Source organism: Methyloversatilis thermotolerans (assembly GCF_000372885.1).
GTDB lineage: Bacteria > Pseudomonadota > Gammaproteobacteria > Burkholderiales > Rhodocyclaceae > Methyloversatilis > Methyloversatilis thermotolerans.
In genome coordinates this window covers 1-56,880 of record NZ_KB889967.1, presented here as the reverse complement: position 1 = coordinate 56,880, position 56,880 = coordinate 1, and the positions used below count along the sequence as shown (strand labels likewise).

At 64.5% G+C, this 56,880-nt stretch carries 53 protein-coding genes and 3 tRNA genes (1 of these 56 only partly in view); 20 read left to right on the top strand and 36 right to left on the bottom strand.

Annotated elements, in window-relative coordinates:
* A protein-coding gene (locus A3Q7_RS0100285) for a SulP family inorganic anion transporter (RefSeq protein WP_018409837.1) crosses the window boundary here: on the top strand, positions 1-218 show its 3' portion. 1,582 nt of this gene lie to the left of the window's left edge; the window shows 218 of its 1,800 coding nt (coding positions 1,583-1,800); its start codon lies off the left edge, out of view; it ends in the stop codon at positions 216-218.
* On the opposite strand, the gene A3Q7_RS0100280 is transcribed toward A3Q7_RS0100285, so the two are convergent.
* Positions 178-1,254 carry an ankyrin repeat domain-containing protein gene (locus A3Q7_RS0100280; RefSeq protein WP_018409836.1) on the bottom strand — a complete coding sequence of 359 codons (1,077 nt, stop codon included), beginning with the start codon at positions 1,252-1,254 and terminating at the stop codon, positions 178-180. The two genes, A3Q7_RS0100285 and A3Q7_RS0100280, sit on opposite strands and share 41 nt — an antisense overlap.
* Positions 1,255-1,349: 95 nt before the next feature.
* Between A3Q7_RS0100280 and A3Q7_RS0100275 the strand changes: the two genes are divergently transcribed.
* The gene (locus A3Q7_RS0100275; RefSeq protein ID WP_026224312.1) at positions 1,350-1,883 is read left to right on the top strand and encodes an energy transducer TonB; all 534 of its coding nucleotides are present in this window, start codon (positions 1,350-1,352) and stop codon (positions 1,881-1,883) included.
* 160 nt (positions 1,884-2,043) lie between these two features.
* Here A3Q7_RS0100275 and A3Q7_RS0100270 read toward each other — a convergent pair whose 3' ends face one another.
* The 10 genes from A3Q7_RS0100270 to glnA all read right to left on the bottom strand — a co-directional run bounded on the left by A3Q7_RS0100270 (position 2,044) and on the right by glnA (position 10,605).
* The gene (locus A3Q7_RS0100270; RefSeq protein WP_198289145.1) at positions 2,044-2,211 is read right to left on the bottom strand and encodes a DNA gyrase inhibitor YacG; all 168 of its coding nucleotides are present in this window, start codon (positions 2,209-2,211) and stop codon (positions 2,044-2,046) included.
* A 32-nt stretch (positions 2,212-2,243) separates the two neighbouring features.
* Positions 2,244-2,999 (bottom strand): cell division protein ZapD, encoded by a 756-nt coding sequence (gene zapD, locus A3Q7_RS0100265; protein ID WP_018409833.1) that lies wholly within the window; start codon positions 2,997-2,999, stop codon positions 2,244-2,246.
* Positions 3,000-3,069: 70 nt separating this feature from the next.
* Entirely contained in the window at positions 3,070-3,702 is a 633-nt protein-coding gene (coaE, locus tag A3Q7_RS20710) for a dephospho-CoA kinase (protein WP_051079098.1), read from the bottom strand.
* Positions 3,693-4,376 (bottom strand): SPOR domain-containing protein, encoded by a 684-nt coding sequence (locus A3Q7_RS20705; protein WP_018409831.1) that lies wholly within the window; start codon positions 4,374-4,376, stop codon positions 3,693-3,695. Before A3Q7_RS20705 ends, coaE begins: the two co-directional genes overlap by 10 nt.
* Before the next feature lie 34 nt (positions 4,377-4,410).
* The gene (locus A3Q7_RS0100250) at positions 4,411-5,136 is read right to left on the bottom strand and encodes a type III pantothenate kinase (RefSeq protein ID WP_018409830.1); all 726 of its coding nucleotides are present in this window, start codon (positions 5,134-5,136) and stop codon (positions 4,411-4,413) included.
* Complete coding sequence (locus A3Q7_RS0100245; RefSeq protein ID WP_018409829.1) at positions 5,133-5,930, bottom strand: biotin--[acetyl-CoA-carboxylase] ligase; 798 nt, start codon at positions 5,928-5,930, stop codon at positions 5,133-5,135. Before A3Q7_RS0100245 ends, A3Q7_RS0100250 begins: the two co-directional genes overlap by 4 nt.
* Before the next feature lie 28 nt (positions 5,931-5,958).
* Positions 5,959-7,374: a nitrogen regulation protein NR(I) gene (gene ntrC, locus A3Q7_RS0100240; protein ID WP_018409828.1), complete on the bottom strand. Its 1,416-nt coding sequence runs from the start codon at positions 7,372-7,374 to the stop codon at positions 5,959-5,961.
* Positions 7,371-8,474 (bottom strand): nitrogen regulation protein NR(II), encoded by a 1,104-nt coding sequence (glnL, locus tag A3Q7_RS0100235; protein ID WP_018409827.1) that lies wholly within the window; start codon positions 8,472-8,474, stop codon positions 7,371-7,373. Before glnL ends, ntrC begins: the two co-directional genes overlap by 4 nt.
* Positions 8,475-8,526: 52 nt before the next feature.
* The gene (locus tag A3Q7_RS0100230) at positions 8,527-9,015 is read right to left on the bottom strand and encodes a DUF4124 domain-containing protein (RefSeq protein WP_026224311.1); all 489 of its coding nucleotides are present in this window, start codon (positions 9,013-9,015) and stop codon (positions 8,527-8,529) included.
* 177 nt (positions 9,016-9,192) lie between these two features.
* A complete protein-coding gene (gene glnA / locus A3Q7_RS0100225; protein ID WP_018409825.1) occupies positions 9,193-10,605 on the bottom strand; it encodes a type I glutamate--ammonia ligase in 1,413 nt (470 codons plus the stop codon).
* A 429-nt stretch (positions 10,606-11,034) separates the two neighbouring features.
* Here glnA and A3Q7_RS0100220 point away from each other — a divergent pair, with 429 nt between their 5' ends.
* From A3Q7_RS0100220 to A3Q7_RS0100195, 6 genes are all read left to right on the top strand, one after another.
* On the top strand, positions 11,035-11,484 hold the full coding sequence (locus tag A3Q7_RS0100220; protein ID WP_018409824.1) for a rhodanese-like domain-containing protein: 450 nt from the start codon (positions 11,035-11,037) through the stop codon (positions 11,482-11,484).
* Between the two features lie 21 nt (positions 11,485-11,505).
* A complete protein-coding gene (nadA, locus tag A3Q7_RS0100215) occupies positions 11,506-12,612 on the top strand; it encodes a quinolinate synthase NadA (protein ID WP_018409823.1) in 1,107 nt (368 codons plus the stop codon).
* A 34-nt stretch (positions 12,613-12,646) separates the two neighbouring features.
* Positions 12,647-13,402: an endonuclease/exonuclease/phosphatase family protein gene (locus A3Q7_RS0100210; RefSeq protein ID WP_018409822.1), complete on the top strand. Its 756-nt coding sequence runs from the start codon at positions 12,647-12,649 to the stop codon at positions 13,400-13,402.
* On the top strand, positions 13,399-14,574 hold the full coding sequence (gene clsB, locus A3Q7_RS0100205; RefSeq protein WP_018409821.1) for a cardiolipin synthase ClsB: 1,176 nt from the start codon (positions 13,399-13,401) through the stop codon (positions 14,572-14,574). The genes A3Q7_RS0100210 and clsB overlap by 4 nt, the downstream gene beginning before the upstream one ends.
* 251 nt (positions 14,575-14,825) lie before the next feature.
* Positions 14,826-16,334, top strand: a complete 1,509-nt coding sequence (locus A3Q7_RS0100200) for a CoA-acylating methylmalonate-semialdehyde dehydrogenase (RefSeq protein WP_026224310.1) — start codon at positions 14,826-14,828, stop codon at positions 16,332-16,334.
* 47 nt (positions 16,335-16,381) lie between these two features.
* A complete protein-coding gene (locus tag A3Q7_RS0100195; protein WP_018409819.1) occupies positions 16,382-16,942 on the top strand; it encodes a histidine phosphatase family protein in 561 nt (186 codons plus the stop codon).
* 165 nt (positions 16,943-17,107) lie between these two features.
* Here the strand turns inward: A3Q7_RS0100195 and A3Q7_RS0100190 are convergent, their stop codons facing one another.
* The 3 genes from A3Q7_RS0100190 to A3Q7_RS0100180 form a co-directional block, all read right to left on the bottom strand.
* Positions 17,108-18,004 (bottom strand): DMT family transporter, encoded by an 897-nt coding sequence (locus A3Q7_RS0100190; RefSeq protein WP_018409818.1) that lies wholly within the window; start codon positions 18,002-18,004, stop codon positions 17,108-17,110.
* Positions 18,005-18,075: 71 nt separating this feature from the next.
* Positions 18,076-18,453, bottom strand: coding sequence for a YybH family protein (locus A3Q7_RS0100185; RefSeq protein WP_018409817.1), 378 nt, complete (start codon positions 18,451-18,453; stop codon positions 18,076-18,078).
* Between the two features lie 93 nt (positions 18,454-18,546).
* Positions 18,547-19,050 (bottom strand): MarR family winged helix-turn-helix transcriptional regulator, encoded by a 504-nt coding sequence (locus tag A3Q7_RS0100180; protein WP_018409816.1) that lies wholly within the window; start codon positions 19,048-19,050, stop codon positions 18,547-18,549.
* 166 nt (positions 19,051-19,216) lie between these two features.
* Here A3Q7_RS0100180 and A3Q7_RS0100175 point away from each other — a divergent pair, with 166 nt between their 5' ends.
* The 6 genes from A3Q7_RS0100175 to A3Q7_RS20365 all read left to right on the top strand — a co-directional run bounded on the left by A3Q7_RS0100175 (position 19,217) and on the right by A3Q7_RS20365 (position 24,513).
* Entirely contained in the window at positions 19,217-21,352 is a 2,136-nt protein-coding gene (locus A3Q7_RS0100175; RefSeq protein ID WP_018409815.1) for a TonB-dependent siderophore receptor, read from the top strand.
* A gap of 3 nt (positions 21,353-21,355) precedes the next feature.
* Entirely contained in the window at positions 21,356-22,477 is a 1,122-nt protein-coding gene (locus A3Q7_RS0100170; RefSeq protein WP_018409814.1) for a PepSY-associated TM helix domain-containing protein, read from the top strand.
* Entirely contained in the window at positions 22,470-23,213 is a 744-nt protein-coding gene (locus tag A3Q7_RS19060; RefSeq protein ID WP_198289144.1) for a hypothetical protein, read from the top strand. Before A3Q7_RS0100170 ends, A3Q7_RS19060 begins: the two co-directional genes overlap by 8 nt.
* Positions 23,210-23,557 carry a hypothetical protein gene (locus A3Q7_RS0100160; protein ID WP_026224309.1) on the top strand — a complete coding sequence of 116 codons (348 nt, stop codon included), beginning with the start codon at positions 23,210-23,212 and terminating at the stop codon, positions 23,555-23,557. The genes A3Q7_RS19060 and A3Q7_RS0100160 overlap by 4 nt, the downstream gene beginning before the upstream one ends.
* Before the next feature lie 122 nt (positions 23,558-23,679).
* Positions 23,680-24,276 (top strand): DUF4126 domain-containing protein, encoded by a 597-nt coding sequence (locus tag A3Q7_RS0100155; RefSeq protein ID WP_018409811.1) that lies wholly within the window; start codon positions 23,680-23,682, stop codon positions 24,274-24,276.
* Positions 24,277-24,342: 66 nt separating this feature from the next.
* On the top strand, positions 24,343-24,513 hold the full coding sequence (locus tag A3Q7_RS20365; RefSeq protein WP_018409810.1) for a DUF3149 domain-containing protein: 171 nt from the start codon (positions 24,343-24,345) through the stop codon (positions 24,511-24,513).
* Between the two features lie 6 nt (positions 24,514-24,519).
* Here A3Q7_RS20365 and A3Q7_RS0100145 read toward each other — a convergent pair whose 3' ends face one another.
* The 4 genes from A3Q7_RS0100145 to A3Q7_RS0100130 all read right to left on the bottom strand — a co-directional run bounded on the left by A3Q7_RS0100145 (position 24,520) and on the right by A3Q7_RS0100130 (position 29,935).
* Positions 24,520-25,242, bottom strand: coding sequence for a zf-TFIIB domain-containing protein (locus A3Q7_RS0100145; RefSeq protein WP_040570654.1), 723 nt, complete (start codon positions 25,240-25,242; stop codon positions 24,520-24,522).
* Positions 25,243-25,303: 61 nt separating this feature from the next.
* A complete protein-coding gene (locus tag A3Q7_RS0100140) occupies positions 25,304-27,238 on the bottom strand; it encodes a peptidase U32 family protein (RefSeq protein WP_018409808.1) in 1,935 nt (644 codons plus the stop codon).
* Positions 27,239-27,292: 54 nt separating this feature from the next.
* Positions 27,293-28,834 (bottom strand): sensor domain-containing diguanylate cyclase, encoded by a 1,542-nt coding sequence (locus A3Q7_RS0100135; protein WP_157278038.1) that lies wholly within the window; start codon positions 28,832-28,834, stop codon positions 27,293-27,295.
* A gap of 153 nt (positions 28,835-28,987) precedes the next feature.
* Positions 28,988-29,935, bottom strand: a complete 948-nt coding sequence (locus A3Q7_RS0100130; protein WP_018409806.1) for a PEP-CTERM domain protein — start codon at positions 29,933-29,935, stop codon at positions 28,988-28,990.
* A 220-nt stretch (positions 29,936-30,155) separates the two neighbouring features.
* Here A3Q7_RS0100130 and A3Q7_RS0100120 point away from each other — a divergent pair, with 220 nt between their 5' ends.
* The gene (locus tag A3Q7_RS0100120; RefSeq protein WP_232417743.1) at positions 30,156-31,328 is read left to right on the top strand and encodes a GGDEF domain-containing protein; all 1,173 of its coding nucleotides are present in this window, start codon (positions 30,156-30,158) and stop codon (positions 31,326-31,328) included.
* Here A3Q7_RS0100120 and ettA read toward each other — a convergent pair.
* Positions 31,318-32,982: an energy-dependent translational throttle protein EttA gene (gene ettA, locus A3Q7_RS0100115; RefSeq protein ID WP_026224308.1), complete on the bottom strand. Its 1,665-nt coding sequence runs from the start codon at positions 32,980-32,982 to the stop codon at positions 31,318-31,320. The two genes, A3Q7_RS0100120 and ettA, sit on opposite strands and share 11 nt — an antisense overlap.
* A 235-nt stretch (positions 32,983-33,217) precedes the next feature.
* On the opposite strand from ettA, the gene A3Q7_RS0100110 reads away from it, so the two are divergent.
* Genes A3Q7_RS0100110 through A3Q7_RS0100100 form a run of 3 tightly spaced genes read left to right on the top strand, consistent with a single transcriptional unit; the run spans position 33,218 to position 36,988 of the window.
* The gene (locus tag A3Q7_RS0100110) at positions 33,218-35,092 is read left to right on the top strand and encodes a CHASE domain-containing protein (RefSeq protein ID WP_018409802.1); all 1,875 of its coding nucleotides are present in this window, start codon (positions 33,218-33,220) and stop codon (positions 35,090-35,092) included.
* Between the two features lie 15 nt (positions 35,093-35,107).
* The gene (locus A3Q7_RS20865) at positions 35,108-35,263 is read left to right on the top strand and encodes a LiaI-LiaF-like domain-containing protein (RefSeq protein ID WP_018409801.1); all 156 of its coding nucleotides are present in this window, start codon (positions 35,108-35,110) and stop codon (positions 35,261-35,263) included.
* 39 nt (positions 35,264-35,302) lie between these two features.
* Complete coding sequence (locus tag A3Q7_RS0100100; RefSeq protein ID WP_018409800.1) at positions 35,303-36,988, top strand: methyl-accepting chemotaxis protein; 1,686 nt, start codon at positions 35,303-35,305, stop codon at positions 36,986-36,988.
* A 30-nt stretch (positions 36,989-37,018) separates the two neighbouring features.
* Here A3Q7_RS0100100 and A3Q7_RS0100095 read toward each other — a convergent pair whose 3' ends face one another.
* The 10 genes from A3Q7_RS0100095 to gltX form a co-directional block, all read right to left on the bottom strand.
* Positions 37,019-38,452 (bottom strand): mannose-1-phosphate guanylyltransferase/mannose-6-phosphate isomerase, encoded by a 1,434-nt coding sequence (locus A3Q7_RS0100095; RefSeq protein WP_018409799.1) that lies wholly within the window; start codon positions 38,450-38,452, stop codon positions 37,019-37,021.
* A 121-nt stretch (positions 38,453-38,573) separates the two neighbouring features.
* Positions 38,574-39,878 (bottom strand): ATP-binding protein, encoded by a 1,305-nt coding sequence (locus A3Q7_RS0100090; RefSeq protein ID WP_232417741.1) that lies wholly within the window; start codon positions 39,876-39,878, stop codon positions 38,574-38,576.
* A 61-nt stretch (positions 39,879-39,939) separates the two neighbouring features.
* Complete coding sequence (locus tag A3Q7_RS0100085) at positions 39,940-40,557, bottom strand: hypothetical protein (protein WP_018409797.1); 618 nt, start codon at positions 40,555-40,557, stop codon at positions 39,940-39,942.
* Positions 40,554-40,922, bottom strand: coding sequence for a response regulator (locus A3Q7_RS0100080; protein ID WP_018409796.1), 369 nt, complete (start codon positions 40,920-40,922; stop codon positions 40,554-40,556). The genes A3Q7_RS0100085 and A3Q7_RS0100080 overlap by 4 nt, the downstream gene beginning before the upstream one ends.
* 3 nt (positions 40,923-40,925) lie before the next feature.
* Complete coding sequence (locus A3Q7_RS0100075) at positions 40,926-42,257, bottom strand: HD domain-containing phosphohydrolase (RefSeq protein ID WP_018409795.1); 1,332 nt, start codon at positions 42,255-42,257, stop codon at positions 40,926-40,928.
* A 116-nt stretch (positions 42,258-42,373) separates the two neighbouring features.
* Positions 42,374-43,216 carry an HDOD domain-containing protein gene (locus A3Q7_RS0100070; RefSeq protein ID WP_018409794.1) on the bottom strand — a complete coding sequence of 281 codons (843 nt, stop codon included), beginning with the start codon at positions 43,214-43,216 and terminating at the stop codon, positions 42,374-42,376.
* Positions 43,200-43,373, bottom strand: coding sequence for a hypothetical protein (locus tag A3Q7_RS20700; protein WP_157278036.1), 174 nt, complete (start codon positions 43,371-43,373; stop codon positions 43,200-43,202). Before A3Q7_RS20700 ends, A3Q7_RS0100070 begins: the two co-directional genes overlap by 17 nt.
* Positions 43,363-44,475, bottom strand: coding sequence for a response regulator (locus A3Q7_RS0100060; RefSeq protein ID WP_018409792.1), 1,113 nt, complete (start codon positions 44,473-44,475; stop codon positions 43,363-43,365). The genes A3Q7_RS20700 and A3Q7_RS0100060 overlap by 11 nt, the downstream gene beginning before the upstream one ends.
* A 379-nt stretch (positions 44,476-44,854) precedes the next feature.
* Positions 44,855-45,889, bottom strand: a complete 1,035-nt coding sequence (locus A3Q7_RS0100055) for a toll/interleukin-1 receptor domain-containing protein (protein ID WP_018409791.1) — start codon at positions 45,887-45,889, stop codon at positions 44,855-44,857.
* A 135-nt stretch (positions 45,890-46,024) separates the two neighbouring features.
* A complete protein-coding gene (gene gltX, locus A3Q7_RS0100050; protein WP_018409790.1) occupies positions 46,025-47,422 on the bottom strand; it encodes a glutamate--tRNA ligase in 1,398 nt (465 codons plus the stop codon).
* 104 nt (positions 47,423-47,526) lie between these two features.
* On the opposite strand from gltX, the gene A3Q7_RS0100045 reads away from it, so the two are divergent.
* Positions 47,527-47,601, top strand: a tRNA-Val gene (locus A3Q7_RS0100045).
* 185 nt (positions 47,602-47,786) lie between these two features.
* Positions 47,787-48,431 carry a TetR family transcriptional regulator gene (locus A3Q7_RS0100040; RefSeq protein ID WP_026224303.1) on the top strand — a complete coding sequence of 215 codons (645 nt, stop codon included), beginning with the start codon at positions 47,787-47,789 and terminating at the stop codon, positions 48,429-48,431.
* Between the two features lie 70 nt (positions 48,432-48,501).
* Here the strand turns inward: A3Q7_RS0100040 and A3Q7_RS0100035 are convergent, their stop codons facing one another.
* The 7 genes from A3Q7_RS0100035 to tig form a co-directional block, all read right to left on the bottom strand.
* Positions 48,502-50,406, bottom strand: coding sequence for a SurA N-terminal domain-containing protein (locus tag A3Q7_RS0100035; RefSeq protein ID WP_018409788.1), 1,905 nt, complete (start codon positions 50,404-50,406; stop codon positions 48,502-48,504).
* 77 nt (positions 50,407-50,483) lie between these two features.
* A tRNA-Asp gene (locus tag A3Q7_RS0100030) sits at positions 50,484-50,560 on the bottom strand.
* Between the two features lie 24 nt (positions 50,561-50,584).
* Positions 50,585-50,660: transfer RNA gene (locus A3Q7_RS0100025), tRNA-Val, on the bottom strand.
* A 68-nt stretch (positions 50,661-50,728) separates the two neighbouring features.
* Positions 50,729-53,137: an endopeptidase La gene (gene lon, locus A3Q7_RS0100020; RefSeq protein ID WP_026224302.1), complete on the bottom strand. Its 2,409-nt coding sequence runs from the start codon at positions 53,135-53,137 to the stop codon at positions 50,729-50,731.
* 105 nt (positions 53,138-53,242) lie between these two features.
* A complete protein-coding gene (gene clpX, locus A3Q7_RS0100015) occupies positions 53,243-54,508 on the bottom strand; it encodes an ATP-dependent Clp protease ATP-binding subunit ClpX (RefSeq protein ID WP_018409786.1) in 1,266 nt (421 codons plus the stop codon).
* Positions 54,509-54,562: 54 nt separating this feature from the next.
* On the bottom strand, positions 54,563-55,180 hold the full coding sequence (gene clpP / locus A3Q7_RS0100010; RefSeq protein WP_018409785.1) for an ATP-dependent Clp endopeptidase proteolytic subunit ClpP: 618 nt from the start codon (positions 55,178-55,180) through the stop codon (positions 54,563-54,565).
* Between the two features lie 79 nt (positions 55,181-55,259).
* Positions 55,260-56,561 carry a trigger factor gene (gene tig / locus A3Q7_RS0100005; protein ID WP_018409784.1) on the bottom strand — a complete coding sequence of 434 codons (1,302 nt, stop codon included), beginning with the start codon at positions 56,559-56,561 and terminating at the stop codon, positions 55,260-55,262.
* Between the last annotated feature and the right edge of the window lie 319 nt (positions 56,562-56,880).

Below are 56,880 nucleotides of genomic sequence, written 5' to 3'. Positions count from 1 at the left end.
TGAACGACATCGACGCCAGTGCGCTGGAAATGCTGGAGCACCTGGCGCACCGTCTGGCGCACATGGGGGTGCTGCTGCATCTGTCCGAAGTGAAGGGCCCGGTGATGGACAGACTCGAACGCTCGGCGCTGCTGAAACATCTGGGAGGACAGGTCTTCCTGTCCCACCATGCCGCGGTCAGGGCGCTGACTGCCGCAGACGGTCCACCGCCTCCCTGAAACGGCGGCGCAGTTCCTCCGTCGGCTGGCCTCGCTCCTGCGCCTCCTGCAGGGCGCGCAGGATGTCGGCTGCGCCGGCATCGGCAGCCAGCGTCTGGGTGGCCGGCGTGGCGCCGGCGCCGACCAGTTCGGCGCGTTCCGCGCCCTGCTTGCCGCGACGGGCGGAAATGACCAGGGCCGAAGGTGCCGCGCGCACGGTCTGTTGTGCCGAACTGCGGCGGTGCCTGTCCACGGCCGCCATGAACTGGCGCCTCAGCGCATCGGTCGGTCGGCCCTCGGCTTCCGCCTGCCTGAGCTTGCGCAGCAGTTCTCCGACTTCCGGCGGCGCCGGCACCGACACCGGGGGCGGTGGCGGCGGAGCGGCAACGGGTGCCGCACTGACCGCCTCCGCGACATTCTCCGGCGGTGCGACCAGCGTCGCGATCTTCAGGCGGTTGTAGCGCAGCGCCCAGGCCAGCGCGTTCTCTCCACGATCGGAAACGGCGATGGTACTGGCGCCGGCGGCGACCAGGCTGCGGGCGATCGATTCATGGCCCTCGCGCACCGCCATCATGAGTGGCGTGGCCAGATTGGGCGCACGCGCGTCCAGCTTCGCACCGCGCGCGATCAGCAGGTCGACGATATCGCGCTGACCGGCAAATGCCGCGTAATGCAGAGCCCCCCAGGTCTTGTCCGGCGGGTCGATCGATGCACCGCGCTCGATCAGCCATTCGACCGCCTTGCGTTTGCCGCGCCACGCCGCGAGGGCGATCGCCTGCTCGCCGATACGGCTCACGTAATCGAGGTTGGCGCCGCGCTCGACGAACAGCTCCATGAGTGGAATGTTGCCGTCCCAGGCACCGATCATCAGTCCGGTGCCGACCACGTCGGCTTCGAAGTCGGGGGGCAGTCCCTCGTCGAGCCAGCGGGCTGCGGCGCGGATGTCGCCCATTTCCATCGCACGTCCGAAACGTGACGGGTCGGGCAGTTCGGCCCGGGCCGAACTGAAGAAGAAAGCGGCGCTGATGGCGATCAGCGCACGTGACGCAGCGTTCAAGTCATGGTTCCTCGTGATCCATGCACCGCGTTTCGCACCCGGGAGGTGCGCTGCGGCACAATGCGCACCGGAGTGTACCGATCCGCACCGTCCGTTTGTCCCGACTGAAACTTCATTTCGCACTTGCCATTTCGCTGCTGCTGCACCTTGCCGTGCTGCTGTGGCCAGCGCCGCAGACCGATGCGCCGCCGCCCGCCGCAGCGCTGCTGCAGGCTCGCCTGCGGCCGGCGCCTGCGGCCGACCGCCCCGCGGAACCGGCGCCGACCGAGCCGGTGCTGAAGGACACGCGCAGCGAAAACACCAACGAGGCGCCCGCTGCGCGTCAACCCGCGCCACCGGAAAAGCGGCCCTCGCGCCGGGCACAGGAGCACGCTCAGGAGCGCGCCCAGCGCATACTCAACCGCCACGTGTTCTATCCGCAGGAGGCGATAGACCGCGGACTGGAAGGCGAAGTGCGCCTGCGGCTCACGCTTGCAGCGGACGGGCGGGTGCTCGATGCCGGCATCCTCGCGAGCAGTGGACATGCCCTGCTCGACCAGGCGGCGCTGCAGGCCGCGCGACACATCGGCCGCATCGACGCGGGCGGCGCTCGCGAACTGATGCTGCCGGTGCTGTTCCGCCTCGAATAGGCGCCGGACAGGCCGGCGGACCGCGACGCGGCCGCGGGGAAGGTCGGCGGACCGCGACGCGGCCGCGAGGAGGGTCGGCGGACCGGGACGCGGCCGCGAGGAAGGCCGGCGGACCGCGACGCGGCCGCGAGGAAGGCCGGCGGACCGCGACGCGGCCGCCTCAGGCGTCCGGCGCGTCGTCCGGCGCTTCCTGACCTTCGTCCGGCACGCGGTATTCCTCGTTCGCCCACGCACCGAGGTCGATCTGCTTGCAACGTTCGCTGCAGAACGGTCGCCAGGGATTGGCGGGCGAGAACAGAGCCGGCGCGCCACAGCGCGGACAGGACACGGTACGACCCGCGGACGGTGCTGCCGGCCTGTTCACAGATTGCAGAAGGTCAGTTCGAAAGCGACGTCGGATTCGGCGACGCGCGGGCGGGCGTGGCCGCCCGGGGCGATGAAGCGGATGTTCAGTGCGTACTTGTTGGCACTGATTTCCGGCGTGAACGGCTCGTTCACCGGCACCCGCAGGCGCAGCATCTGCGCCGACTTGCCCCCCATCATCATCTGGAAGGCACCGTTGCCGGCGATCTGGCGCTCGGGCCGTCCGCTGGCGCGCAGCAGGCGCAGCACGATGGTCAGTCCGTCGCGGATGGGCAGCATCGGTGTGAGCCAGCCGGCCAGATCGCTCTGGCGTGATGCGGCATCGCGATGGCGCCAGTAGTGGTAGGACGGCAGATCGAATTCGCACAGGCCGCCGGGGATGGCGGCACGGCTCTTGATGCTCATGAGCCACTCGTTCTCGCGCAGGTACTGGCCGATCTTGCCGGCCATCGCCAGCAGCGCCGCACTTGCCTGCTCGATCTCGTAGAGCGCGCCGGACAGCGCCTCTTCGGAAATGTCAGGGTTGTTGCGGAAGGACATGAGCGTCTGCCGTTGCCGCTCGAGTTCCTGCACAAGATCAACCTTGAGATCGGCGCGCGAAGCGACTTCAAGTATCTCGAACAGGCTCACCAGCGCAACATGATGTTCGTGCGGACCTTCGGCGCGCATGAAATATTGCGTACGCTCGAACAGATCCTCAAGGCGCAACAGTGTGCGGATGCGCTCGTTCAGAGGATATTCGTACGTGATCACAGGGGCTTGTCCGGCGCAAATTCAAGCAAATTCTCATGATTCTGACGGAAAACCCGCGCAGTCACAATGTTCAACCGGGCTTTTCTGAGCCGGCAAGCGCCATGTAGCGGGTGTGCAACCGGGAAACAGCCGCTGCAAGCGCCGTCTCGTCTCCGTCGTTGTCGATCACGTCGTGCGCCACCGCCCGCCTCGCTTCGCGCGTCGCCTGGGCGGCAATGATGCGGTCGACCTGTTCCCCGCTCAGTCCGCTGCGTGCAATGACGCGCCGACGCTGCAGCTCGACCGGACAGTCGACCAGCAGCACGCGGTCGCAGCGCGACGCCCAGTCGCCCGCTTCGACCAGCAGCGGCACCGCCAGCACGACATAAGGCGCCCCCGCCGCAAACGCCGCATCGATCTGCCTGCGCGCAGTCTCGCGAATCAAGGGGTGCAGCAGGTCCTCGAGTTGCCGCCGCAGCGATGCATCGGCAAACACCCGCTCGCGCATGCGTACCCGATCAAGCGCGCCCTCAGTGGTGGCGATGTCTTCGCCGAAGGCTGCGCGCAACACGGGCATGGCCGCGCCGCCGGAACCGGTCAGTCGGTGCGCGATGGCGTCGGTATCGACCAGTGCCGCGCCATGAGCGCCGAACAGCGCGGCCACCGTGGACTTGCCGCTGCCTATGCCGCCGGTGAGGCCGACCACGAAATGCCTCACTGACACGCCGCCTGCTCGCCGGCCGCCAGCAGTTCCGCTGCACCCTCGAGCACGCTGGTCAACGCCTGTTCGCTGCCGCGCAGCTCGACACGCCAGCGTTGCCCGCGCCCCTCGCGCTCGGCGATGCGCGCGCTGCGCACCCCCTGGGTGTTCAGCCTGTCGAGCAGTTCGCGCGCACCGGCCTCGGTACGGAACAGACCAAGGGATATCGCGAACTTCTGGCCATCCTGATCGGGCATGAGTGCCATTTCGTTCACCCCGAGTGCGCGCAGTTCCGCCTGTTTGCGATCGGCCAGCGCCCGTGTCGCCAGATCCGGAATGTGCACCCACCAGGACGAGGTCGCGCCCTGTTCGGATTCCGTCAGTTCGAGCGCAGTCCCGCTGTCGCGCACGCGCACGGCGAGCTGATCCACCTGTTCGCGGCTCAGGCCCAGCAGGGCACGACAACTGCGCGTGCCGACCGGCGGTTCGGCCAGGGTGGCGTCTGCCGGCGGTGCCTCGGTCGCGCTGACCACCGGCTGCGCATCCGCTTCGACCGGCAGCACGCGAATGCGCTCGGCGTCGAGCTGGCGCGCCAGCCGGTCGGCCTCGCCGCGCGGAACCGCCGGCGACACCAGTCCGGCCGTCCATGGCAGCAGCACGAGATTGATCAGCAGGAACAGCAGGCAGGCAAGACGCATGACGATCGTATCGCGGTGGAAGCGGAGAATCCGGTCATTTCAGCACATCGCCCGCCATGCGGGCGAGTCCGTGCAGCACGAGGTGATCGATGCGCGCCGGCGGATCGGCGAACTGCGGCCACAGTGCCTCGCTGCCGCCTCCGGACAGCACGATGCGCGCATCGCCCATGCGTTGCCGGACCCGTTCTATCAGCGCCACCTGGGCGCCGACGCAGCCATTGAATATCGCATCGTCGGTGTTACGGGGCCACTGCGTCGCCTGACCGCGCGCAAGCGGAAGATCCGCGGTACGGCGCGCCAGCGACTCCATCATCAGATCCACACCGGGCAGGATGTAGCCGCCGAGGAAGCGGTCCCCGGCATCCAGCGCGTCCACGGTGGTCGCGGTACCTGCGCATACGACGACCAGCGCGCCGTCGAGCAGCGTGCGCGCACCGATGAGCGCCGCCCAGCGGTCGGCACCCAGCCGCACAGGATCGTGGTACAGGTTGTCGATGCCGCATGCGTTTGCCGCGGCGCGGATACGGTGGCTCCGGCATCCGGCCGGCAAGGCCGCGCGCAGCACCCGATCGGCCGCTTCGCCAGCGACGCAACAGTAGACGCAGTGCTGCGCCCGCTGCCAGGCAGCGGACAGCGTCGTCCGGTCGGCAAGCGCGGTATCGACGCCTTCCACGTCGGCCGCCAGTCGACCGTCGGCATCGCGCCACCCCCACTTGATGCGGCTGTTGCCGACATCGATCAACAGCACGCGCACGCTCATGCCGGATTCGCCGCACGCAGGGTGACGTCGCCGCTGAGCACGCGGCTGACCACGCCATCGCGTTCCAGCCTGAGCGCCCCATCGACATCCACGCCGACGCAACGACCTTCACTTGTCGTCTGTTCGCCCAGGACAAGCACCTGCCGGCCGGCATGCAGATTGAAACCTTCCCAGCGGGTGGCAAAGCCGGCGAAGCCGCTGTCGGCAAAGCGCGGCAGGGCCTCGATCAGCGCGGCAATCAGATCGCCTGCGGTGGCCAGCCAGTCGTCCTCGGCGGGAGGACCGGCGAACAGCGCGACTGGCGGATGTGCATAGTCGCCGGGCGGCGGCGGCGCCAGATTGAGGCCGACGCCAATCACCACGTCGACATGGGTGCTTGCCGGCAACAGTTCGATCAGTACCCCTCCCAGCTTGCCCGGCACGCCGTCGCGCACGCGCATCAGGTCGTTCGGCCACTTGAGTGCGAGCCCGTCCACGCCCCGCTGCTGCAGGGCCTCGGCGAGCACCACGCCGACCGCAAGGCTGAGCCCTGCGAGCCGGTCTGCCCGTCCGGAAAAACGGATGCGCAGCGAAAAAGTGAGGCTGTCGCCGGCCGCGGATGTCCAGTCCCGACCGCGCCGGCCGCGACCGGCGGTCTGTTCGAGCGCACACAGCACGCGCCTGTCGTCGCCGCGCAGCGCAAGCAGGTCGGAATTGGTACTGCCGGTGCGCTGGCACACGTCGATGTGCCAGCCATCGGACACGGTGCGAAGCCGGGCGCACAACGCCCGGGTGAGCTGCTCGGGATCGGTCATGCCGCGGATTGTAGCCGCGGCGGGCCGACTACTCGCTATCGGGGTCGGCCTCGCGGCCGCCTTCGATGTTCAGCTCCTGGATCTTGCGGGTGATGGTGTTGCGGCCTATGCCCAGCAGTTGCGCCGACTCGATGCGCCGGCCACCGGTGCTGGCGAGCGCACGGCGGATCAGCGTGCGCTCGAATTCCTGCACCAGATGATCGAACAGGGCGGGCTGCTTGAGCGCGATCAGGCGGTCGACCTCCGACGCCAGCGCGGACACCCAGTCGCCGCTGACTTCACGTGCCGGCTGGGAACGCAATTCTGCCGGAAGATCCTTCACATCCACGGTCTGGCCAGGTGCCATGACCGTGAGCCAGTGGCAGAGGTTTTCGAGCTGTCGCACATTGCCGGGAAAATCCAGCCCCTGCAGATAGCGCATCGCCGGTTCGGACAGGCGCTTGGCGTCCACACCCAGTTCCTGCGCGCTCTTGGTCATGAAGTGCTGGGCCAGCAGCAGGATGTCCTCGCGCCGCTCGCGCAGCGGCGGTATGCGCAGGCGGATCACGTTCAGCCGGTGGAACAGGTCTTCGCGAAACAGGCCCTGCTTGACCCGATCCTCGAGGTTCTGGTGGGTAGCCGCGATCACCCGTACGTTGGCCTTGATCGGCGAATGACCGCCCACGCGGTAGAACTGCCCGTCGGACAGCACGCGCAGCAGCCGGGTCTGCAACTCCGGCGGCATGTCGCCGATCTCGTCGAGGAACAGCGTGCCGCCATCCGCCTGTTCGAATCGACCGCGACGGGTTGCCGTGGCGCCGGTGAACGCACCTCTTTCGTGGCCGAACAGCTCGGATTCCAGCAGGTCGCGCGGGATGGCCGCGGTATTGATTGCGATGAAGGGCGCGTCGCGTCGCGGGCTGTGACGGTGCAAGGCACGCGCGACCAGTTCCTTGCCGGTGCCCGATTCGCCGTTGATGAGCACCGTGGCGTGGCTCTGCGACAGGCGGCCGATCGCGCGGAACACGTCCTGCATCGATGCCGCCTTGCCGAGGATTTCCGGCGCCATGTTCGATTCGACCGGCGCTTCGCCCTGGTGCATGCTCTCCTCGATCGCGCGGCGCACCAGTTCGATCGCATGGTCCACGTCGAAAGGCTTGGGCAGATACTCGAAGGCGCCGCCCTGGAAGGCGGCCACCGCGCTGTCGAGGTCGGAATAGGCGGTCATGATGATGACCGGCAGGCTGGGATAGCGCGCCTTCACCTTTTCCAGCAGCGACAGTCCGGATTCACCCGGCATGCGGATGTCGGACAGCAGAACCTGCGGCAGGCCGCCCGCATCGAGCGCATCGAGCGCCTCCTGTGCGGCGGAATAGGTTTCGAAGGGAATGGACTCGCGAGCGAGGGCCTTTTCCAGCACCCATCGTATGGAGCGGTCGTCATCGACGATCCAGACCGGATTCATGTTTTCTCCGTCGCGCCCTGTTTAAAGGGCAGCAAGATTGTGAAGACTGTATTGCCGGGCCGGCTCTGCACCTCGATGGTGCCGTGGTGCTGATGCACGAAACTCTGTGCGAGCGTCAGACCGAGACCGGTCCCGCCATCGCGACCCGACACCAGTGGATAGAAGATGCGATCGAGCAGCTCCTCGGGAATGCCCGGGCCGTTGTCGATCACTTGCAATTCGAGTGCCAGCTTGTGACGGCGCTTGGCCAGCGTGGCCTGCCGGTAGGCGCGCGTGCGCAACCGGATCACGCCGTCGCCGCTCATCGCCTGCGCGGCGTTGCGCGCGATATTGAGCACCACCTGTATGAGCTGTTCGCGATCAGCCACAAGATCGGGCAGGCTGGTGTCATAGTCCCGCTGCACCGCCACCTTGGGAAACTCCGACGCGATGAGCAGCCGCACGCGTTCGAGCACTTCGTGCACGCTCACGGTGGTGACCTGCATGCTGCGATGCGAATGCAGCAGCCTGTTCATCAGGTCCTGCAGGCGGTCGGATTCCTTGATGATGACCTGGGTGTATTCGCGCAGTTCGGGACGATCAAGCTCGCCTTCAAGCAACTGCGCCGCACCGCGTATGCCGCCCAGCGGATTCTTGATTTCGTGCGCGAGATTGCGGATGAGCTCGCGATTCGCCTGCTGCTGCTGCAGCAACTGCTCCTCGCGCGCGACACGCAACTGCTGGTCGATCGGACGGAACTCGAGCAGGATGCGTGCACCGTCCGCGTGCACCGGCGACACCGTGCAGTCCAGTTGCAGCGGACCGCCGAGGAGACGATCAACACTGAGATTGTGCCCGGTATAGCTCCAGTCCTTGGCCAGCGCGTTCTCGAGCGCAAGGTCCAGGCCGTGCTCGCTGCCGATGAGCCGCTCGCAGCGCTGGCCGACCAGCTTTGCCGCACTCGAGGCAAACAGGTTCTCCGCGGCGGGATTGAGATAGACAATGTTGCGTTCCGCGTCGAGCAGGGCCACTGCGCTGGCGAGCAGTTCGAGCCCGAGAAACCGGTCGGGCCACTGACGCGTGGAGGGTGCTGCATTGGAACGGGCTGACTTCGAGCTCATGGCGGCTTTCTAGGCAAAAAACGCGCCAGGTGGTGCGGCAGGGCCGCGGGGCTCACTGCTGCAGCTTTCCGATCTCCTTGCGCAGTGCATCCACATTGCGCTCGTGCAGAGCCACATTGTCCTTCAGCGCCTGGATGCGATCGAGATACTTCTGGTAATTGCGCTCATCGCCCAGCCGGACGGCCTCACCCTCGACCAGCGCCTTGCGCGCCTCGTCCAGGCTCTTCTGTTCCGCCGCGAGCTCGGCCTCGAGAATGCGCCGGCGCTCGCCATCCCGTGTCTTCTGCTGATCGTTGCTCACATTCGGAAAACCGGCAGAAGACGACGGGCCGGCGGCGGGTCTGGACGTTGTAGAGGCGGGCCCCGGAACCGAACTGACCGGCACATCGCTCGACAACTGCTTGCAGCCACGCGCGCGCGACTTGTCATTGGTATACGTGACATGACCGTCCTCATCGATGCACTTGTACACATCCGCGTGGGCCGACGCGGCGGTCAGTAGTGCGACGAGTACGGCCACGCGGGAAGACCCCTGAAGCATGTACGTCACCTGATACCTGTGATGGTGGTCCGAGTGTAGGTTGCCTGCCCGCAGACAGACAACAAAAAAGGACGGCAAGTTGCCGTCCTTTTTCTCGCTCCGGGCCGGGAAAGCGCCGGGAGCGAAGGTCTGCCGCGCATGCCGCAGCAAGCGGCACGCGCTCCACGCGCGCGTGGATCAGAGGCTGTAGTACATGTCGAACTCGACCGGATGGGTGGTCACGCGCAGGCGATTCACTTCCTGCTGCTTCAGGTCGATATAGGCCGAAATGAAGTCTTCCGAGAACACACCACCCTTGGTCAGGAAAGCGTGATCGGCTTCCAGCGCGGCCAGCGCTTCGTCCAGGCTGCCTGCCACGGTCGGGATGAGCTTGTCCTCTTCCGGCGGCAGGTCGTACAGGTTCTTGTCCGCCGGATCGCCCGGGTGGATCTTGTTCTGCACACCGTCCAGACCGGCCATCATCAGCGCGGCGAAAGCCAGGTACGGGTTGGCAAGCGGATCCGGGAAGCGGGTTTCGATGCGGCGGGCCTTGTCGCTGGCAACGTGCGGGATGCGCACGGACGCCGAACGGTTGCGGGCCGAGTAGGCCATCTTGACCGGTGCCTCGAAGTGCGGAACCAGACGCTTGTACGAATTGGTACCCGGGTTGGTGATCGCATTCAGCGCCTTGGCGTGCTTGATGATGCCGCCGATGTAATACAGCGCGAACTCGGACAGACCGGCATAGCCGCTGCCGGCGAACAGGTTCTTGCCGTCCTTCCAGATCGACTGGTGCACGTGCATGCCAGAACCGTTGTCGCCAACGATGGGCTTGGGCATGAAGGTCGCCGTCTTGCCGTAGCTGTGCGCCACGTTGTGCACGACGTACTTCAGAGCCTGAGTCCAGTCGGCGCGGCGGACCAGGGTGTTGAACTTGGTGCCGATCTCGTTCTGGCCGGCGGTCGCCACTTCGTGGTGGTGCACTTCGACCGGGATGCCGATGGCTTCCAGCGCCAGCACCATGGAGGCACGGATGTCATTGTGCGAATCGACCGGCGGGACCGGGAAGTAACCGCCCTTCACCATCGGACGGTGACCGGTATTGCCGCTCTCGAACTTCTCGCCGGTGGCCCATGCAGCCTCTTCCGAGAAGATCTGCACGCGGCAACCCGACATGTCCACCTTCCACTCGACACTGTCAAAGATGAAGAATTCGGGTTCCGGGCCGAAGTAGGCGGTATCGCCCAGGCCGGTGGACTTCAGATAGGCTTCGGCGCGCTTGGCGATGGAACGCGGGTCACGGTCGTAACCCTTGCCGTCGGACGGTTCGACCACATCACACGTGATCACCAGCGTGGTTTCATCAAAGAACGGGTCGAGATAGGCGGTTGCGGGATCCGGCATCAACAGCATGTCGGACGCCTGGATGCCCTTCCAGCCGGCGATCGACGAACCATCAAAAGCGTGACCTTCGGTGAACTTGTCTTCGCTGAAGGCGCTGACCGGCACACCGACGTGCTGCTCCTTGCCACGGGTGTCGGTGAAACGGAAGTCGACGAACTTGACTTCGTTTTCCTTGATGATGTCGAGAACCTGCTTCGCGGTCGTCATTAGTTTCTCCTACGAGGTATATGTGCAACGGGTTCGGCTTGTTTTTGGGGTGAGCAAGCTCGCACACGTCCGGGTCTGCTTCGGCGCAATCAGGGCGGACGGCCTTCAGCCGCCCTTCGGATCACGTTTTTTCCTGATGCGCAGCGCCGTGGTCTGTGGGCATTCCCTCAGCGCCGCGTCCGGACTCATGCGTCCGGTGCAGTACGGTGGAGTCGATGCCGCACGAGCCTAAGCAGAAGCTGTGCCACGCGTCGGGTTCAGCCTGATGATTGTGCCACAGCGCCCGTGGCCTACACAGCATGCACAAAAGCGGCGCAACACAGCACCACCCAGGTGCGGTTTTGACTGAAAGCGCACCGTTTCGGGGCGGACGCAGGAGCACGGCGCGCTGTATACTTTTGCCTCTTCACCTTTCTACCCGGAAACGTCATGGCCACATTGGGACAGATACTCGGCCTCGCACGCGAGCGCGCCCAGCAACTGCAACTGCCCTACGCGGGCGCAGTCACCCCCGCCGAGGCTTACGAACTGTTGAAACTGGCGCCCGGTGCCCGCATTGTGGACGTACGTACATCCGCAGAATGGCAGTGGGTGGGCGAGGTACCGGATTCGGTGCAGATCGAGTGGAATATGTCCAGCGGCCAGCGCAATCCGGATTTCATCGCGCAGCTCAAGCGTCAGGTCGATCCGGAAGGTCTGGTCATGTTCCTGTGCCGCAGTGGTGGTCGTTCGCACGGTGCCGCCACGGCGGCGGCCGAGGCAGGTTACGGCAACGCCTACAACATACTCGAAGGCTTCGAGGGTGATCTCGATGCGAACGGCCATCGCAGCACGGTAGGCGGCTGGCGACAGGCGGGTCTTCCCTGGCGCCAGAGCTGATTCGCCGCACGAGGATTTCCGATGCAAGTCGCCCCCATCAGCTTCGATCGTTTCAATGTCCTGGCCGACGAACAGGCACAGGTACGCATACGCGCTGCCCGCGCACAACTCGGACAGCGCGCGGTCATTCTCGGTCACCACTATCAGCGTGAAGACGTGTATCGCCACGCCGACCTGACCGGCGACTCGCTCAAGCTGTCGCGCCTTGCCAGCCAGACCGATGCCGAGTTCATCGTATTCTGCGGCGTGCATTTCATGGCCGAGGTGGCGGACATCATGTCCAGGCCGGAACAGACCGCCATCCTGCCCGACCTTGCCGCCGGCTGTTCGATGGCCGACATGGCCAACCTCGCCAAGGTGGAGCGCTGCTGGCGCGAACTGCGCGCACTGCTCGGCGGCGATCCGGACCAGGTGTTCACGCCGGTCACCTATATCAATTCCGCCGCCGATCTGAAGGCTTTCTGCGGCGAGCACGGCGGCATCGTCTGCACCTCGTCGAACTGCGGCAGCATTCTCGAGTGGTCGCTGGCGCGGCGCGAGAAAGTGCTGTTCTTCCCCGATCAGCATCTCGGTCGCTGGACAGGCTACAACATGGGGATCGCGCTCGAGGACATGCTGGTGTGGGACCCCGATCTGGAAAATGGCGGACTGAGCGCGGAACAGGTGGCGAAGGCGAAAATCCTGCTGTGGAAGGGGCACTGTTCGGTGCACCAGATGTTCCAGCCCTCGCACATCCTGCGCTGGCGCAACCAGAATCCGGACGGCATCGTCATTTCCCATCCCGAAAGCGCGTTCGAGGTGTGCCGCCAGTCCGACTACGTCGGTTCGACCGAGTACATCCTGAAGACGGTGAAGGCCGGCGCACCGGGTACGAAGTGGCTGGTAGGCACCGAGCTGAACCTGGTGAACCGGCTGGCGGACGAAGTGAAGCACGAAGGCAAGACCGTGCAGTTCATGGCGCCCACGGTGTGCATGTGTTCGACCATGCAGCGCATCGATCCTCAGCATCTGGCATGGACGCTGGAGAACCTCGCCGAAGGAAACGTCGTGAACCGCATCAGCGTGCCTGCGCACGAGGCAGCCGGCGCCAGGGTGGCGATGGACCGCATGCTGGCGGCTTCGCCCTGAGCGCGCCCGGGCGCCCGCCGAAGATCCACGGCGCATGACCGAACTGCGCATCTGCACCTGGAACATCCACAAGGGCTTCTCGCAGTTCAATCGCCGGATGGTGATACACGAACTGCGGGAACGCCTGCAGGCGCTCGGCGCCGATCTGGTGTTCCTGCAGGAGGTGCAGGGCCAGCATCACGGCCACGCGCAACGCCACGCCGACTGGCCGGCGGAACCCCAGTACGAGTTCCTGGCCGACCGCATGTGGCCGGCGACCGCCTATGGCCGCAATGCCATCTATGATCACGGCCACCATGGCAACGCCATCCTGTCCAGACATCCGATCGCGCAGTCGGTCAATCGCGACGTATCCGCCCATCGCTTCGAACAGCGCGGCCTGCTGCATTGCGTGATCGAACCTGACGGTCATACGCGTGTGCATGCGCTGTGCGTGCACCTGGGGCTGACCGCGCGCGGACGGGAACGTCAGTACGCCATGCTGTCCGAACATATCCGCAGTGCGATACCTGGCGACGAAGCACTGATCGTCGCCGGCGACTTCAACGACTGGCACAACCGCGCCGAAGACCAATGGGCGCATGCGCTCGGACTGCACGAGGCACACAGCCAGTTGCACGGTCGTCCGGCGCGCAGTTTTCCGGCCGCCTTTCCCATCCTGCGGCTGGACCGCATCTATGTGCGCGGGCTGCGCGTGCGCGAGGTGGCGCGACATGCCGGCAATCCCTGGGCCCGCATTTCCGACCACGCCGCGCTGACGGCGCTGCTCAGCCTGCAAGAGCGGTCATGACGCGCCGCCTCGGAGGCAATGACGTGAAGCTTCTGGTGTGCGGGACGCAGTACTTCCCGGCGCTGGAGCGCTGCATCGAGGAGGCGCGAACCGAAATCTTCCTGGAAACCTACATCTTCGCGGACGACGAAACGGGTCGCCGGATGGCGTCGGCACTCGCGCGGGCCGCGCTGCGCGGGGTGCGGGTGCGGGTGCTGGTCGATGGCTTCGGCGCCCGCGATTTCGAACACACGCTGCAGCCCGGCCTTGAGGCCGCAGGTGTACAGGTGCTCACCTTCCGGCCGGAGCTCGCGCGCATCAACCTCAGCCGTCGGCGACTCAGACGCATGCACCGAAAGATGGCGGTGATCGATGCCGACACCGGCTTCGTCGGTGGCATCAACATCATCGATGACATGGATACGCCCCGCCAGAAGCCGCCCCGCTTCGACTACGCGGTCAGCGTGCGCGGACCGCTCGTGGCGCGCATCCATGCCGAATGCGTCAAGCTGTGGGAGCGCGTCGCCTGGGCGACACTGCAGTTCCGTCCACGTCTCGGGCGCATCTTCACGCACCGCATCGCGCCGGCGGGCACCGTGGAAGCATCGCTGCTCACCCGCGACAATGTGAGACACCGGCACGACATCGAGAACGCCTATCTCGATGCGATCGCGCGAGCCCGCCAGCACATCGTCATCGCCAACGCCTACTTCCTGCCGGGCCGCCGCTTCCGCCAGGCACTGATCGCCGCCGCCGGGCGCGGCGTGACGGTCACGCTGGTGCTGCAGGGACGGGTCGAGTATGCGCTGCTGCATTACGCATCGCAGGCGCTCTACGGCTCACTGCTTTCGGAAGGGGTGCGCATATTCGAGTACCGGCGCAGCTTCCTGCACGCCAAGGCAGCGGTCATCGACGGCGAATGGGCCACCGTGGGATCGAGCAATATCGATCCGTTCAGTCTCATGCTGGCGCGCGAAGCAAATGTGGTGATCCATGACCACGCGTTTGCGGCGACTCTGGAACAGAGCCTCCTTGCCGCAGCGCAGCACGGAGGCCGGGAACTGCGGCACCGCCAGTGGCGCAGCCGCCCGCTGCACGAAAGGCTGCTGCGCTGGATGGCGTATGGCCTGATACGGTTCATGATCGGTCTGGCCGGCGAGAAGATGAGCCGCCACATGCTCGAGGACCGCTGAGCGCATCCACCGCGCGCAAGCCCTGTCGCTACGACCCATGCAGGCTGCGGGCAAACCGGCGCCGGTCCTTGAGAATGCCCGCGTTCGCGTTGCCTGCCGGCGGTGACCGGCTCCGCGCGGGACGCTCGCACCGGCCGCCTTGCCGACGTGTCGCAGACCGGTCGGCCTCGCCGGACGAAGCCTTCGCAATCCTGCACCGGCGACAGCGAAGCGGCACAATGGTGGCCTGTTCATGCAGCAGGATGCACGCCATGACCCGGCATACCCTCCCCTCGGATCTGATTCCGCACTGGATAGACGGACAAGCGGCCCACGGCGGACACGAGCGCGCGCCGGTGTTCGACCCGGCCCACGGTCGGATCGCCCGCGAAGTCTGCCTCGCGGACGCCGCCCTCGTCGACCGGGCGGTTGCCAGCGCAAGCTCGGCGCAAGTGGCGTGGGCCGCAACGGCGCCGCAGCGCCGGGCGCGCGTGCTGTTCCGGATGAAGGAACTGGTGGAGCGATACAGCCTCGATCTGGCGCGGCTGATCACGCGCGAACACGGCAAGACGCTGCCCGACGCACAGGGCGAAGTGCAGCGCGGGCTGGAGGTGATCGAGTTCGCCTGCGGCATCCCGCATCTGCTGCAGGGCCAGTATTCCGACCACGTCGGCGGCGGCATCGCCAACTGGAGCCAGCGCATGCCGCTGGGTGTGGTCGCCGGCATCACCCCGTTCAACTTTCCCTTCATGGTGCCGATGTGGATGGCGCCGGTCGCGTTAGCCTGCGGTAACAGCTTCATCCTGAAGCCTTCGGAACGGGATCCGTCGCCCTCGCTGCTGACCGCCGAACTGTTCCGTGAAGCCGGTCTGCCCGACGGGGTGTTCTCTGTCATACAAGGCGATCGCGTCGCGGTGGATGCCCTGCTCGCCCACCCCGAGGTGCGCGCGGTGAGCTTCGTCGGCTCCACACCGGTCGCACGCCACATCCACGAAACCGCGTCGCGTCAAGGCAAGCGCGCACAGGCGCTGGGCGGGGCGAAGAACCACATGGTGGTGATGCCGGACGCGGACATCGGCCAGGCGGCGGATGCGCTGATCGGCGCCGCCTATGGCTCGGCAGGAGAGCGCTGCATGGCGATATCGGTCGCGGTCGCGGTAGGCGACATCGGCGACGCGCTGGTCGAGGCAGTGCGCATGCGCGCACAGAAGCTGAACATCGGCGATGGCGAAGGCGAAGGCGTCGACATGGGACCGGTGGTGACGGCAGCACATCGCGAACGCATCGTGTCACTGATCGATGCCGGCGTGACCGAAGGCGCGACGCTGGTGCTCGACGGACGCCGGCATGTGGTCGCCGGACACGAGCAGGGATTCTTCCTCGGTGCCACCCTGTTCGATCATGTGACGCCCGGCATGCGCATCTGGCGCGAGGAGATATTCGGGCCTGTGCTGTGCGTCGTGCGGGCAGCCAGCCTGGCCGAGGCGATCACCCTCGTGAACCGTCACGAGTACGGCAATGGCGTGTCGCTCTATACGCGGGATGGGGCAGCCGCACGCGAATTCGGCCAGCGCATCGAAGCCGGCATGGTGGGCATCAATGTGCCGATACCGGTGCCGATGGCCTGGCATTCCTTCGGCGGATGGAAGCAGAGCCTGTTCGGTGACCTGCATGCCTATGGCGAGGAAGGCGTGCGTTTCTACACCCGCTACAAGAGCATCATGCAGCGCTGGCCCGACAGCGGTTCGCGCGGGCCGGAATTCGTGATGCCGGTGAACTGAAGGCGGCGGCAGCGGTCAATGCGCGGGTCTGACATGAGGTCCCGCACATGGACAAGCGCCGTTTCTGCCTGACGTTCGTCACCCTGCCGCTGCTTCCCGCGGCCCGCGCGGCACAACCGGCGCTGCAGTCGCTGCGCGGCGGCGGCGTGCTGCTGCTGCGTCACGCGCGCACGGATCCCGGAATCGGCGATCCACCGGGCTTTCGCATCGATGACTGTGCGACACAGCGCAATCTGTCGGCCGAAGGTCGGCAGCAGGCAAAACGGTCCGGCGAGGCGCTGGTCGAGCACGGCATCCGCTTCGACGCGGTGTGGAGCAGCGCCTGGTGCCGCTGCATCGATACCGCACGCCTGATGGTGCCGCAGCAACAGGTCGTCATCCGGCCCGAGCTGAATTCCTTCTTCGCCGGACAGGGCGACCGCGAGAGCCAGACACGCGCGCTGCGCGGCCTCATCACAAGTCTGCCGGTCGGTCACCGCGTGCTGGCCGTCACGCATCAGGTGAACATTCTCGCGCTGTGCGGCGAGGACCTCGCGATGGGTGAGGCGGTCGTACTCGGAGGTGGGCAGGACGGCACGACACGCGTGATCGGCAGGCTGACACTGTGAGCGCGCGGCGGCGCGGCTGACTGCCGCCCGCCTTGTTCGCTTCGCCGCTGCGAAATGCTCGTCGTCACGGGCGACGAAGCCCTTGTCGTCGAGCGGAGCATGGCCGTTGCAGCAAGTGTCGCAGCGGGCTTCACCCGTTAACCAGGGGGCGCAGCGGATGCGCGATCAGCCGGCGAGCGCTCGTCGTCGGCGTGCCTCGAGCGGAAGCATGCACAGACCGACGCCGATCAGCAGCATGCCTGCCATCTCGTGCACGCTCGGGCGCTCTGCCAGTTGCATCGCGGCAGCGACGACACCGATGACCGGCGTCAGCAATGACACCATGCTGGTGGTGCCTGCGGACAGACGTCGCAGGGCGTACAGCCACAACAGCCAGGCCAGCGCGTTCGCCAGCAGGATGTTGAAAGCGATCGCACCCAGCAGTGCCGGCGTCCAGCGCACCGGCGGTGCCGGCCACAGCAGCGCGCAGGCCAGCAGCGGCAAGGATCCGAAGAGCATCTGCCAGGCGGTCATGGACAGCAGATCGATGTCCGGCGCGCGCGCCTGCAGCTTCTTGACCAGGATGACCGACAGTGCCCAGAACGCCCCGGCGAGGGTGGCCAGCATCATGCTCGACCGGTCGCTGCCCAGATGCAGCGGATCCAGGATGAGCAGCAGGCCGCACAGCGTGGCCAGCGCCGACGGCCACTGCCATCCGCGCAGCGTCTCACCCAGCATGGGCCAGGCGAACACCATGACCCAGAACGGCATGGTGTAGGTGAGCACGGCGGTCTTTCCGGCGCCGCCACTCACCAGCGCGATGATGATGAGGCCGGTGAAGCCCGCGGTCTGCAGCAGGCCGAGCACGAGCAGCCACAGCGGCTTGCGTGGACGCAGCGGCCGGCGCAGCACGGCCATCAGCACGAACAGGCAGAGGGCGCCACCGAAGGTGCGCCAGGCTCCGAACTGAACCGCGTGCATGTCGTGCAGCGCGATCTTCATCACCACCCAGTTGTAGCCCCAGATGATGGCCAGCAGGCCGAGTGCCGCCAGCGCCCGGGGGGCCTGCCCCGGCGCGCTCATCGCGGGCAGCGCCCGGCCCGCGCGATGCGTGCCGGCGTGCGAGTTGCGAACGGCCCCCGATGCGCCACGGATCAGTTCCAGATGTGGGTGAGCGCGCGCAGGCTGCCATCGGGCTGCCGGCGATACACCACAGTGATATGGCCGGAGAAGGTCTGCACCGCGCCATCGGCGCCCTTGGCCCGTGCGCTCCAGCGGCCGCGCTGGGTGGCATAGCCGCCATCGCCCGCCACCGCGTGCATCTCGATGCGGTGATCGTGCACACCGCCGGCAATGGCTCCGGCGAACAGGGCCTGGATGGCCGGCAGACCGAGTGCCGCGTCGCCTCCGGCCGGCAGCACCGCGCTCTCGGCGTCGTACAGCGCGGCGACGGCCGCCGCGTCGCCGCGGTTGAACGCCTCGTCCCAGCGGGCGTTGATGGCGGCGATTTCGGTCTTCAGTGCGTCATTCATGGTCTTGTCCTTTCAGATCGGGAGGGATGCACAGTTGATAAGGAAGCTAACGATCCTGGCAACAAAAACGCCCGCGGAACGGGCGCCGAAAGATCAGGCGAACGCCTGGGTGCCCTTGCGCAATACGCCGAGCAGGGTTTGCAGCTGTTCGCGCTGCGGCTCGTCCAGCTCGACCATCAGCGCGCGCACTCGCCGGTAGTAATCGGGCATCACCTGATCCAGTGCGGCCTGGCCCGCATCAGTCAATCGCACGGTCACGCGGCGGCGGTCCGCCGCCTCGAAGCTGCGCTGCACCAGACCGTCGCGCTCGAGCCCGTCAAGCAGACCGGTCATGGTTGCCCGGGTGACGCCTGCCTTGCCGGCTAGTTCCGAGGGAGACGACTGCAAGGACTCCTCGCGGAACAGCAGGATGAGCACCCACCAGCGCCCCTGCAGCAAGCCATGGCGCAGCAGGAAGGTATCCAGCGCCTGCGACAGTTCGGTCGCCGCCCGCAACAGCACGAGCAAGGTGCTGACCGCGCTCGTGTCGGCATCGGGGTAGCGCTGGGCGAAGCGACGGAGGATGTCCGGCGTGGGCAGTTCTTTGACTTGAAGCATGTACGGAACCTTATAGTTAGCTAACTAACCTGTCAACATATGTTCCGTATCCGGCTCACGTACCCCGCTCCGGGGCTCGGATTGAAGACGGCGCATCGGAGCGGGGTCATGTTGCGTGATAATAACGAGAATCATTCTTTTTATTATAACTCCGTCATTCGAAGCCATGTCCGCCCGCGCCCCCTTCCAGCACCGCCCCCTGACGCTGTCGATTGCCCTGTTCACAACCGGCTTCTCTCTCCATGCGCAGCTACACGCGGCCTCCTCCACGGAAGAAGGAACGGCGGTACCCAGCCTGCCCGCGGTCACCGTCAAGGACGAAAGCGATAATGGCTTTGCAGTACGCAAGGCCAGCCAGACCACCGTGAAATCCGACCTGCCGCTGGACAAGCTGCCGCAATCGGTCACCGTGCTGACGCGGGACCAGATGGATGCACGCGGCGTGCAGTCGCTCACCGACGCGCTGCAGGGCGTAGCCGGCGTGGTGTCCGGCTACTATGGCCGGCGCGGTTGGGACGACTTCATCCTCCGCGGCCAGCGGGCAACCGAATCGGTGTTCCTGGACGGATTGCGGATAGAGATGGACAGCCGCATCGGACAGGAGACTTTCGGCGCCGAACGCATCGAAGTGCTGAAGGGACCGGCTTCGGTGAACTTCGGCCTGACCCAGCCCGGCGGCATGGTGAACATGGTGAGCAAGCGCCCGCGCGCGGAGGCCTTCACCGAATTCAGCTTCACTGGCGGCAGCGACAACTTCCGCCAGGCCACCTTCGACTTCGGCCGGCCGCTGTCGGAAACCGGCCGCGCCGCGCTGCGCATCAATGGCCTGCTGATGAACAGCGACGATCCGACCGATTTCGTGTACTACAAGAACCGCTGGATCGCCCCCGCGCTGTCGCTGGATCTGGGCACGCGCACCGATCTCACGATACTGACCAGCTTCCAGACGCGCGAGTACATCCGGCAGCAGGGACTTCCCGCCACCGGATCCGTGCGGCCCAACCCGAATGGCAAGGTTGACCGCAGCCTGTTCATTGGCGAACCCTCGTTCGGTCCGTATGAATCCGACCAGTCCAGGATAGGGTATGCGCTCGAACACCGTTTTGATTCCGGCTGGACCTTGCGCCAGAACTTCCGCTGGCAGGACTTCAATATGGATGGGCGCCTCATTTCCATTTCCGGACTGCAGGCGAACAATGTGCTGCTGAACCGGCAAGGAACGGTGCAGGACTTCAGCGGCTACAGCACCTCACTTGACACCCAGCTCGGCACGACCCTTGTCGCCGGCAACTTTGCCCATCACGTCATGCTCGGGGTCGACATGAACAGGTTCAACAAGCGGGAAATCACGACGCGCTGCACCGTGGCGGCACTGAACATCTACCGCCCGGTGTATGGCGCCAGCGCTTCCTGCGGCGCTACACCGCTGACCGACATCAGCGAGGAAATCCACTATACCGGTGTCTATCTGCGGGACCAGATCCGCATCGCGGACCGGGCGACCCTGAGTCTCACCACGCGACGCGACTGGTCTTCGCTGGATTCCTTCAACGAGCTGACCGCAAACTATGCAACGAAGGAAGATTACGCCACCACGACAAGTTCCTTTGGTTTCATGTACGAACTGCTACCAGGCATATCGCCCTATCTGAGCTATGCCGAATCCTTCCTGCCACAGGGCGGTTCCAGGGTCGATGGTTCAGCGGCAGCGCCGGAGACCGGCAAGCAGAACGAGGTCGGAGTGAAACTATCGTCAGCCAACGGCCGCATCCAGGGGACCGTCGCCTATTTCGACCTGGAACGGCAGAACGTGCGTGCCAGTGATCCGAACAACACCGGCTTCTACATCACGATAGGCGAGCAACGTACCCGAGGATATGAATTGGAGGTGAAGGCCGATCTCGCGAGCGGGTGGAACGTATCGGGCAGCTACGCAAACACGGACGGCGAGGTGGTACGCGACAATACGCTGGCAAATGTCGGCAAGCCGCTCGATAACCTGCCGCGTCACGCTGCTTCGCTGTGGGCCGAATACCGGGAGCGGAAAGGAATGCTGACCGGATTGGGTCTGGGCGGAGGACTTCGCTACGAAAGTGAGAAGGCGGGCTATTCCTTCAACTATGTGATTCCCGGCTACACGGTATTCGATGCCAGCGTGAGCTATATCGGCAACGGCTATCGGCTCGCTCTGGTGGTCAAGAACCTGTTCGACCGCGACTACTTTGCCGGCGGCCTGAACAACAACGTGATTCCACTCGGCGACCCGCGCCGCATCCTGGCCACGGTCACGCTGGACCTGTAATCGATGCCGTCGCAGCGCACTCTCACCCTGCTGTTTTCCGTGCATTCATGGGTCGGCATCATCACCGGCCTGCTGCTGTTCATCGTCTGCCTGTCGGGTGGGCTGGTGGTGTTCAAGCACGAGATCGACTACTGGGCCAACCCGTCGCTCCATGCACGGGCGCCGGGCGCACCGGCGGTCGGACCCGATGCCGTTCTTGCGGCAGTGCGCTCGGCCTATCCGAAAGGGCGCGCCGAGCAGATCGTGCTGCCCGACGGCAGCTCGCCCGCCTACTACGTGTTCGTGCGGGAAAAGGAAGGCAGCATGCGCACCAAGGTCGCGGTGGACGCGCGGACCGGTGAGGTGAAGGGCCAGGTGGACAGCCAGCTCGGTCAGTTCATCCGCATGCTGCATGTCTTCCTGTTCTTCGGCCCGCGCTGGATCGTGGGCTTTCTCGGCGTGCTGATGCTGGTGCTGGCACTGACCGGTTTCGTGATCCACCGCAAGATCCTGCGCGAGCTGTTCACGCTGCGCTGGGGGCGCAGCCCGCGACTGGCCATGTCGGATACGCACAAGGCTACGGCGATCTGGGGCCTGCCCTTCCATGTGCTGATCGCCTTCACCGGCGCGTGGCTGGGTCTCGCCCCCTTGTTCATCGGCAGCTACGAATACTTCGCCGGCATCCAGGATCCGCTGAAGAGCCTGCCGACGGACAAGACCAAGGCGCCGCTGGTGTCGGTCGACACGCTATTGCAACGCGCGCGCGAGGACCTGCCCGGCTTCTCGCCGGAAGTGATCACCCTGCGCAACGCGGGGCGTGCCGACGCCGTGGTGATCCTGACCGGGGATCTGCCCGATGCGCTCATCAGCACCGCGCGCCTGACCTATTCCGGCAGTGACGGTCATCGGATCGAGCGCTTCGATCCACGCGAGAGGGGCTTCTGGAGCCGCTTCAATGGCTGGATGGAGCCGCTGCACTTCGGCCATTTCGGCGGCATCACCCTGAAGGCGCTGTACGCCCTGCTGGGCGTGAGCGCGGCGGGACTTTCCGTCAGTGGCACCCTCATCTGGGCCGACCGCCGCCGACAGATGAAGCGCTCGACGCACGAGGCGCCTGCGAACGAAAGCGGAGTCGCCCATGTTTGAACGCCTCATGGCCGCCTTCATCACCGCATCCTGCAGTGCATTGCTGCTGTGCTGCGCACTGGCCGTGGCGGCCGGCCAGCGCATCGAGTGGCTGCAGGGCAATCACGGCATCGGCCCCTGGCTCTACCTGACACTCTGGCTGCTGATCGCGACCGCGAGCGCGCTGCGCCGCACCCCGTTGCAGGTGTGGCGGACAGGACTGCTGATTGCCGCCATGACAGCGGCAAGCGTCGCCGCATCCGGCCTGCTGTCGCACGCCCCGCTGGCTGCCCCGGTCGCCCTCTGCGGCGGCGTGCTCGCACTGCTGCTGGCGGCTTGCTGGCGCTCGCTCGCGAGCGCAGGCACGCCGCCCTCGTCAGCGGCTGCGCCGCGAGGCCTGCCCCGGCCGCCCCGACAGCGCCGGGCACTGGACATCCTGCGTGCAGCGCTGCCCTGGCTCGCGCTGTCCGCCTGTTTCATCGACAGCTTCCGCATCGGCATGACCAGCGGCGACCAACGCGGCACCGGTCATGCCGGCATGCTGATCACCTTTTTCCTGATGCTGCCGGCGGTATCGCTGTCGTTCTGGTTCCGCGGCGCCACCGCCATCGCCTGGCTCGCCGGATGCGCGCTGCTGGGCGCCCTGGCACTTCATGCTGACCGTCCTGTGCTGGCCTTACTGGCTCTGCTGGCCGCGGCGGGTACCTGGCATCTGCCACGCCCGCAAGCAAGTGCCGGCAGAGGCGTGCGCGCATGAGCACCGGGATGGCCGCACTGGGCAGTGCATTGATGTCCGCACCCCTGGTTGCCGCCCTGTTCTGCGGCAGCCGGGAATCCCGCATGCGCATGCAGGCCGACATCCCGGGCTGGCTTCTGTGCCATGGTCACCGCATCGCGGCCATCGGCCTGTTGCTGCAGCTCGCACTGGCGGTATGGCAGATCGGCGCGCTTGCCGGCCCGGGCACGGTACTCGCCGGCTGGATGGTGGCAGGCAGCCTGTTCGTTGCCGCGATCAATGCCTGGCCACGCCGTACTCTGCGCGCCGGCGGCGCCATCGGACTGGCAGGCTTGCTGCTGACGCTGACCGCGCTGCTGGCCTGAGCCGGCAGGCAACGCACAGCGCGTGAAGCGCGTCACCGGACCAGGACTGACGCGGCGCAGCCGCACCTGAACTTCTTCCGTATACGCCCTAGAATCAATACAGGGAGCACGTGGAGACGGCAATGGACGTGACGGAAGCAGTGGCGGCTGCGGCAGGGCTGGCCTGGGCCAGCGGCCTGCGCCCGTATGCGGTCGTTTTCCTTGCCGGACTGGCCGGGCGCATGGAATGGTTCGCGCTGCCGGGCGAGCTGGATGTGCTGGAACATCCGGTGGTCATGGGCGTGGCCGGCCTGCTCATGTGCGTGGAATTCCTCGCCGACAAGATGCCGGCGCTGGACAGCCTGTGGGACGCGCTGCACACCTTCATCCGCATTCCGGTCGGCGCCCTGCTCGCCGCGTGGGCGCTCGCGGACCAGGGCAGCGCGGGCATGTTCGCTGGCGCCTTGCTGGGCGGAACCCTCAGCGGCGCCACTCATCTGACCAAGGCGGGCGGTCGACTGGCCGTCAATGCTTCGCCCGAGCCGCTCAGCAATCTGCTCCTGTCCGCCGGTGAGGACGGTCTGGCCCTGACCGGCCTGTGGCTGGCTTTCGTCTATCCACTGGCATTCCTGATCCTGCTCGCGCTGTTCGTCATCATGCTCTGGTGGCTGCTGCCACGGATGTGGCGCTTCCTGACCGGATTGTTGTCCTGGGTTTCCGGCAAGCAAGCAACCGGTTGACCTCGATCAGATCGGTCCGGCCTCGTCGGCGTTCCAATAGCCCTACCTGATGACGAGGAGACTGTGATGAAGGCATGGAGCGATCTGCTGTCGACCGACTACGGTCTGATGAGTCTGGTAGTGATTGCCGTGGTGATCTATATGCTCATCTGGTATGCACGCTTCTTCAAGCGTCACATGGATGAGGATGCAGCGGCTGCCGCACGCAACGACAACAGCGTGAAGCCCGGCACCTGAAGACGTTCAACGGGACAGCGCGCCCCACAGCAGTCCGAGGCCGGCCACCAGCAAGTCGGCCGCCTCGGATTCATCCCCGCGCGCCCGCGCGAGCGATCGTTCCCGTTGTGCCCGTGCGTTCAGCCGCTCGCTTTCGATCAGCGCGTCGGCGATGCTTCCGGCATCCTGCGTCGTGCGCTTGACTTCGGCCGTGTGGAAGTTCTGCAGCGCACGCGCGACCGCATCGGGGTCGAGCAGCGAAAAGGCCGAGCGGCAGTGCGGGCAGGCGTGATCGCGCCGGATATCCACCGGCGCTCCGCAACTGGTGCAATACACCGCCCCCACGCGCTTCGAAAGATCGGCGATCTCGGCCGGGCTCATCTGCTGCACGAAACCCTTTTCGATCATGAATGACGAAAAGCTGCTGTAGCGACCATGATCCTGTGGACAGCGCCAGGTGATGTAACGACCGCTGCGCACCAGATCGAACCCCTTGTCCAGTCTGCTGACACAGCGCGGACAGCGCATGACGTCCGCGACCGGATGCCGCATTTCATTGCGATGCGCGTGCAGCAGCCGGAACAGGTCATTCACCGAGCCCGGAGACAGTTGCAGGCTTTCGCGATGATCGAACCAGATGCCCTGGCAGGGCCAGCAGATGTCGAGTTCCAGCGAAAGCCCGCGGTGATTGACGAAGGCATGGGCCTGCATCGGCAGGCTACAGGAAGGACAGTGCGGATGGCTGTTCATTCTCGGTCGGCAAGGGCTCGCTTTCGCCGGAATGATGCCCTGCGTCGCGTCGATGATCCAGTCATGCCTTCGTTCGGCCGATGCCCTCCGGCATCCTGCGATGGAATGTGACCGGCACCGCCTGCGCCTTGAGAACATTCGGCCGGATGCGTCCCACCACGTGCATTTCGCACTTCTTGCAGTCGAAGCGCAGCGTGAGCGTGTCATTGCCATTGATGAGCGTCATCGGCTCCGCCTTGACCATGCCGCGCAGATCGTACTCCTTCAGTTCCTTCGGACAGAGGTTGTGACTGAAGCGCAGACAGTGCTTGGTGATCATGAGTGACGCCTCGCCCAAGGTCTGGTTGGCTTCGTAGGCATCGGCAATCAGTTCCACACCATGCTTGCGATAGAAGGCGCGCGCCTTCTCGTTGTAGACATTGGCGAGATAGGACAGCTCGCTATCGGTGAAGCGCACCGGCGGCTGCACCGGCACCCCGGGCCGCGGCCGCACATGGGCCTTGAGCCTGTTCTGCTCCAGAAGGGCCACCGCGTCGCGCCGCAAGCCGTTCAGCACCGACGCGGGCAGGAAGGCGGGCTGCGCGAAACCGAAAGCGATTTCACCCGCCTCGAACATGGTGTTGCCGAGCTTGGCCAGACTGTCGCGCATCGCCGCGAGCGCACGCGCCGGGTCGCGCGCCGGCTGACGGTCATGGGCGAGTTCGGCACGCGCGCTCACCCCGTCCTCGTCGCACAGCGTCAGGGCATAGCCCTGCGCCACCTCGTCCAGTTGCAGATCGATGCGTACGCGTCGCTCCGCGGACTTGCGCTCAAGCGCGCGCTCGAAGGCCTGGTCACGGTTGCGGTACAAGGTCATGCCGGGCTTCAGATCGTCCGGCATCGCATTGGGGTAAAGACGTCGCCCCTGCGCAACATTGATGCGCAGACCGGAAACTTCCCGGTGACTGTCGTAATAGCTCAGCCCGTCGCCGTTATGGATGTCCACGGCCGCCTCGACCTCGATGTGATCGCTGCCCACACGCGTGATCGTGGCCGCCTCCTCGCCGACGAAAGCCGGCGACTCGAAGGCCTCGATGCCGTGCTGACGCCCGTTGGCGAAATAATCGGTCAGGCCGCGATTGAAGGTTTTCTCGGGTTGCGGCGTGAAGGTGAAGGTGGATCGCCCACTCGAAGCGCGCCGCAGTGCCGGACGCTCGTCCAGGATGCCATCGAGCAGCGTCCGGTAGTACGCGGTGATGTTCTTGACATAGGCCATGTCCTTCAGACGGCCCTCGATCTTGAAAGACGAGATGCCAGCGTCTATCAGCGCGCGCAGGTTGGCCGACTGGTCGTTGTCCTTCATCGACAGCAGATGCTTGTCGTGCGCCACGACACGCCCCTGCGCGTCGGTCAGCGTGTAGGGCAGACGACAGGCTTGCGAACACTCGCCGCGGTTCGCGCTGCGGCCGGTGTGCGCGTGGCTGATGTAGCACTGCCCGGAATAGGCGACACAGAGCGCCCCATGCACGAAGTACTCGAGCACGCAGGACGTGTGGGCGGCGACCTTGCGGATGTCCTCTATCGTCATTTCGCGCGCCAGCACGATCTGGGTGAAACCGACGTCCTGCAGGAAGCGCGCCTTGCGTTCGTCGCGGATGTCGGTCTGGGTCGAAGCGTGCAGCTGTATCGGTGGCAGGTCCATTTCGCACAGCGCCATGTCCTGCACGATGAGGGCATCCACCCCTGCGTCGTAAAGCTGCCAGATCGTACGGCGTGCGGGCTCGAGTTCATCGTCGCGCAATATCGTGTTCATGGTCGCGAACACGCGCGCGTGGAAGCGGTGTGCGTGTGCGCACAGGCGGGCGATGTCGGACACCTCGTTGTCCGCGCCCTTGCGCGCCCCGAACGACGGGCCGCCGATGTAGACCGCGTCGGCACCATGATTGATGGCTTCGATGCCGATTTCGGCATCGCGGGCAGGAGCAAGAAGTTCAAGCGTGCTGCGGTCGGCGGACATGGGTGCGGCGGAAGCGACAAAGACCGGATTATCGCCGATCCTGACGGCAGGCCATCAAGCCGACTCGACGCGGTCGCGTCCGGCATTCTTGGCCGCGTACAGCGCCTCATCGACGCGACCGACCAGGCTGACCGGCGTGTCATCGATCCGCATCTGCGACACGCCGGCACTCACGGTTGTGCCCAGTTCGACATCATCCACCCGGACCGGATGAGCCGCGATCAGTGCCCGGAGCGCCTCCGCCCGCCGTGATGCGTCCCCCGACGAACAGTCCTTGAGTACGACCATGAATTCCTCGCCGCCCCAGCGGCAGGCCATGTCGGAAGCGCGCAGCCCGCCACGCAGGCGCTCGCTCACCTTGCGGATGACCTCATCTCCGGCCAGATGTCCCCGCTGGTCATTGATGTTCTTGAAATGGTCGATGTCGAACAGCAACACCGATACCGGCCGGTGACTGCGCTGCACATCGGCCAGCGTCTGTTCCAGCATGGTTTCGAAAGCATGGCGATTGAGCAGACCGGTCAGTCGGTCAGTGGTCGCCATCTGCTCCAGCCGCCTCTGATATCGCGCCAGCGTGAAACCGCTCAAGGCCAGCACGGCCAGTGTCACCAGCGCACAGATGGTCAGATTGAGATAGAGCGTGCGGCGAAGGTCGGCCAGCGCCTCGCCCTCTTCCTTCTCGACGAACAGGTACCACTCCAGCTCGGGCACATAGCGCACGTTCAGCAGGTAATCGCCGCTGCGGTCGCTGTAGCGATAGGAGCCCGCTTCACTGCCGAGCACCTGATCCGCGATATCGCGCAATCCGTTGATGTCCCGTATCTGCAGACTGCCGTGCGCCGGCTTGTCACCGAACAACACGATATTCCCCTGGCGATCCACGAAGTAGACACCACGGTGGTAGCGCTGCTGGTAGCCGGACAGCAGCCGGCGCACGGTATCGACCGACAGCCCGACGCCGGTCACACCCAGGGTATTGCCGGAATAGTCGAGCACCCGGTAGTTCACGAACACGGTCATCGTGTCGGGCGCCGAGGTGTCGACATCGACATTGATCTCGTACGGCGCGCTCAGGCCGCGCGCGCGGAAATACCACTGGTCCTGTGGATCGCCCTGTCGTACGCGACGCAACACACCGTCAGGATGGTAGTAGTTGCGCGACGTTTCCGAGACGAAAAAGCTGGTGAAGGTGTCGTAGCGCGATCGGATTTCCGCCAGGAAGCGGGTCATGGCCTGGACATCGCGCTCTCCGCGCAGCACCCAGTCGCGCAGGAAGGTGTCCCCGGCCATGACCGAGGACACGAAGATCGGGCGTACCAGATCCTTCTGGATTTCCGAATACAGGGTATCGGAAGTGAGCGGCAGTTCGTTCTCGACGATGGAACGGCGGATTTCGCGCGAGGACACGCTGTAACTGATCAACGTGTTTGCCAGGAAGCCGATCGCCAGCATGATTGCGAGCACAAGCACCAACCGGCGCCCGCCGGTCACTTCCGGCGCGGCGCGGGCCGCGGTCGCCGGGGCCTGGGCGGGTGCGGCGGATGCATGCGTGGATTGCACGGCCTGCCCGGCCGGTAGAGGGCTGCTCTTGCTCATGAAGTGCCCAACCCGCGCCACGAATCGCGGCAGCCGGCTGCGCAGGAAGAATGAAGGTGCAGGGAATTTCGGCCGCACACGCGACAACTTGATGACGCGGCGCACAAATCCTTGCAGGCAGCCTCACGTGCAAGGACTTGTGCAGGCCCGTTCTCAGGCGCGGCGCGATCGGGTCATCCCGGCAAGCAGCAGCAGGCCTCCGGTCAGCATGGCCCAGCTCGCCGGCTCCGGAATGGCCGCCAGCGGCACGGTGGCCTGCAGGCTGGCAACCTCCCAGCCGATGTCGGACAGCACGGCCCAGTCCAGATCCGTCATGTACTTGCGCTGGCCGGCCGCGATCTGCGGCGCCAGCAACGGAGATTGCTCGACGCCATTCGCGATGCCGCGCAGGGAGGCGGCGAGATGGGCTTCGCTGCCATCGTTGGCGATGCCCACCGCCGAGCCCTCGTTGACCTGCGTGGCCAATTCACCGGTGAACACCAGCCCCTGCAGCAGTGCCGTCCAGCTGTCGGACGTGCCGAAGCCGAGCACATGGGCGGTTTCGTGCACCGCCACCGTGTACAGGTCGAAGCGCCCGCCAAAGCTTTCCAGCGTCGTGACGTCGGTATCGGCATACCAGTTCACCGTGCTGCTGAAACTGACGATGCCGCCCCAGGGAGCGAAGTCGCTGGGTTCCGCGGCAAGCGCGCCGGCCTGGCCGCGCGCCTCCACGGTATTGAGGAAGGCCTGCGAGCCCTGGGCTGAATAGGCGCCAGGTCCACCCACCGCGAGAATATTGCCGGCGAACTGGGTGCTGCCGACAAAGATGCGGATTTCGTCGCCCGCCACCGAAAAATTGCTGATCTGCTCGATCTCGCTGCTCATCGGGTCGAGCGGATCGAAGAACTGCGCATTGAAGCGGTTGCTTCCGGCCGACTGTATGGCAAGCAGCGTGTCGGTGAGGTTGGTACTGAACAGACTGGCGACCTGATCGAGCACGGCCCGCTTGTCGGCATCGAAGAAACCTGCGCTGTCGTAGCGGTAGTCGAAAACGACATCAACCGCCGATGCGGTGGCGGGCACGATAGCAGCCGCGGCGAACAGATAAGGGGCAAGACGCATGATGGACCTCGTGGATGGAGCGCCCCGGCGGCAAGGAAGCGTCCGGGCATGAACAGGCGAACGATGCCGCGATAGCGCGCCGCGCGCCAGTCGACACTGCACCGGCCGTGTGACATTTGCGGTCTCCGCCGCGCAAATCCATGGCGCCTTGCACACTGTCGCGGAACGGCTCAGGATAGATTGGATAATGTGGCTGTTTTCCGCCCGGACGATACCAGACGTGAAACAGAAGCCAAACCTGCCGGTTCCCGATGCGGCGGAGGACAGCGGCGTCTCCCCGCCTCACCTGCACATCCCGTCCTGGGCGGACAGGCTGCTGTTCGGTGAGGATCGCTTCCAGCGGCTGCGACTGCAGCGCACGCTGATGTCGATGCTGGTGTATGTGATCTGTCTGGCGTTGATCGAGTACTGCACGCTCCGGGGCATGGTTGCCGCGGCCACCGGGCGCACGATGCAGGCCGGCATGCTGCTCTGGATGGGCATCGTATTCGGCGTGGTTCGCAGCGGTCTTAACATGCGCTTCGCCGATCCTTCACTCACTTTCCTGCAGATCATGGCGGCCGGCGCGTGGATCACGCTGGCCTATGCGCTGTTCGCGCCGGTGCGCGGGGCGCTGCTGATGCTGCTTGTGCTGACCCTGGTTTTCGGCATATTCAACCTGAACCGCCTCGGCCGGCGCATCTACAACGCGACCGCGCTGGTCGGCACCGGCCTGACCATGCATGTCATGTCGCGCCTGCGCCCGGACGACTATCCTCCGGATGTGGAATGGGTGCATTTCGTCCTGATGGCCACCATCCTGCCCATCATGTCCATGCTGAGCGGGCAGCTCATGGGCATACGGTCGCGACTGCGCGCGCAGCGCAATGCACTCGAGGCAGCGCTGGATCGCATACGGCAACTGGCCACCCGCGACGAACTGACCGGTCTGCCCAACCGCCGCCACGCGCACGAGCTGTTCATGCAACTGGCCCGGCAGGCAGAACGCAACGGCGCGCCGCTGACGCTGTGCCTGCTCGATCTCGACCACTTCAAGCGGATCAATGACAGCTTCGGCCACGGCGCCGGTGACGAGGTGCTGAAGCGGTTCGCGACCATCGCGCTGGCGGCGCTGCGCGAATCCGACGTGTTCGCGCGCTGGGGCGGTGAGGAATTCCTGGTTCTGCTGCCTGACACCGACGCGCGACAGGCCACGACCACGATGGCGCGAGTGCGTGAGGCACTGGCCGGCGTGCGGCTGATCGCCGCGCCGGAGGGCGGGGGGGTCACTTTCTCGGCGGGACTGGTACGGTTCCGCCCGGGAGAATCGATGGAACACGTGCTCGAGCGAGCCGACTTCGCCCTTTACCGCGCGAAGTCGGACGGACGCAACCGCTGCGTGATCAGCGACTGATGGGCTTGTAGCGGATACGCTTGGGCTTGGCGCCTTCCTCGCCCAGGCGCTTCTTCTTGTCGGCTTCATACTCCTGGTAGTTGCCGTTGAAGAAAGTCCATTGCGAATCGCCCTCGGCCGCCAGAATGTGGGTGGCGATGCGATCGAGGAACCAGCGGTCGTGCGAGGTCACCAGCACGCATCCGGCGAATTCGAGCAGCGCATCTTCCAGCGCGCGCAAGGTTTCCACATCGAGGTCGTTCGACGGTTCGTCCAGCAGCAGCACATTGCCGCCGGAAATGAGCGTCTTGGCCAGGTGCAGACGGCCGCGTTCGCCGCCGGACAGGTTGCCCACGATCTTCTGCTGATCGCCGCCCTTGAAGTTGAAGCGGCCGATGTAGGCGCGGCTGGGCATTTCGAACTTGCCCACGGTGAGGATGTCGGCGCCATCGGCGATCGCCTCGAAAACCGTCCTGTTCGGCTCCAGCCCTTCGCGCGACTGGTCAACCGCCGCCAGCTTGACCGTCGGACCGATCACGATTTCACCGGCGTCCGGCTTTTCCTTGCCCTGGATCATCCGGAACAGCGTGGACTTGCCTGCGCCATTCGGACCGATCACGCCGACGATGGCTCCCGGGGGCACGGAAAAGCTCAGGTTGTCGATCAGCAGACGGTCACCGAAGCCCTTGGATACGCCATTGAACTCGATCACCTTGTCGCCGAGACGTTCGCCCGGCGGAATGAAGATTTCCTGGGTTTCGTTGCGCTTCTGGTATTCGACGCTGCTCATTTCCTCGTAGCGGGCCAGACGCGCCTTGGACTTGGCCTGACGCGCCTTCGGGTTCTGGCGCACCCATTCCAGTTCGGTCTTCATCGCCTTCATGTGGGCGTCGACCTGCTTGTTCTCCTGCTCCAGCCGCGCTTCCTTCTGTTCGAGCCAGCTCGAGTAGTTGCCCTTCCACGGGATGCCGTGACCGCGGTCCAGTTCCAGGATCCACTCGGCCGCATTGTCCAGGAAGTAGCGATCGTGCGTCACCGCGACCACGGTGCCGGGGAAACGCACCAGGAACTGTTCCAGCCACTCGACTGATTCGGCGTCCAGGTGGTTGGTCGGCTCGTCGAGCAGCAGCATGTCGGGCTTGGACAGCAGCAGCTTGCACAGCGCCACGCGGCGCTTCTCGCCGCCGGACAGCGGCCCGATCTTCGCATCCCAGGGCGGCAGTCGCAGCGCATCGGCGGCGATTTCCATCTGCGTCTCGACATCGGTGCCCGCAGCCGCAAGCACCGCCTCGTACTTCGCCTGTTCCTCGGCCAGCTTGTCGAAATCGGCGTCGGGCTCGGCATAGGCGGCGTAGATCTGTTCCAGCTTCTGGCGCGCCTCGACAATTTCGCCGAGCGCGGATTCCACCTCCTCGCGCACGGTCCTGTCCGGATCCAGCTCCGGTTCCTGCGGCAGGTAGCCGATGCGCACGCCGGGCTGGTGCTGCACCTCGCCTTCGTATTCGTGGTCGGCGTTGGCCATGATGCGCAGCACCGTGGACTTGCCGGAACCATTCAAGCCGAGCAGGCCGATCTTGGCACCCGGAAAGAAGGACAGCGAAATGTCCTTGATGATCTGGCGTTTCGGGGGAACCACCTTGCTCACGCGGAGCATGGACATCACATATTGGGCCATTTTTCTGATGCAGTCACGACAGGGCAAGTCGGCAAGTATGCCCCAAGCGGGCTGCGCGTGCGGCAACGGGCGGGGTGAACCGGACATCCGCCATTCGTCGGATGACAGGCGATGAAATTCGGCGTTCAATGCGGACATGAGCGACGGCTCCCACCCGCCCCAAGCCCCCGCCGGGTCAGTCGAGAAGTCTCCTGTCGGGGCACATGTCCACCCGCTCCTGCTCGCAGCCGTCCTTGTGCTGGCAGGCTGTCTGGTCGCGTGGTTCATGGTGGGCAAACGCCACCATGAGCGCACCCAGGAACGGCTGCAGTTCATTACGCGGGACCTCGGACAGCGCATCGAACAGCGCATGCAGGCCTATTGCCAGATTCTGCGCGGCGCACGCGCGCTGTTCGACGCTTCCGACGAGGTCACCGAACAGGACTGGCGCCGCTACACATCGGCGCTGTCGCTGCAAACCGACTTCCCGGGTATTCAGGGCGTCGGCTTCGCGCTCTACATTCCGGCCGGTCAGCTCGAGGTGCATCAGGCATCGATGCGACGGGCGGGATATGCGGACTATGTGGTGCGTCCCCCCAGCGTGCGCGACGAATACAGCAGCATCGTGTTTCTCGAACCGATGGACTGGCGAAACCAGCGCGCCTTCGCGTTCGACATGATGTCCGAGCCGGTCAGGCGGGAGGCGATGCATCGCGCACGTGACAGCGGCGAACCCGCCCTGAGCGGTCGCGTCGTCCTGGTGCAGGAAACCGAACATGATATCCAGTCGGGCGTGCTGCTCTACCTGCCGAGCTATCATCCGGGCATGGCGACCGACACGGTCGAGCAGCGCAGAGCCGCGCTGCGAGGCTGGGTATACAGCCCGTTCCGCATGAAGGACCTGATGCGCGGAACGCTGGGAGATCATCTTGACGGCGTGCGTCTGCGCATTTTCGACGGCGAAGAGGCCAGACCGGAACGGCTGATTTTCGACAGTCACGATGGCGATCCGGTCCGGTTCGATGCGCCCTCGCACACGCAATCCATCGGCATGGAAGGACGGCGTTGGCGACTTCTGGTCGAACAGCGCGAAGAAGCGGCATCCGACATCGATCTCTGGTACACCGAGCTCGCGCTGGTGGGATTGTTCGGCGCGCTCGCGCTCACGCTCGCGACCGGCCTCGGGAACGCGCGCCTGAACAACGCCCGTCTGGCTGAACTGGGCGCGTCCCTTGCAGCAAGCAACCGCCTGTACTCGACCCTGGTGAACCTGTCCGGCGAAGGCATTCTTTCGCTTGATGAGCAGGGTCGCATCGAATTCGTCAACCCGGGACTGCAGCGCATGCTGACCCGATCGGCGTCCGACATCGAAGGACTTTCGCTGGACGAGCTCGCGGCTGCGAATGGTCGCCACGCGGCAGCATCGATGGCGGCAGCGCTCATGGCCGGAGAGTCGGTGCGCATGGAGCTCACGCTGGACGGGCGCGCCCGCGGCGAAGTCACCGTGCTGGCGTCTGGCGTGTCGCGAAGCAATGAAGCGGGTCAGGCGGCGGGCGCCATTATCGTGATGGCCGACATCAGTGATCGCAAGGCGGACGAGGCGCGGATTGCCTGGCTGGCCACCCACGACGGCCTGACCGGCCTGCCCAACCGCGCCCTGCTGGCGGACAGGCTGAACCGCACCCTGGTGACGGCCCGGCGCTACGGACGCAGCTTCTGCCTCATGTTCATCGACCTGGACCATTTCAAGGCGGTCAATGACCGACTGGGCCATGGCGCTGGCGATGCCCTTCTCGTCGAGGCCACGCGTCGCATGCAGGGCTGCCTGCGCGCGGCGGATACGCTCGCGCGCTACGGCGGCGACGAATTCGTCGCTCTGTTGCCGGAAACACGTTCGGTCGACGCCGCGCGTGCAGTCGCGGAGAAAATACGCGCCCGGCTCGGCGAGCCTTTCCTGACACGCGACGGCACGGCACACATATCGGCCAGCGTGGGCATCACACTCTGTCCCGATGACGGGGACGATGTGGACACGCTGGTGGGAAGAGCCGACTGCGCCATGTATGCCGCAAAAGCCGACGGCAGGAATACCATCGCGGTCTGGAACGCGTCTGCCATGGACGAGCGATAACCCACCCCATCCCCCATGATCGGATCCATAGGCCTCATCGTCATCGGCGCGCTGCTGCTTGCCGCCAATCTCGACCTTTTCTCCCTGCGCGAACTGGCGCATCTGTTCGGCACCTGGTGGCCAGCCCTGCTCATCGCGGCCGGAGTGGCCGGACTGATCCGCAAACGCTGAGGCCCGGGAGCGCCTTAAAGTTTTTCCGGTTTTCCTCCGTTGAAACAGCTTCTTGCCTTCGAGGGGCTGAGCATGCGAGTTTTCGTGACATTGCGCGGGCGACTGCTCGCGCTGGGCGTCGTGGCGCTCGCCGGCCTGCTTGCCGCAGGCGGATTCGGCCTGTTCCAGCTCTACCGGCTGGACAGCGGCGTCGGACAGGATCTCGCTCACCTGCATGCCATGACCCGCATCGGGCTCGACGTGCAGACCGCCAGCGTGGATTTCAAGACCCAGGTTCAGGAGTGGAAGAACATCCTGATCCGAGGCAACGATCCGGAACAGTTGAAGAAGCACCGGGACAGTTTCGAGAAACATGCAGGCCAGGTGAGCAGTCGGCTGCAGGACATCGGAGAACGGCTGCGCGGTGCCGGCTCTGCGCGCGCCGGGGAGGTGGATGCGCTGCTGCAGGCACACCACGGCATGCTCGAGCGCTATCGCGCGGCTCTGCTGTCCTTCGACATCGGTGACCCGGACACCGGCAAGCAGGTCGATCGCGCAGTAAAGGGCATGGACCGCGCCGCCACCGAGGCAATGAGCGCACTGACGCGCGACATCGAACAGGATCTGCAGGCGCTGGACCAGCAGACGCGCGACCGCACGGCGGGTCTTTACCGCACCGGCCTGTGGGCGCTCGGATCGACGGTGGCCGTACTTTCGGTCGTCCTTGTCGTCGGCATCGTGCTCACGGTACGTCGTCTGAGCCAGAGCATGGGTTCTCTGCGCAGCGCGCTCGGCACGGCACGCGCCCGACTGGATCTCACGGTACGCGCGCCGGACAACCGCGGCGACGAACTTTCCGAAGCCGGGGCATCGATCAACGCACTGTTCGCCGAACTGCAGAAAACCTTGCATGTGATGAAGGACACCGCCGCCCATGTCGCGGAGCATTCATCCGTGCTGTACGGCTCGGTGGATACCCTGGCCGGCGCGGTGACCGAACAGAAGGACGCCACATCAGGCATGGCCGCCGCCGCCGAGGAACTCGCGGTCAGCGTCGCACACGTCAGCGACAGCGCTGGCCAGGCGCGCAACGTTTCGCATCGCTCGATGGAACAGGCCGACATGGGCGGCAACATCATCGGTTCGGCAACCCATGCCGTACTTGGCGCAAGCCAGGAGGTGCAGAGCACGGCGGCCGGCATGGAAACGCTGAACGCCCAGGTCGAGGGCATCCGCGACATCGCGGCGACGATCAAGGGCATCGCGGACCAGACCAATCTGCTGGCACTGAATGCCGCGATCGAAGCGGCACGGGCCGGCGAACAGGGCCGCGGCTTCGCGGTCGTGGCCGACGAAGTGCGCAAGCTGGCCGAGCGCACGTCGGAGGCGACACGCCAGATCGATGGCGTGGTGAGCGCGGTGCAGACGGTGACGGCCGATACTCTGGCCAGCATGCAGGCGCTGGTGCATCAGTTCGAGGGCATCACGGCCTCCACGCGCGAAGTGTCGGATTCGATCGCTTCCATGCGCGCGGCATCGCATGAGGCCGTGGTGGCCAGCGACGAAATTTCGGAGGCACTGTCGGAGCAGACGGCCGCCAGCGAAAGCATCGCACGCCAGGTGGAACGCATCGCCGACATGGGGGAACGCAACAGTCAGGCGGTGACCGGCGTCAGCGCCGCGGCGGACGCGATGAATGCGCTGTCGCAGTCCATGCGCCAACGGCTGGACTGCTTCACGGTCTAGGGCACGGGCGGTGCCATGCCCCGATCGGCATCAGGCGCGGCCGTAGGTATCCTCGAAGCGCACGATGTCGTCCTCGCCCAGATAGCTGCCGGACTGCACCTCTATCATTTCCAGCGGCAGTTTGCCCGGGTTCTCCAGCCGGTGCGTGGTGCCCAGCGGGATATAGGTGGACTGGTTCTCGGACAGCAGCAGCACCTTGTCGCCGCAGGTCACGCGTGCGGTGCCGCTGACCACGATCCAGTGTTCGGCACGATGGTGATGCATCTGCAGCGACAGCGCGGCTCCCGGATTGACCACGATGCGCTTGACCTGGAAACGCGCCCCGGCGTCGATCGAGTCGTAGTAGCCCCAGGGACGGTACACCTTGCGATGGTTTTCCGCTTCCGGACGCTTCCTCGCCTTCAGTTCGGTCACGATGCGCTTGACGTCCTGCGTGCGGTCCTTGGCCGCTACCATGACGGCGTCGCTGGTTTCCACCACCACCACATCCTTCAGGCCCAGGCAGCTCACCATGCGCGTTTCGGCGAACACCAGACTGTCCTGCGTGTCCTGCAGCAGCACGTCGCCGCGCGCGACATTGCCGGCCTCATCCTTGTCGGCCACCTGCCACAGCGCGTCCCACGCACCGACGTCGGACCAGCCGGCGTCCAGCGGCACCACGACGGCCGGCGCCAGCCGCGGCTCGCCGGCCGCCAGCGGTTCCATCACCGCATAGTCGATCGAATCGGACGGGCAGGCGGCGAACGCGGCCTTGTCCACGCGATAGAAGTCGCGATCGGCCGCCCCCCCCTGATAAGCCGCCCGGCTGGCCGCTTCGATGTCGGGCCGGAAGCGCTTGAGCAGATCGAGCGCGACGCCGGCCTTCATCATGAAGATGCCGGCGTTCCACAGGTAGTCGCCGCTTTCCAGATAGGCGGCGGCGGTCTGCGCATCCGGCTTCTCGACGAAGCGCTCGAGCACGCGCGACGGACCGCCCGCCTGCACCGCCCCTACCTTGATGTAGCCATAGCCGGTTTCCGCCCGGTCCGGCGTGATGCCGAAGGTGACCACGGCACCCTGCGCGGCCTGCGCGGCGCCGATCGCGACCGCATCCTGGAACGCGGCCGTGTCGCGGATCACGTGATCCGAGGGCATGACCAGCAGCACGGTGTCCGGGCTGTTTGCCGCCAGTGCGGCCAGCGCCAGTGCCGGCGCGGTATTGCGGCCGACCGGCTCGAGCAGCAATGCGGCTGGATGCACGCCGATCTGGCGCAGTTGTTCGGCGGTCAGGAAGCGGTATTCCTCGTTGCACACCACCAGTGGCGGCGCCAGTTCCAGATCGCGGGCACCGGCGCGCAGCGCGGTATCCTGCAGCAGGGTACGCTCGCCATCGAGCGGCAGAAGCTGCTTCGGATAGCGCTCGCGCGACAGCGGCCACAGACGGGTGCCTGAGCCTCCGCAGAGAATGACGGGCTGCAAGGTCATGACGGGAACCTGAAAAATCGGAAGTTCCCGAGTTTAAGCGAGCCGCGACGCGCGTCGGCGATAAATCCGTTACAACAGGCAGCGACCGGCGCCTGCCGTCCGGACGTGCTGCACCGGCGGATCAGGCGGCCTGCACCTCGCGGTCCGCCGTCGACTGCGCGGCCGCCTGCCGCACGGGCAGGCGCAAGGTGAAGGTGGTGCCCTGTCCGGGCGTGCTGTCCACCGCGATGCTGCCGTGATGGCGACCGATGATGCTGTGCGTGACCGACAATCCCAGACCCGTTCCCTTGCCGACCGGCTTGGTGGTGAAGAAGGGATCGAAGATGCGCCGCAGCACGTCCGGCGGCATGCCGCAGCCGGTATCGGCGATCTGGATCACGACCTGCTCGGCCTCGGCGCGTGTGCGCAGCGTGATGCTGCCCTGCCCCTCTATGGCCTGCGCCGCATTCACCAGCAGATTCAGGAACACCTGGTTAAGCTGGAACGGCATGCACTCGATCTGCGGCAGTTCGCCATAATCCTTGACCACCTGAGCCTTGTACTTGATTTCGTTCATGACCACATTGAGCGTGCTGTCCAGGCAGCCATGCACGCTGGCCCACTGCCAGTCGGTTTCGCCGACCCGGGAGAAATCGCGCAGATCGGCCACGATGCGCTTGACGCGCTCCAGTCCGTCGCGGCTTTCCGCCACCAGACTGCGCGCATCGTCGGCGACAAATTCGTAGTCCATGTCGCTCTTGAGCTTCTCGATCGCCGTCCGCGCCGCGTCGGGAAGCAGATCGATGTGGCGGTCGAACGCTTCGACCAGGGCGAACGCGCCATCCAGGTACTGTTCAAGCGAACGGAAGTTCGACATGACGAAGCCGACCGGATTGTTGATCTCGTGCGCGACGCCGGCCGCGAGTTGGCCGATGGCGGCGAGCTTTTCCGACTGGACAAGCTGTTCCTGCGCCTCCGCCAGACGCGCAATCAGCTTCTGCTGTTCGGCCCGCTCGGCCTCCAGGGCGGTTACGGTTTCCGCCAGGCGGCGCTGCAGCATCGCCGCGTCGGTCACGTCGAAAACGCACACCAGCACCAGGGCGACCTCGCCATCGCCATTCTTCAGCGGCACCAGACGCGTGTCCTGCTGCATGCAGTCGACGCCGCCGGTGATCGGGCGGTTGTGCGGCAGCCGGAACAGCCAGGGTCTCTGTTCCCACGACGTGAAGGACGGCGCCCCGAGCGCGAATACGCGATCGAATTTCTTCTGCAGCCAGGAACGCGGCAGTTCGGGAAACACCTCGAAGATAGAGCGCCCGAGCACCTCTCGCCGCCCCTTGCCGGCATGCGCCACCATGAAGGCATTCCAGCTCCGTACATGCAGTTCGCGATCCACCGCGAACACGCCGACGTCCATCATGTCGATCATGCGATCGGTGGCGCTCAAGCAGGATTCGTTGCGATCCACGGCAGATTCCTCCGTCAAGGCCGGTGACGACCGGTGCGCTTCAGAAACTGGCGAGGAAGTCATCCAGCGCCTGCCTTATCGCGCCGACGCCATCGGCCGGCAGCATCATGAGCAACGAACACGCAAAGCTGTGCCGTTCCAGCCGGAAATTCACCTCGACGATGAGGGCGCCGCTGCCGTCGGGAGCCTCGCGCGTCGCGCCGAACAGGCCGGCGGGCGGCACGTGGCTGGCCAACACCGAGGGGGCGGACACCGACAGTTCGGTCGACAGCTGTTCGGCAATGCCGCCCAGGCAGGCACTCACGATCACGTTCGCCACATCCAGCAGCAGTTCGTCCTCATCGGCTGCGACCAGGGAATCGCCATAGCCCATGAGTCCGGCAAGATCACGGCAGCCATTCATGCCGAACACGACGATCACCTCGCCACGCACCCGTCCGAAGAAGCCCTGGCGTACCGCGGTGAGCGTCTCTTCCGGAATCAGGCCGGCGACTGCCTCGGTCAGGCTGTCAAGCCGAGCCTCCCGCACACGAGGCACCGACAGTTCGACGAATTCGTCGAACACGCCGGCGATCGAGCGCCCGGCCCGCCCCATGCCGATATTGGCGATCTCCTGCAGCGCCTCGTTCTGCTCCTCGGTCAGCAGCGCGGCGTTCATACCACCACCCCGTACTCGCGCAGCACCGGCTCCAGCTTGGCGGCATCCACCGGCTTCTGCACGAAGGCGATGGCGCCCATCTGCATCACGCGCTCGCGCGCTTGGGGCTGCACGTCCGCCGACACGACGATGACGAAGCAGTTCAGATCCTCGCGCTGCAGCGTCTCCAGCACGCCGTAGCCGTCGAGCCCCGGCATGTTGAGGTCGAGGAAAATCACGTCGGCCCGGCCCTCGCGATAGGCGGCCAGCGCCTCATGGCCGTTGCCGGCCTGACGGATGTCGATGTCCCAGTCCGGCGGCAGGGACTTGATCAGCATCTTTCTCGCCATCGGCGAGTCATCGACGACAAGTACGGACAGTGCCATGGTTCAGCTCGCTTTCGACACAGGGGGGTGGACGTGGACCTTCATGGTGGGATTGACCCGGGACGCATAGTCGCGGATCTGGCGGATCACGACACCATCCATTCGGAAATCGGCCGCAAGCAGCAGGCGGCCGTCGCGATCGACCAGATCGCGCGAGAGCACCATGCCGGGTTCCAGCTTGTCCACCGGCAGGGCGTCGTCGCGCAGACGCGCGTTCGCCTCCTCGGCCAGCGCCGCCGACAGTGCCTCGACCACGGCCGCGTCATAGCGTGAACCGCGGCCACGCGCGATGTAGTCGAAGGACTCGTCCTCGCTGTGCCGCGTGCCGCAGACCAGGCCGTGCATGTAGCTGTCGAAATCATTGGCGACGGCGAGGATGCGCGCGCCAAGCGGAATCGCCTCGCCCTGGAGCCCGTCCGGGAATCCCTTTCCGTCGTAGCGCTCGTGGTGGTGACGGATGATGCGGGCCGATGCGCGCAGTGAATCGAGCGCCAGCAGCGCCGACTCGCCGAGAGCCGCATGCGCGCGCCACGCCTTCAGCGGCTCTCCCACCAGCCGGTCGCTGGGCTGCGCGATGACCTCGTCACTGAGGCCGATCTTGCCGATGTCGTGCAGCAGGGACGCCGCGAACACCTCGTTGATCTGCGCCTGCGGCAGATTCAACAGCCGCGCCATGGTACGCGCGAGTTCCGACACGCGGCGCGAATGGCCCTTGAGCACCGGATGGCGAATCTCGATCAGATTGGAGAACACCTTGATCGACGTGAGGAAGTTCTGCTTGAGATGATCGTTGGCGAGCGCAAGCTCCGCTGTGCGCGCCTCGACCTTCTCCTCGAGCAGCACATTCATCTGCAGCAGTTCCTGGTTCTGTTCCTCGATGCGCCGGCGCAGTTGCTCGCGCTCGCGCTCCAGCATGCGGCGGGACAGTCCGTCCCGCACCACGGACAGCAGATGTTCGTCGTCCCACGGCTTGGACACGAAGCGATGGATCTCGCCGCGGTTGATCGCGTCTATCGTCGAAGACAGGTCCGAGTAGCCGGTGAGCAGCACCCGTACCGGCTGCGGCCAGCGTGCGCGCACGCGCGCAAGGAACTCCGCGCCATCCATCTCGGGCATGCGCATGTCGGAAATGACCAGATCGACCGGGGTGGTTTCGAGCAGGCCGAGGGCCTCGGCGGCACTCTCCGCCACATGGACCTGGTGTCCCAGCGGCCGGAGCAGGCGACGGAGCGAGGACAGGATGCCGCGCTCGTCATCGACACACAGCACCGCCAGCGGTGCGATGGCGTCGCCCGTCGAGGCGGGCTGCAACTGCGAGGTGTCGTTCATGTTCATGCCAGTTTCCAGGGCGTGAATCTGTTCACGGTTCACGTCCTCGCCTGCGCATGTCTTTATGCATTTAACCTTAGTTCAACTTGTGCGCTGCCACATCGGGTATCCGCGAACCGCCGTCAGGTGTCGCGCAGAAGGGCGCGCCATTCGCCTGCCCGGGCGCGCAGGCGGCGGACGGCGGTTACTGCGCGCTCGATGTCCGACTCGGCCGGTGCCAGCCTCTGCCAGCTCATGGCTTGCAGGCGTGCGGCCGGCTCCGCGCCCGGCTGATCGGCAATCGCGACATGTGCGATCAGATTGGCCAGGTGCACGCGGTGCACCAACAGCGGTGCGTCGCCATCAGGCATGTGATGCCCGGACATCACCAGGGCGAGCACGGGCGGCAGCCGCCAGGCATGCGCCAGCATGGCACCGCACGCCTCGTGCCCGGGGCAATCGGTCTCGCTCTCGGCCTGCCGCCAACTGCACCGGCTCTGCGCGACCTGTGCGCTGATGCGCGCAAAACCGTCCGGGTAGCTGCATACCTGCACCAGCTTGCCCAGGTCGTGCAGCAGGCCGGCGAGAAATGCCTCGTCCCCGCAGGCATCGTGGGGACGTGCCAGCGCACGCGCAGCCGCTCCGGTCTCGAGCGCATGCAGCCAGAAGTCATGGACATCGACCGTGCCGCAGGCCGGCTTCAACGCATCGCGCATGCCAAGTATCAGCAGCATGTTGCGCACTGCATTGACGCCGATCAGCGTGATCGCGTCCTGCATGCTGGCGACACGTCCGGTCAGTCCGAAGAAGGAGGAATTGGCCAGCTTCAGCGTCGCACCGGCCAGAGCCGGATCGCGTCCGACGGTCCGGGCGAGTTGCGCACCATGTACCTGCTCCTGTCCCAGCATGGGAATGAGCTCGGCCACCACCTCTGGCAACGGCGGCAGCACGACGTCGTCGGCGAGCGCGTCACTCGGGCTGTTCATCGCACTGCTCCAGGATCATGCAGCGCAGGACGACTTCGGTCAGCAGGCGGATGCGTGGGTCGTCCTGATCATTGTCCATCAGCACCTCTCCGATCCGCTGGCGCAGTCGCAGCTCGTCTGCGGCCTTGTCCGCGATCATGTCCGCATCAGAGTTCATGGCCGCTCTCCGGCATCAGGGCGATCACGCGTCCGGCGCCACCGCCGAGCAATCCGATGCACAGGCACCACTGCCGTCCGGCGAACTCGAATCCCCGGCGGAAGCTGTCCTGCTGTCCCCTGACCAGGGCGGCGAGCGAGCCATCCGCAGCGCTCACGCCCAGATAGCGCGCCGCCGCATCGTTCGCAGTCACGAGCTGGCCCTCGGCGTCCAGGCCGATCACCGGAAAGGGCAAGGCATCGTTCAGGTCCTGCGCCAGCCGCAGCGCGTAGTCGCCGATAGAAATGTGGTGGTCCTGTTCCGACAGCAAGGTCTTCAGCCGCTGGTTGGCCGAACCCAATTCCGCGTTCGCCGTGGCCAGCGCGAGCTGCAGTTGACGCGTCTGCATGCGGGTACGGAACACGTCAGCCGCCTCGTTCAGCGTGAGCAGCAACTGTGCGTCATCCCACGGCTTGGCGATGAACTTGTAGACGGCGCCTTCATTGATGGCGTCGGTGATGGACTGCGCATCGCTGTAGCCAGAGAGGATGATGCGCACGGTATCCGGTGCGTGATCACGCACGCGCGCCAGCAGCTGCACGCCGGTCGTACCCGGCATGCGCTGATCCGACAGCACGATGTCCGCCGGCTGCTGTTGCAGCATGTCCCACGCTTCGTCGGCGCTGCCTGCCGTGCGCAGATCGAAGCCCGACCGGCGCAGCAATCGGCGCAGCGCATTCAGGATATAGGCCTCGTCATCGACGGCCAGCAGTGAAACCGCCCGGTCCTGGGCATGGCGCGGCGAGAAGACCTCGGGCTGAAGGTGCACCATCCAGCCGTCACGCCCTTCGCACAGCGGCTCGACCGAAAGGCGCCAGACGGCCTCGACCCAGCTCACCGAGCGCAGCAGCAGCGAGGCACCGCCGCGCAGACATTGCTGCACCCACAGATCGAGATGTCCGGGGTCGCCTCGCCAACCGGGCTCGGCCGGATGCCAGCAGCTACCCGCCGCGGCCGCCGCGCGCCACAGATCGTTCGACCACAGCGTCGCCGCATCACGGTACAGCGCCAGAGCATCCCAGGCCAGTGCCCCGCTGCCCTGGACGTTTGCTTCCCGCATCATGATCGCCCCCTCGGTCAGAAAAGCTGGATGCGCGCCCCTCACCGTCGCGCGCCATCCGCTTGAGTGCGCTCTCATGATCCGCGCATTGCCCAAGCATGACGTAACGCGATTCGATATCCGCCAGCCGCCTGCGCAGGCGTCACGCAGAGACGAATCCAGCATTGCGCATTTCGAGCAACGGTCGGTTGTCCCCGCCATTCCCGATCGGACCGCAACAAACGCCAGCCCGTGGTCAAGGGGTGAAGTCGTTCACACCTTCAGCAGCTCTTACGGGACTGGATACGGGCGCTTGAGGAGGCGACACAGTTCTTTTAGTCGGTGTCGGGCTTGTGTCAGACACGAAGCGGAACCTCGGACCCGCGGCCGCAACTTCGGCCGTTCAAGGTCGGCGCGACAGCACGACAGTGGTCTGCTCGCCGCTGTTCAGGACAAGCTGGCCGGCGATCACCTGGCCCTTGGGGCCGATGCGCAATTTCAGGGCGCCGGTGTCGACGACGAATCGCTCGTCGGCGCTGGCCACGGTGAGCGCCAGACTGGCGGCATCGGTGATCAACTCGCCGCGCGCGCTGTAGATGACATGAGTCAGGCGTTCCCCGTCCTGCGCGGAAATGGTGTCGAGATAGGTGCGCCAAGCCGGGTCGTGATCGATGCGTACCGGATCGGAACGCAGCTCGAGCCGGGATTCGGTCTGATGGATCGAGACAGCAATGCGCTGCCCGGTCGCCGTGTCGAGCAGCCAGGGACCGGACAGGTCTGGCGAAGGCAACCTTGCCTCGCGCAGCGGCCCGCTCGCCGTCGCTGGCAGCACGACCTCGCCATCGGCGCCCGATCCCCGCTGCAGCCACGCAAGGATCAGCACCGCGGCAATGGCTGATACCCCGGCGACGCCAAAGCCGCGCGCGATGCCAAGCCAAGGCATGGGGAAGAGGCTGCGGGCAATGTCGACACGCGGCACACCCAGCGTCACCAGGTCATCGACGATGCGCGGCAGGTCGGTTTCGCTCCAGTCATCCGTGCGCAGGGGCAGCGCGTGATAGGTCGTGAGACGACGCAGGGATGCGGGCAACATCGCTGCATCCGGCATGGGCGTGCCATCCACCCGCAGCGGAAGCAGTGTGGCCCCGGCCTCTATTGCGGACTCGATCTCCATCCGCACAGGGTCGTCGAGGTCGTCCATGCGCAGGCGACCATCGGCATGGCGAGCACCGGCGAACCCTGGCGTCACCAGCACGAGCACGACTGGCCTTACGCCAAGGGTGCGGCTGATTTCCTCTCGCCACCGCTTGCCCCCGCGCAGGTCCTGTCTGTCGATGAAAACATGCCCATCACCGAAGACACGCCCGAGATCGGCCGCGAGCCGACTCGCGTCCTTTGCACCGTCGACCGTCCGGTAGCTGATGAAAATCCGGTTCATCCGACATGTCCGTTATCGGGTGGCGCAGCCCGCTGCGCACAGTCCCGCTGGAAGCCAAGTCTATGCCGATCGGCAGGACGGGGACAGATGGGGATGGATTCCGTGCGACCGCCACGGCCATGCGGTCGCACGTGTTCAGAGTGCGCGCTTCAGCCGCGCGAGTACCCGTTCCTGCCCGAAAGCCTCCAGCACCGCGTCGATCGATGGCGTCTGAGGCTGGCCAAGCAGCACGACGCGCAACGGAATGGCGACCTGGGGCATCTTGAGACCGCACTCCGTGCAGGTGTCCTTGATCGCGGCGGACAGCGCCGCCTTCTCCCAGACCACCGAGTCGAGCCGGGTCGCCAGCCGGCCGAGGGCATCGCGCACCGGTTCGTTCAAGTGCTGGGCGAGCAATTCCGGCGCGACGTGCAGGTCGATGAAGAAGGCTTCCAGCGCATCGGTCAGTTCGACCAGCGTGCTTGCCCGGTCCTTGTAGAGAGCGACCAGCGGTTCGACTGCCGGACCGCTTTCGGGATCGACGCCGCGACGCGCAAGCCGGCTCGCCACTTCGGCAGCGAGCCGGCTGTTGTCAGCCTGCTTCATGTAATGGGCGTTCAGCCAGCGCAACTTTTCGGTGTTGAACTGCGCTGCTGACGGCGTAATGTGGTCGAGGTCGAACCACTGTACGAACTGCTCGCGCGAGAAGATTTCGTCGTCGCCGTGGCTCCAGCCGAGCCGGGCCAGATAGTTCACCACCGCCTCGGGCAGATAGCCGTCGTCGTCGTACTGCGTGACGCTCACGGCGCCGTGGCGCTTGGACAGCTTCTGGCCATCATCGCCAAGAATCATCGACAGATGCGCGTACTGTGGCACGGTCGCGCCGAGCGCGCGCAATATGTTGATCTGCCTCGGCGTGTTGTTCACGTGGTCGTCGCCGCGAATGACATGCGTGATGCCCATATCCCAATCGTCGACGCACACGCAGAAATTGTAGGTGGGCGTGCCATCGGCACGCGCGATGATCAGGTCATCCAGTTCTTCGTTGGCGATCGCTATACGCCCCTTGACCAGATCGTCCCAGGCGACCGTACCGTCCAGAGGATTGCAGAAACGCACCACCGGCTGAACGCCTGACGGCGGCGATGGCAGCGTCTTGCCGGCGGCCGGACGCCAGCGTCCGTCGTAGCGAGGTTTTTCGTTGTTCGCGCGCTGATGCTCGCGCAAGGCATCGAGTTCGTCCGGTGTCGTGTAGCAGTAATAAGCAAGCCCGTCTGCCAGCAGGTGCGCAATCACCTGCTTGTAACGGTCCATGCGCTGCATCTGGTAGAACGGCCCCTCGTCATGCCGCAGATCCAGCCACTTCATGCCATCGAGGATGGCCTGCACCGCCTCGGGTGTGGAACGCGCTACATCCGTGTCCTCGATGCGCAGAATGAACTGGCCGCCGTGATGCCGCGCGAAAGCCCAGGAAAAGAGTGCGGTGCGGGCGCCGCCGATATGGAGATAGCCGGTGGGACTGGGAGCAAATCGGGTACGGACAGACGCGGACATGGCGGATCGGAACAGGAAACGAGCCCGCGATTGTAGCGCGTCACACCGGGGCATTTGACGACACGGCAAGGAACAGCTACTATGCGCGCCCTGTCACGAATGCAGGGCAGTTAGCTCAGCGGTAGAGCACCGCCTTCACACGGCGGGGGTCAGTGGTTCGATCCCACTACTGCCCACCAAACACTTGAAACCCGGGTACTAGCCCGGGTTTTTTTTTGCGTCGCCATTCTTTACCTTGTCGGTCTGGTCCAGCGGCAGCGCCATCCGCTCGCGCTCCGCACGGCAATTTTGACCTCCTGACGATTACGCGCTAGAGTGACAAATATACATTCACGTTTGTTTGTTTAATACCCCTACTCAAGCCATGGTTAGAAGGACCAAGGAAGAAGCGGAAGCAACACGGATCCAGCTTCTTGACGCTGCAGAGAAGTGCTTTCGCGAAAAAGGCGTTGCGAGCACGACGCTGGACGACATTGCACGTTCCGCCGGGCATACGCGCGGAGCCGTGTATTGGCATTTCGAGAACAAGGCAGACATCTTCCAGGCGGTCTGCGAGCGAGTGCATACGCCACTCCAGACCATGCTTTCCGATCTGGCCGCAGCCCCCGGTGACGACCCGCTCGGCTTCCTGCGCAAGGACGCCATTCGCGTACTGCGCATGCTCACCGACTGCGAACGTGTCCAGGCGGTGTTCGAGATCCAGTTCTGCAAGCTCGATGGTGGGCCGGACTTCACTCTGCTGCGCCAGCGCGAGGTTGAAGACGACACACGATGCGTAAACATGCTGGCGGTGGTGTTTGCCGCCGCGATCGAACGCGGACAACTGCCCCCTCACCTCATTCCGCGCGAGGTGGCAGAAGCCATGCATGCCTACTTCAGTGGACTGATGCGCTCATGGGTCGAACGCCGCAGCTTCGATCTGCGGTCGATGGCCCCGTGGCTGATTGATGTGTTCATAGAAGGCCTGAAGAACGTCCCGCCGGGCTTGCAAAGCGCGGAATACGAATGAAAAAGGCCACCTTGCGGTGGCCTTTTTCTGCGAGGGCGAGCGTCGGCCCCGATCATTCCGACGCAGGCCCTCAAGGCGTCTTGTTTGCCTCCAGCACGCGGGTATTCAGCTTGACCGGGAATTCACGACGCAGGCCGCTCAAGTAGGCTGCAAAGTCATCCTGGGACACCGTTTGCTCCAGCTGAGCTTTGATGGCATCGACACGCCCCTGGTCAAGCGCCTCCTTGGGCTGCTTCACCGCAGAAATACGGAATACCGCATAACCGCCGTTGTCCATCTGGAAACCGAGATAGGCCGGCAACTGGTTGGCCGGTGCATTGAAGATGGCTCGCACCATCACCGCGGCCGGTCCCTGCCCCTGCGAACGCGATACGTCCTGCGCGGGTGACCAGGTCAAGGGCGCCGATTCTCCGGCCTTCAGCTTCGCCAGTGCCGCTTCACCACGCTCCTGAGCCATCTTGCGGCCTTGCTCGAAGCGCAGCTTCTTCTCGATATCGGCCTGCACCTCCTCGAACGAGCGCACCGACGGAGGAAGCTGATCAATCACGCGCGCGGATACCAGCGTATTCGGTGCAGTTTCGATAGCCTGGGTGTTGCGACGGTTCTTCACCGCATCGTCGGAAAAGATGGCATCACGCAGCTTCTCGTTATCGAATGGCGCCGGCATCAGCAGCCCCTTCGCAATCAACGGGCTGGTCTTCACGGTCAGGCCGAACTTCTCGGCTGCAGGGGCGAGACTGTCCGCCTGCTCGTAGACCGTGTTGCTGAAGCTCTCCGCAAGTTCCGCAAACTTCCTGCGCGCCGCGACCTTGCGCAATTCCTCGGTGATTTCCGGGCGAGCCTCTTCGAGAGTCTTGCCCTGGCCGCCGCGTACATCCTCGACCTGGATGATGTGAAAGCCGAAATCGGTCTCCACGATGCCGCTGATTTCGCCCTTCTTGAGAGCGAATGCGGCGTCCTCGAACGATTTGACCATGGTACCGCGACCGAAGAATCCCAGCTCGCCACCACTGTCCTTGGACCCCGGGTCCTGCGAGTTTGCCTTCGCCACCTCGGCAAACCTCGCGGGATTTGCCTTGACTGCCTTCAAGAGCTCTTCGGCCTTGGCGCGGACGGCCTTGCGCTGTTCCGGTGATGCATCCTTGTCCACAGTCAGCAGTATGTGACGCGCCTTGCGTTCTTCGCCCTGCATGTACTTCGACTGATTGGCCTCGAAGGTCTTGCGCACCTCTTCCTCCGGAATCTGCACGGTGGGCGCGAGAGTGGCCTCGCTCAGTACGAGATATTCGACCTTGACTTGCTCGGGAACCGCGAACTCCTGCTGGTTATCGTCGTAGTACTTGCGCACGTCCTCCGGCGTCACTTTCACCTGTTCGATGAACTCGAAGGGTGTGATGACTGCTTCGCTGACCTCGCGCTGTTCCTGCTGCATCTGCGCCCAGCGGCGAGCCAGCGAAGCGGGTACGAAGGAGCTTCCGGCAATGCCGGTAAAGAGCTGCCGCATCACCATGTCCTGACGGATGCGTGCAAGCAGGCCGTCTCGGCTGTAACCACGCGCTTGCGCGACCTGATCAAAGCGAGCTTCAGAGAACTTGCCATCGACCTGGAAACCGGGGATGCCGGCAATGATCTGACTCAGCCGCCCATCGGGCACGGTGAGATGTTGACGCTGCGCTTCCAGCAGCATGAGCCGCTGACTCACCAGTCCTTCCAGGACTTGCGCACGTGCCTCGGGCGTTTCCATCATCTTGGGGTCGAACTGGTCACCGGCCGCCTCGCGCATGCGATCCGCCTGCGCGCGCAGCGCCTGCTCGAACTCTTCTGGAGGCACCTTCATGTCACCGACCACCGCCGCGTCCTCGCGCGCGGCATCCCTGTCCATGTATGACTCGACGCCGAAAAAAGCGAAGGGCAGGACCATCAGGAGGAGCACTATCTGGACCGCGCGCTTGTTGTTCCGGACTGCATCAAACATAAGCACCTTTCGCGGACCCGAACATTTCGGGCGCATGAAATGAAAAAGGCGAACTGTCGTTCGCCCGCTGTCGGATTTGGCGGAGTGGACGGGACTCGAACCCGCGACCCCCGGCGTGACAGGCCGGTATTCTAACCAACTGAACTACCACTCCATTTCGTACGGACGGTGCGGGTCTTGGTGGGTGCTGACGGGCTCGAACCGCCGACATTCGCCTTGTAAGGGCGACGCTCTACCAACTGAGCTAAGCACCCGGTTTCCGGACGCGCCACGAAAAACAGCCCGCGATGATACCTCATCGCGGGCTGCCGGTGCGCGTCGGTCAGTGAGTGACAACTTGCCCGGCGACGCTTCCATCCTCGACAGGCGGGATGGCAGGCGCATCGACCTCGGGCAACGAATCCGGCTTGCGCTCGAGCGCCCGCTCGAGCACCTCGTCGATCCACTTGACCGCGACGATTTCGATCGCGTTCTTCAGGGTATCCGGCATTTCGGCGAGGTCCTTGACGTTCTCGTGCGGAATGAGCGCCGTACGTATGCCGCCGCGAACCGCGGCAAGCAGCTTCTCCTTGAGACCACCGATGGCCAGCACTTCGCCCCGCAACGTGATTTCGCCCGTCATGGCGACGTCGGCCCGAACCGGAATACCGGTGAGCGCGGACACGATGGCGGTCGTGATCGCGATACCGGCCGACGGGCCGTCCTTGGGCGTCGCCCCTTCGGGGAAATGCACATGTAGATCGGTTTTTTCGAATACCTCGTCCTTGATGCCCAAGCGTCGTGCGCGCGAGCGCACGACGGAACGCGCAGCCTCGACCGATTCCTTCATCACGTCCCCGAGCGAACCGGTACGCTGCACATTGCCTTTGCCGGGCATGGTCGCCACTTCGATGGTAAGCAGCTCGCCCCCCACTTCAGTCCATGCAAGACCAGTCACCTGACCGATCTGGTTGTCCTTCTCGGCAATGCCAAAGGTATAGCGCCGCACACCCAAGAACTTGTCCAGGTTCTTGGCATTCACCACCACCTTGGACGAACGCTTCTTCAGTACGATGCTCTTGACAACCTTGCGGCAGATCTTGGACACCTCGCGCTCCAGCGCACGCACACCTGCTTCGCGGGTGTAGTAGCGGACAATATCGCGCAGGGCGTCTTCGGTAACCGACAGCTCTTCCTTCCTGAGTCCGTTGTTCTTCATCTGCTTGGGCACCAGATAGCGCTGACAGATGTTGACCTTCTCTTCCTCGGTGTATCCGGACAGGCGGATCACTTCCATACGATCGAGCAATGGCGCCGGAATGTTCAGCGAATTGGCCGTCGCAACGAACATGACGTCCGAAAGATCGTACTCGACCTCGACATAGTGATCGACGAAAGTCGAGTTCTGTTCCGGATCGAGCACTTCCAGCAACGCCGACGACGGGTCGCCACGGAAATCCTGTCCCATCTTGTCCACTTCGTCGAGCAGGAAGAGCGGGTTCTTCACCGCGACCTTGGTCATGTTCTGCAGGATCTTGCCCGGCATGGAACCGATATAGGTCCGGCGGTGACCGCGAATTTCCGCCTCGTCGCGTACGCCGCCCAGTGCCATCCGGACAAACTTGCGATTGGTCGCCTTGGCGATCGATTGCCCGAGCGAGGTCTTGCCCACGCCCGGAGGGCCAACGAGGCAAAGAATCGGCGCCTTCAGCTTGTCGACACGCTGTTGCACCGCGAGATATTCCAGAATGCGTTCCTTGACCTTCTCAAGGCCATAGTGATCCTTGTCGAGAATCTTCTCCGCTTCGGCCAGATCCTTCGATATGCGCGACTTCTTGCGCCAAGGCAGACCAACCAGCGTTTCGATGAAGTTGCGCACCACCGTGGCCTCGGCGGACATCGGCGACATCTGGCGGAGCTTCTTCAGTTCGGACTGGGCTTTCGCAACCGCCTCCTTGGTCATTCCGGCAGCCTTGATCTTCTTTTCAATCTCCTCGAGATCGGCCCCATCCTCACCCTCGCCCAGTTCCTTCTGGATCGCCTTGACTTGCTCGTTGAGGTAGTACTCCCGCTGGCTCTTCTCCATCTGCCGCTTCACGCGACCGCGAATGCGCTTCTCGACCTGCAGGATGTCGAGTTCGGTCTCGAGCTGCGAAAGCAAACGTTCGATGCGCTCGGAGGTACCGAACAACTCGAGGATGTCCTGCTTCTGCTCGAGCTTCAACGGCAGATGAGCCGCGACGGTATCCGCCAGACGCCCCGCTTCTTCGATGCTCGAAAGGGAGGTAAGAATCTCAGGCGGAATCTTCTTGTTGAGCTTAACGTACTGATCGAACTGGCCGATCAGGGCTCGACGCATGGCTTCGATCTCATGCGATGTCTGCTCAAGCGCGGGCACCGTCGTGACCTGAGCCATGAACAGCGTCTTGATGTCAGCAATTTCTTCGACGGTAGCCCGCTGCGTACCTTCGACCAGAACCTTCACGGTTCCGTCTGGCAGCTTCAACATCTGCAGGATGTTGGCCACGCAGCCGATGCGATAAAGATCCTCGGGACTGGGCTCATCCTTGGCTGCAGATTTCTGGGCAACCAGCAGAATGCTCTTGCCCGACTCCATCGCCGACTCAAGCGCCTTGATGGACTTGGGGCGTCCAACGAACAGCGGGATCACCATGTGAGGGAAAACGACAACGTCCCGCAACGGCAAGAGAGGAAGTTCGAGCTGCTCGGGAACGGTTTGTAGGCTGGACATGGCTATTCCTTAACGCGACAGTGTCAGACAGATTGGGGCGGCACTTCCCGAATCAAGCCGCCCCGGCTCCGGCACCCGCGCAGCGCGCCAACCGACGCGCGGGTATCAATTCGAACCGGACACCTTGGCTTGATCGGCGTAGAGCATGATGGGCTTGGTTTCGCCGTTGATCACACCTTCGTCGATCACGACCTTTGCGACATTTTCGATGCCCGGCAGTTCGTACATCGTATCCAACAGGGCCGATTCGATGATGCTGCGCAAACCTCGTGCCCCCGTCTTGCGCTTGAGCGCCTTGCGGGCAATCGCCTGCAGAGCGTCTGGCCGCACTTCGAGCTCCACACCTTCCATCTGGAAGAGTTTCTGATACTGCTTGATGAGCGCGTTCTTCGGTTCGATCAGAATCTCTATCAAGGCCGGTTCGTCCAGCTCCTGAAGGGTGGCGACAACAGGAAGCCGGCCCACGAACTCCGGTATGAGGCCGAACTTGATCAGATCTTCCGGCTCGACGCTCCGCAGCGCCTCGCCGGTGCTGCGGTTATCGCGGCTCCTCACTTCGGCGCCGAACCCGATGCCTACCTGCTCGGTGCGATTGCGAATCACCTTCTCCAGCCCGTCAAACGCGCCACCGCAGATGAAGAGGATGTTTGTGGTGTCGACCTGGACGAAATCCTGATTCGGGTGCTTGCGTCCACCTTGCGGCGGTACGCTGGCGACGGTACCTTCGATCAGCTTCAGCAGAGCCTGCTGGACCCCCTCACCAGACACATCTCTGGTGATGGACGGATTGTCAGATTTGCGCGAAATCTTGTCGATTTCGTCGATATAAACGATGCCCTGCTGGGCGCGCTCGACCTCGTAGTCGCACTTTTGCAGCAGCTTCTGGATGATGTTCTCGACGTCCTCACCGACATAGCCAGCCTCCGTCAGCGTGGTGGCGTCGGCCATCACGAATGGGACGTTGAGCAGTCGCGCCAGCGTCTGGGCGAGCAAGGTCTTGCCGGAACCCGTCGGGCCGACGAGCAGGATGTTGCTCTTTGCCAGCTCGACATCGTCCTTGCGCGACATATGCCGCAGGCGCTTGTAATGGTTGTATACGGCCACGGCGAGAATGCGCTTCGCGGGCCCTTGACCGATCACATACTGGTCGAGGATATCGCAGATTTCCTTCGGCGACGGGAGATCCCCGCGCGCGCTTTTGCCTGCCTGCTCGTTGCTGATCTCGTCGCGAATGATGTCATTGCACAGATCGATGCACTCGTCGCAGATGAAGACCGACGGACCCGCGATCAGCTTCTTGACCTCATGCTGACTCTTTCCGCAGAACGAGCAGTAGAGCAGCTTCTCCGAACCCGATTTCTTGTCGGTCATGACTAGACTCCAAACATTTAGGCAGGAAGGGCGCACGGGGCGCCCCGCCATTCGTCAGCTCGAACTTTCCGCCCGAGTGGTGAGTACCTTATCAATAATTCCGTACTCGTGCGCCTGCTCTGCCGACAGGAAGTTGTCGCGATCCGTGTCGCGTTCGATGGTCTCTATCGGTTGGCCAGTGTGGTGAGCCATGATGCTGTTCAGCTTGGCGCGCAACGTGAGGATCTCCCTTGCGTGGATTTCAATGTCAGAGGCCTGCCCCTGGAATCCGCCCATGGGTTGATGGATCATCACACGCGAATTCGGAAGGCAGAAGCGCTTGCCTTTCGCACCCGCCGACAGCAGGAATGCCCCCATGCTTGCCGCTTGCCCGATACACAGGGTCGACACGTCAGGTTTGATGAACTGCATGGTGTCGTAGATAGACAGACCCGCAGTGACGGAGCCCCCAGGAGAATTTATGTAGAAGAAAATATCCTTGTCCGGGTTCTCGGACTCGAGGAACAAAAGCTGTGCAACGATGAGATTGGCCGTTGAATCGTTCACCGGGCCAACCAGAAAGACCACACGCTCACGCAGCAGACGCGAGTAGATGTCGTAGGCTCGCTCGCCCCGACCACTCTGCTCGATCACCATGGGCACCATGCCCAGACCGACGGTTTCCGACATCATTCCTTACTCTCCGGGTTGGAGCCGCCCGCGCAGCTCCGACACACATATCAAAGCAAACATCGGACCCGAACGGACCCGCTCAATTGCTTGCCATCAGCTCGTCGAACTCCACCGTCTTGTCGGCAACATTCGCGACACTCAGCACCCAGTTGACGACATTGTCTTCCACGACCAGTGCTTCAACCTGTGCCAGCCGCTGAGTATCACTGTAGTACCAACGGATCACATCGGCGGGATCCTCGTAACTTTGAGCCTGCTCTTCCACTACCGCGCGGATTTGTTCCGGCTTCGCGAACAGTTCGTTCTTCTTGACCAGTTCGGCAACCAGAAGACCCAATCGAACGCGGCGGACTGCCTGATCGTTGAACCATGCCGCCTCGACCGGAATATCCTTGACACTCATCCCGCGCGACGCGAGGTTGGCCTTTGCTTCTTCCGCCATACGCTCAGCTTCCTGCTCTACAAGCGCGGTCGGAACATCAAAGGTGTGCGCCTCGACGAGCAGGTTCATCACCTCGTTCTTGACCCGCGCCTGCAACCGCTTCTTCACTTCGCGTTCAAGGTTGGTACGAACATCGGTTTTCAGCTGATCCACGTCTCCGGACGGCACGCCAAGCGCCTTTGCGAAGTCCGCATTGATCTCCGGCAGAACCGGCGCCTCGACTGCTTTGACCTTGACCTCGAACTGCACGGTAGTTCCCGCAAGTTCCTTCGACTGATAATTTTCAGGGAAGGTCAGCGAGAAGGTCTTCGATTCACCGGCCTTCAATCCCTCGACGTTTGACTCGAAATCCGCCAGAAGGGCGCCTGCCCCAAGCACAACCGGAAAGTCTTCCGCAGTTCCACCATCGAATGCTTCGCCCTCTCGCGTTCCACGGAAATCGATGATGACACGATCATCCTTGGCTGCCGCCTTGTCCGCGGACACGAACTGTACTCGCTGCTTCTGCAGCACCTGAAGCGTTTTCTCGATCTCCGCGTCGCCAACATTCATGGTTGCGCGCTCTACCGTCTTGCCCGAGAGGTCGGCAGGTTCGATCTCCGGATAGACCTCGAACGTGGCACTGAAGAAGACCTTGCCGGGCTCGGTCGATTCCGCCGGCTCGATCCTGGGAAAACCAGCCACGCGCAGATTCTGTTCACGGACGGCGTGCCCGAAGGCTTGCTGTACCGCTTCGGTAAATGCCTCGGATCGCGCCTGAGCCGAATACTGCTGTTCGACGATCTTCATCGGCACCTTGCCGGGCCGGAACCCCGGCATCTTCACGGTGCGCGCCATTCGGGCAAGCCGCACCGCGACGTTTTTTTCCACATCCGCAGCGACCACGGACATGCTGATCTTCCGCTCAAGAGTGTTCCCGGTTGAAGTGTTCTGCGCCATTGGCGAAAGTCCTTGACTTGAAAGGAAAAAATGCGCGGCTTGTATGCAAACCACCGCTAAACGGATAGCCCACAAGGATAGCACAGGCAAGCTGAGGAGACTTCACGAACCTACGCCGCCGATGCCTGCGATGAGTAGGGTTGATTTTCTGATTATTTGGTGGGATCCGTTGCCGTGGAGTCGTTCGATTGCGGAGAAGGCGCGAGGGGGTGTGTTTTGCTGTGAGGGTGTTTGGAGTGAACCGCCCCGGATTTTGCGGAGGCTCCAAGTCTTGAGAAGATGGAGCCATGAAGAAATCATCGAAGTTCTCACCTGAGGT

Coding starts and splice junctions, on each gene's coding strand:
- A3Q7_RS20705 (WP_018409831.1), bottom strand. CDS start 4,376: ATGCGTCTTGCCTGCCTGCTGTTCCTGCTGATCAATCTCGTGCTGCTG.
- A3Q7_RS0100250 (WP_018409830.1), bottom strand. CDS start 5,136: ATGAGCGTGCGCGTGCTGTTGATCGATGTCGGCAACAGCCGCATCAAG.
- A3Q7_RS0100245 (WP_018409829.1), bottom strand. CDS start 5,930: ATGACCGATCCCGAGCAGCTCACCCGGGCGTTGTGCGCCCGGCTTCGC.
- ntrC (WP_018409828.1), bottom strand. CDS start 7,374: ATGAATCCGGTCTGGATCGTCGATGACGACCGCTCCATACGATGGGTG.
- glnL (WP_018409827.1), bottom strand. CDS start 8,474: ATGAGCTCGAAGTCAGCCCGTTCCAATGCAGCACCCTCCACGCGTCAG.
- A3Q7_RS0100230 (WP_026224311.1), bottom strand. CDS start 9,015: ATGCTTCAGGGGTCTTCCCGCGTGGCCGTACTCGTCGCACTACTGACC.
- glnA (WP_018409825.1), bottom strand. CDS start 10,605: ATGACGACCGCGAAGCAGGTTCTCGACATCATCAAGGAAAACGAAGTC.
- A3Q7_RS0100220 (WP_018409824.1), top strand. CDS start 11,035: ATGGCCACATTGGGACAGATACTCGGCCTCGCACGCGAGCGCGCCCAG.
- nadA (WP_018409823.1), top strand. CDS start 11,506: ATGCAAGTCGCCCCCATCAGCTTCGATCGTTTCAATGTCCTGGCCGAC.
- A3Q7_RS0100210 (WP_018409822.1), top strand. CDS start 12,647: ATGACCGAACTGCGCATCTGCACCTGGAACATCCACAAGGGCTTCTCG.
- clsB (WP_018409821.1), top strand. CDS start 13,399: ATGACGCGCCGCCTCGGAGGCAATGACGTGAAGCTTCTGGTGTGCGGG.
- A3Q7_RS0100200 (WP_026224310.1), top strand. CDS start 14,826: ATGACCCGGCATACCCTCCCCTCGGATCTGATTCCGCACTGGATAGAC.
- A3Q7_RS0100195 (WP_018409819.1), top strand. CDS start 16,382: ATGGACAAGCGCCGTTTCTGCCTGACGTTCGTCACCCTGCCGCTGCTT.
- A3Q7_RS0100190 (WP_018409818.1), bottom strand. CDS start 18,004: ATGAGCGCGCCGGGGCAGGCCCCCCGGGCGCTGGCGGCACTCGGCCTG.
- A3Q7_RS0100185 (WP_018409817.1), bottom strand. CDS start 18,453: ATGAATGACGCACTGAAGACCGAAATCGCCGCCATCAACGCCCGCTGG.
- A3Q7_RS0100180 (WP_018409816.1), bottom strand. CDS start 19,050: ATGCTTCAAGTCAAAGAACTGCCCACGCCGGACATCCTCCGTCGCTTC.
- A3Q7_RS0100175 (WP_018409815.1), top strand. CDS start 19,217: ATGTCCGCCCGCGCCCCCTTCCAGCACCGCCCCCTGACGCTGTCGATT.
- A3Q7_RS0100170 (WP_018409814.1), top strand. CDS start 21,356: ATGCCGTCGCAGCGCACTCTCACCCTGCTGTTTTCCGTGCATTCATGG.
- A3Q7_RS19060 (WP_198289144.1), top strand. CDS start 22,470: ATGTTTGAACGCCTCATGGCCGCCTTCATCACCGCATCCTGCAGTGCA.
- A3Q7_RS0100160 (WP_026224309.1), top strand. CDS start 23,210: ATGAGCACCGGGATGGCCGCACTGGGCAGTGCATTGATGTCCGCACCC.
- A3Q7_RS0100155 (WP_018409811.1), top strand. CDS start 23,680: ATGGACGTGACGGAAGCAGTGGCGGCTGCGGCAGGGCTGGCCTGGGCC.
- A3Q7_RS20365 (WP_018409810.1), top strand. CDS start 24,343: ATGAAGGCATGGAGCGATCTGCTGTCGACCGACTACGGTCTGATGAGT.
- A3Q7_RS0100145 (WP_040570654.1), bottom strand. CDS start 25,242: ATGAACAGCCATCCGCACTGTCCTTCCTGTAGCCTGCCGATGCAGGCC.
- A3Q7_RS0100140 (WP_018409808.1), bottom strand. CDS start 27,238: ATGTCCGCCGACCGCAGCACGCTTGAACTTCTTGCTCCTGCCCGCGAT.
- A3Q7_RS0100135 (WP_157278038.1), bottom strand. CDS start 28,834: ATGAGCAAGAGCAGCCCTCTACCGGCCGGGCAGGCCGTGCAATCCACG.
- A3Q7_RS0100130 (WP_018409806.1), bottom strand. CDS start 29,935: ATGCGTCTTGCCCCTTATCTGTTCGCCGCGGCTGCTATCGTGCCCGCC.
- ettA (WP_026224308.1), bottom strand. CDS start 32,982: ATGGCCCAATATGTGATGTCCATGCTCCGCGTGAGCAAGGTGGTTCCC.
- A3Q7_RS20865 (WP_018409801.1), top strand. CDS start 35,108: ATGATCGGATCCATAGGCCTCATCGTCATCGGCGCGCTGCTGCTTGCC.
- A3Q7_RS0100095 (WP_018409799.1), bottom strand. CDS start 38,452: ATGACCTTGCAGCCCGTCATTCTCTGCGGAGGCTCAGGCACCCGTCTG.
- A3Q7_RS0100085 (WP_018409797.1), bottom strand. CDS start 40,557: ATGAACGCCGCGCTGCTGACCGAGGAGCAGAACGAGGCGCTGCAGGAG.
- A3Q7_RS0100080 (WP_018409796.1), bottom strand. CDS start 40,922: ATGGCACTGTCCGTACTTGTCGTCGATGACTCGCCGATGGCGAGAAAG.
- A3Q7_RS0100075 (WP_018409795.1), bottom strand. CDS start 42,257: ATGAACATGAACGACACCTCGCAGTTGCAGCCCGCCTCGACGGGCGAC.
- A3Q7_RS0100070 (WP_018409794.1), bottom strand. CDS start 43,216: ATGAACAGCCCGAGTGACGCGCTCGCCGACGACGTCGTGCTGCCGCCG.
- A3Q7_RS20700 (WP_157278036.1), bottom strand. CDS start 43,373: ATGAACTCTGATGCGGACATGATCGCGGACAAGGCCGCAGACGAGCTG.
- A3Q7_RS0100060 (WP_018409792.1), bottom strand. CDS start 44,475: ATGATGCGGGAAGCAAACGTCCAGGGCAGCGGGGCACTGGCCTGGGAT.
- A3Q7_RS0100055 (WP_018409791.1), bottom strand. CDS start 45,889: ATGAACCGGATTTTCATCAGCTACCGGACGGTCGACGGTGCAAAGGAC.
- gltX (WP_018409790.1), bottom strand. CDS start 47,422: ATGTCCGCGTCTGTCCGTACCCGATTTGCTCCCAGTCCCACCGGCTAT.
- A3Q7_RS0100040 (WP_026224303.1), top strand. CDS start 47,787: ATGGTTAGAAGGACCAAGGAAGAAGCGGAAGCAACACGGATCCAGCTT.
- A3Q7_RS0100035 (WP_018409788.1), bottom strand. CDS start 50,406: ATGTTTGATGCAGTCCGGAACAACAAGCGCGCGGTCCAGATAGTGCTC.
- lon (WP_026224302.1), bottom strand. CDS start 53,137: ATGTCCAGCCTACAAACCGTTCCCGAGCAGCTCGAACTTCCTCTCTTG.
- clpX (WP_018409786.1), bottom strand. CDS start 54,508: ATGACCGACAAGAAATCGGGTTCGGAGAAGCTGCTCTACTGCTCGTTC.
- clpP (WP_018409785.1), bottom strand. CDS start 55,180: ATGATGTCGGAAACCGTCGGTCTGGGCATGGTGCCCATGGTGATCGAG.
- tig (WP_018409784.1), bottom strand. CDS start 56,561: ATGGCGCAGAACACTTCAACCGGGAACACTCTTGAGCGGAAGATCAGC.